Origin of the sequence: Photobacterium sp. BZF1 (genome assembly GCF_014349205.1) — a bacterium.
Lineage (GTDB): Bacteria > Pseudomonadota > Gammaproteobacteria > Enterobacterales > Vibrionaceae > Photobacterium.
The window spans coordinates 1-41864 of record NZ_JACSOF010000046.1; the positions used below are offsets into that span (position 1 = coordinate 1).

Below are 41864 nucleotides of genomic sequence, written 5' to 3' on the forward strand. Positions count from 1 at the left end.
CACTTATACTAAGCCCGAGTCTTACGACTCGGGCTTTTTTACGTTTTGGCCTTAGGCAAAACGTAAGGCGCTGGGAGGAGCGGGCCCTGGGCTCGGGGAAAAGCATAAGATCAAAAGCATAAGATCAAAAGCATAAGGTCAACAGCCTCTCCTTACCTGAAGGGCATTAATGTAAACCTAGCCCTGTGCCACATATATTAAGCCCAAGCTGAAATGCTTGGGCTTTTTTACGTTTGGCCTTCGGCAAATGTAAGGACCTGGGAAGAACAGGCCCTAGGCTCGGGGAGAAGCATAAGAGCAAAGCTGAAGAGCAGTAATGTAATCCCAGTACTTCGATATGAATTTAGAAGCCCTGCTAGTGATAGCAGGGCTTTTTACGTTTCAGGCCAGAGGCTAATGGCTTGGGGCTATAGGAAAAGCGAGGAAACATGGCCATTGGAAAAGCGGCTAGAGGCTAAAGGAAGAGCAGGATCTTGAAATGGTTAAGCTATTTCAAACAATCTGGTTCGCCCATCGCCACTCTTCCTCATTGATAATTATAAAAATGCCTTAACCAGTGCTCGGCGATAGCGGTTTCATCACTTTCACTTAGAGGCTGTATACCTGAGTTAAATCTGTCTGGCTGGCAGAGCAACTGAAGTCCAGCCAGCATATGGGCGGCTTCGAACAGGTAGAGGGTTGGGTCTCCCATCCCCGTTTTGAATGGGGTATTGGCCGATTCGCCGCCAGCCAACAGGTATAGGCGATGCCCCTTTCTGGTTTGGTATTCTCGGATCAGTTTATTACCGCCTACCTCAGTGAGCGCCCCATTGGCAATCAAGGTGGGTAGGTTGAGTTCATCATCGGCAGAGGTCACAGTGGCAATAAAGCTGTTATCACTGATGTTATCGAGCAGGTGCTCCGGAATCGCCCCATTGCCGGTACAGCAATAGATGAGGTTACATTCTCGGATTAAGCGCTCTATGGAACAAACCTGGACGCCGTTGCGGGGAAACTGGGTTAGCCTCCTCGGATCAATATCGGCGACATAAATGTTACCGATTGCCTTGCCTTTAAGGTATTGGATCACCCCGCAGCCGAGATTCCCGGCCCCAATGACCCCAACCTTGAGGAACCCATCGTTATTGAGTTTAAGGCCAAACTCTTCACGCAGGATCTGATCGGAATAGTGGACGATACACTCCGAAGCCTCGTAGTCGGCAGGCGCCTTGATACTAAGGTGGGAGACGGTTACTAGCGGGTGGTTCATGGTGCGGTTGAGGTACTTGTACAAACCATTAGCAGTGAGCTCAGTGATACCGATCAGTTGCTCTTGGAATACGTTGCCGAGGTGCTCGATGGCATGGGAGAAGTACCCGCCGTGGTCGAGCAGTAGGAACTTGCTGTCAGCGGTGATGTGCTGACGAATAAAGGCTTCGGCAAATAGAGGATCACGCAGTTGCTCTTTGGTAACCGTATCGTTGGCAATCGAGCAACTTGGCAGTTTTTCGATGGTCTCTTTGATAGCGCTATTGCCATTGGCTGTTGCCCCTTTGGGAATAAAGATCAATTGGTGGGCAAGCTCAGCCAGCACATTAATATAAGGTAGGGAGCCTTCATAGCAATGCATGACTGAAAAAATGATTAGGTTGTTCGGCGTACTGTAGCTTTTTGCTACTTGTTTTAGGAAGTCATAGCCCTTGGCTGCGTAAAAATCAGAGTAGTACGAATGAGTTAAGATTGGTTGAGGCATTATTATTATTCCATTGAAAAATTAATTGCAGCCAAACAGATTGAGTAGCGCATAGAGTAACGGCTCATGTTGACGGCTCTGTTTACAACACAGCCCTAATTGCATCGGATGCACTTTTTCTTTTTCTAGCCGTTTGACCTTGTTCCCTACCGGGCTATTTTCAATGACCACATCAGGGGCTATGCCTACCCCACAGCCCAGCGCGACCATACTGACAATCGCTTCATGGCCGCCGACCTGGGCATAAATTTGGGGTTTTATCTTTTTGCTTTTTAACCACTTATCGGCTTTATCCCTGGCGGTACCGGACTCAGGCAAAATAAAAGGCAGGCTGGCCCAATTCGGCGGGTCTGCCAGTGCCTTTTGCAGGCTTGCTGGCGGTAGCAGGGGAGTAATAACCGACATCGAGACATTGTCTAGCTCGGTATAGGTCAGTTTGCCCGGTAAGGTATCTGGTTTGGCTGCAATTGCTATATCGGCCTCATCGTTCTGAACTTTATCGATGGCTTGGGCCGGGTCGCCGGTGAGCAGTTGTATTTCTACCTGGGGATAGAGTTGGCGGAAACGGTTGAGGATATCAGGCAGGTGGCTGTAACTGGCAGTGACTGAGCAAAAGAGCGTCAGTTTACCCTGCAGCTTGTGGTGATGGTCAGCCAGTTCGGCTTTGACCTCCAGCCAATTGGAGACAATCAATGCCGCTGTTGGCAATAGGGTCTGTCCTGCAGAGGTCAGTTCGACACTGCGGTTGTCACGGACAAACAGGGTTTGTCCCAAGTCCTCTTCCAGTCGTTGGACGATCCGGCTAAGGGCCGATGGGCTGATATGCATGGCCTGGGCGGTTTGGCTGAAGCTTTTGGACTCGCACAGGTGAAGGAATAACTGCAAGGTTTTTATGTTCATCTTCCATGTTGCACTTTTTGCAATGACTTATTGTGAATATATCACTTTGCGCAATTTACTGCCTGATCTACTATCGGATTATTCGACAAGCACTGTCGGCCCAAGGATAATAATTTTCACGGAGTTCGCTGTTATGGCTAATTATTTCAATACCCTAAACCTTCGCCAGCAATTAGACCAACTAGGCCGTTGCCGTTTTATGGACCGCAACGAGTTCGCTAACGAGGCAGATTACCTCAAAGGTAAGAAGGTCGTGATTGTTGGTTGTGGTGCCCAGGGCCTTAACCAGGGCCTGAACATGCGTGACTCTGGCTTGGATGTGGCCTATGCCCTACGTCAGGCTGCAATTGATGAGCAGCGCCAGTCTTACAAGAACGCCAAAGAAAACGGTTTTGAGGTAGGCAGCTACGAAAACCTGATCCCTCAAGCGGATCTGGTTGTTAACCTGACGCCGGACAAGCAGCACACCAATGTGGTTGAAACGGTAATGCCGTTGATGAAGCAAGGTGCGTCACTGGGCTACTCTCATGGCTTCAACATCGTTGAAGAAGGTATGCAGATCCGCCCTGATATTACAGTGGTAATGGTTGCGCCTAAATGTCCAGGTACTGAAGTACGTGAAGAGTACAAGCGTGGCTTTGGTGTTCCAACCCTGATTGCGGTTCACCCAGAAAATGACCCTCAAGGTGATGGCCTTGAAATCGCAAAAGCTTGGGCTGCTGCAACTGGCGGTCACCGCGCTGGTGTGTTGGAATCATCTTTCGTTGCCGAAGTGAAATCTGACCTGATGGGCGAGCAGACTATCCTTTGCGGTATGCTACAGGCAGGCTCGATTGTATGTTACGAGAAGATGATTGCCGATGGTGTTGATGCAGGCTACGCCGGTAAACTTCTTCAGTATGGTTGGGAAACCATCACAGAAGCGCTGAAGTTCGGTGGTATCACCCACATGATGGACCGTCTGTCTAACCCAGCGAAAGTGAAAGCTTTTGAGCTATCTGAAGAGCTAAAAGAGCTAATGCGTCCGCTTTACAACAAGCACATGGATGACATCATCACTGGCCACTTCTCTAGCACCATGATGGCAGACTGGGCCAACGACGATGTGAACCTACTGGGCTGGCGTGGCGAAACAGCCGAAACCCAGTTTGAAAACTACCCAGATACAGACGTAGAAATCTCTGAGCAAGAGTACTTCGACAACGGTATTTTGATGGTGGCGATGGTACGTGCCGGTGTTGAACTAGCGTTCGAAGCGATGACGGCTTCTGGCATTATCGAAGAGTCGGCTTACTACGAGTCACTGCACGAGCTTCCGCTGATTGCCAACACTATTGCCCGTAAGCGCCTGTACGAGATGAACGTGGTTATCTCTGATACTGCTGAATACGGTAACTACTTGTTCGCTAACGTAGCAACCCCGCTGCTTCGCGAGAAGTTCATGCCATCAGTAGGAACGGATGTTATCGGCAAAGGCCTAGGTGAGACCTCTAACCAGGTTGATAACGCGACCCTAATCGCCGTGAACGACACAATCCGCAACCACCCGGTTGAGTACATCGGTGAAGAGCTGCGTGGCTACATGACAGATATGAAGCGTATCGCTGTGGGTGGTTAATCCTCCCAAAGTCTAAACAATAAAAAAAGCCCAGGTGATGCATCACCCGGGCTTTTTGTTGGCTGTTTTACCAATAATTACTCTTGTTCAGTATCAGCCTTTGGCGCCATGCGGTTTTCCAACTCATCAAGCTTCTGCTCAAGGGCGGATAGCTTCTGGCGGGTACGCAGCAGCACCTGGGTCTGTACATCAAATTCTTCGCGGCTAACCACATCCAACTTACCAAGCTGTGCTTGGATCACTTGGCGAACTTTCTGTTCTACATCATTACCCAGCTCTTTAACTGGCTGAGGCATCGCGTCCTGGATTTGCTTGGCCACTTGCTCAAGTTTCTTTGGATCAAACATAGCTTAGTTAACTCCGTAACGGCATTTCATCTGTTGTCGTTATTTTATTCAAATATAACAGGATTGTCGTTGCTGTTGGTACAAAATAAAAGAGGCCGTTAAAAACGGCCTCTTGATCTTCAGTCTTTCTGTTTAGCTATCGTGCGCTTCTTTCAAGGCGTTGCGTGCTTCATCGGCACGCTTAAGCTTTTCCAAGTCTTTGTCCTCGACGAAGACTGGCAGTGGCTTGTGGATACTAGCCAAGTAGGTGTATATCACCGGTAGTACAAACAGGGTGAACACCGTACCGATAGCCAGGCCGGCAACGATAACAATACCGATACTGAAGCGCTGGGCTGCACCGGCACCGGTGGCATACAACAGCGGGATCAGACCAGCAATCATCGCCGCCGTGGTCATCAGGATTGGACGCAGACGAATTTTCGCCGCTTCCATAACAGCTGCCATACGGTCTTTCTTGTGGTGCAGCTGCTCTTCTTTGGCAACCTCACAAATCAAGATACCGTGCTTGGTGATAAGACCAATCAGGGTGATCAAACCGACCTGCGAGTAGATGTTCATCGAGGCTGCGCCCCATGCCAGGGCGATCAGGGCACCACAGATAGCCAGCGGAACCGAGACCATGATAACCAGCGGATCGCGCAGTGATTCGAACTGGATAGCCAGAACCAGGAAGATGATCGCCAGTGCCAGGGCAAAGGTGGTGTACAGTGCATTACCTTCGGTCACGAACTGGCGGGCTTCACCCATGAAGTCATGCTGGTAACCGGCTGGTAGCGTGCTAGCGGCTTCGGTCTGGAACCAATTGATGGCATCACCCATCGCGACGCCGGGTGCAGGAACCGCGCCGACGGTTGCTGAGTTCAACTGGTTGAAGTGAGGCAGCGAGCGTGGCTCGGAGATCACTTCAATCGTTACCAGGCTACCCAATGGAATGGCATTGCCGTCAGCTGCGCGGACATAGTAGCCCTTGAGGGATTCCGGGTTGAGGCGGTATTTACGCTCAACCTGTGGGATCACCTCGTAAGAGCGGCCATTAAGGTCGATACGGTTAACATAACCGTCGGCCATCATGGTACTCAGGGTCATACCGATATCCTGCATAGTCACGCCATAGGCACCGGCCTTGTCCTTGTCGATCTTGATCTTCATCGTTGCCGAGTCGTAGTTCAGGTCGAGATCCGAGTAGACGAACATTGGGTTGGTTTTCACCTTGCCCAAAATATCGCTACTGATCTGGAACAGGCTCTCGAAGCTGTTCGGCGTGGTGATGACGAACTGGATAGGCAGGCCTGAACCCGCACCCGGTAGCTCAGGCATCTGGAAAGCCGTTACTGCCATCTCCGGTACGTCTTTGACCAAGTCAGTGACACGCTTAACCACGTCAGCCTGGCTCGCTTCACGCTCGCTCCAAGGCACCATAGAGGCAATACCGAAGGCCTGGTTGGAGTTAGGCACGCCAGAGAAGACCTGGGCAAACGCGACTTCAGGCTGCTCGACCAGAATACGGTTGACTTCACCCATGGTGTTCTCGATGTAATCAAGGTTGGCGTTAGACGGCGCCGTCCCCATCATTACGAGTACGCCCTTATCTTCCGATGGTGCCAGTTCACTCGGGATGAACTTGAACAACAACGGTAGGGTACCGAATACGATCAGGGCGAACACTATCACCACCGGACGCATTTTCATGATCCCGCCAAGCATCTTCTCGTAGCGGTTGGTCATGCGATCGAGGAAGTGGTGGACTGTGGTCTCGAACTTGCTCGGCTTCTCATTGGCCTTAAGCATCTTCGAACACATCATCGGCGATAGCGTCAGGGCGATGATCCCCGATACGAATACCGCACCGGCCAGGGTCAGGGCGAATTCCTTGAACAGCGAGCCGGTGATCCCACCCATCATAGCGATAGGGGCATATACCGCACCCAGTGTCAGGGTCATGGCGATAACCGGTACTGCGATCTCACGGGTACCGATAATCGCCGCACGGAATGGTGATTCCCCTTCCTTGATATGGCGGTCAACGTTTTCCAAAACAACGATGGCGTCATCTACCACCAGGCCGATAGCCAGTACCATTGCCAGCAGGGTCATCAGGTTCCACGAGAAACCGAATGACTGCATTACCATGGCTACACCAATCAGTGATAGCGGGATGGTGACAATCGGGATGATAACCGCACGCAGTGAGCCTAGGAACAGGGTGATCACGACCAGTACAATCAGCGCTGCTTCGGCAATGGTTTTGATAACCTCATTGATCGACTCGTTAATCGCAATGGTGGAGTCGTACATGATGTTCATCGAGATATTGCTTGGCATGTTGCGTTGCAACTCAGGCAATAGCTCGTAGACATCGGCTGCGATGTTGATTGGGTTGGCGCTTGGCGCCGCATTGATGGCAGCTACGACAGCCTCTTCACCGTTGGCAGACGCACGGTAGACATCATGGCTCTTCTCTAGGGTGACTTTGGCGATATCACCAAGGCGGATCACCTGGCCTTCCTGGGTAGAAACAACCAGTTTTTCCAGCTCGTCAGTGTTGGTTACCTGAGTATCTGCCGTACCGTTGTAAAGCACGAACTCGCCGGTCGCCTGACCGGTTGCCGACTGGTAGTTGTTGGCATTGAGTACGTTCATCACATCCGAGGCAGTCAGGCTGTAGGCAGCCATTTTGGCCGGATCTAACCAAACACGCAGGGCGTATTTCATACCGCCGTACAGATCAACCTTGGACACACCGTTAACAGTGAATAGCTGCGGGTTGATCACTCGCTCAAGGTAGTCGGTGATCTGGCTTGATACCAGCTCATCACTGGTGAAACCGATATACATCACCGCCGTCGTCGAGCCGGTCGACATGGTAACTGTCGGGTCTTCGGCTTCCTTAGGCAACTGCGAACGTACCGAGTTGGTCTTGGCCAGGATATCTGCCAGTGCCGCATTCGGGTCGGTGTTCAGCTTCATGGTGACTGTGATGGTTGAGGAACCCAGCACCGATGACGAGGTCATGAAGTCGATATTGTCAGCCTGTGCGATAGCCTGTTCCAGTGGCTGGGTAATAAAGCCCTGGATCAGGTCGGCACTGGCGCCGTAGTAGCTGGTGGTGACCGTTACTACGGTATTGGTCATGTCAGGGTATTCCCGGACCTGCATTTTGAAAATTGCCTGCAGGCCAAGGAGGGCGATCAAAAAGCTGATCGATACCGCTAACACAGGACGTTTAATAAAAACATCTGTAAAGCGCATGTCTCCTCCGGATCACAGCATTGGGGTTTCAGCTGGAGCTTCCAGCGAGTTGCTTTCAACCACACGGACTTTAGCGTGGTTACTCAGGCGTACCTGGCCGGAAGTGACCACTGTATCACCGGCTTTAACACCGTCGAGGATGTGGACGCTGTTACCTTTACGCTCGCCAACTTTGACCACAGACTGCTTGACGCGCAATACACCGTTTTCATCTTCGCCTGCCAGGTAGACGTTATCGCCGTACAGGGTGTAGGTGATGGCTGTCTGTGGCAGGATGATCTGATCTTCCAGTGTTGGCAGGATGATATGGGCACGGGCGAACATACCGCTGCGAAGCTGGCCTTCATTATTCGGGATGTCAGCTTGGACCTGGACGAGACCGCTCTGGTAGTTGACCGCAGGCTCGATAGCACTGATTTCACCGCTAAATGGCGTTTCCGGGTAGGCATCAACAAAGATTTCTACTTGCTGGCCTAAATGGATCTCGGAGATATCGGTTTGTGGCACGGTAAAGCGCAGTTTCATTAGCGAGGTGTCTTCAAGGCGGACCACATCTTTGCCTGGCTGGATATATTCACCCAAGAATACATTGCGTAGGCCGACCACACCGTCAAACGGTGCCTTGATAGTGCGTCGCTCGATAGTTGCTTTCAAGCTTTCGATATCGGCAACCAGCGAGAAGTAAGACGCTTCGGCATCATCAAAGGCTTCTTTGGAGATAGAACCTTTTTTGAATAGGCCGCGGTAGCGCTCATATTTGGCTTTGGCTGCTGGAAGGCGGGCCTGGGAACTCTTCAGGTTGGCATTTTCCACATCAGAGTCTAGAGCCAAAAGCTGTTGCTCGGCTTTTACCGTCGCACCGGATTCAAAATCGATGCTTTGGATCACACCCGATACTTCCGTGGTGATGGTGACACCCTGATTTGGTTCGATAAAGCCGATCGCTTCGATGGCCGGTACCCAGTTGCTTGGAGCCGCTGTTGTAACCGTCACTGGAAAATCAGGCTCGGGCATATTGGCCATGTACTCGGCGATCTTTTTTTGTTTGAAGAGATTGAAACCAATCACGCTGCCGAAAAGCAGAATCGCGACCAGTAGCATCACTATCCATTTTTTCATTGTTGGGTGTGCTCCGAAGTTAGCTAATGTTAATGCTGAATTATGGCGTCCCACGATGCTTGGATAGCTGCCTCGAGGGCTTCATCGCTGACCTGGTAAACGCCGTTTATATGTTTGCGGGCCAAACAAGCGCTTGGCTCAAGGCTTAGTGCGCTCAAGATTTCGTTATCGAGGTTTTTGAACAGGCCACTGGCCTTGCCCTCCTCGAATAACGTATTCACCTTGGCGAACATTTTCTTTTCTAATAGTTTTTGTTCATGGCTTTCGCGCCGTGGCAGGTTTTCGAACTGGCCTCGGTTGATCAGTGGGGCATCTTCCTGGGTTGCCATGTTCCAGATGTTGAGCCACATGGTGCGAAACCTATGCTGCAATGGCATGTCATCTGACACGTTCTGGCTGATTTTGTTCGCGACATAGGCCAAAATGTGATCATGAAGCTGGTGCAACAGATCTTCTTTGTCCTCGAAGTAACGATAAATCGTCCCTGCGGCTACCCCTGCCTCCTTGGCCACCATTTGCATCGAAATCCCGTGAAAGCCATGTTCCGCCAGCAACTTTTCTGTTGCTTGAAGGATGCGTTTTTTCTTGTCACTCATAAAAAGGCAGTTGTAAATAAAGATGATGAATGAATGTTCATTCATCATTTTATGGTGCCTGATTATATGTGCAAGCAATTTTTTATATCGTCGGGATAAGCAGGCTTGATAGGGAGTCGAATAGACAATGCCGGTGAACCCGCTACAATGCGCCTGCTGACCCGAAGATCAACACAGGATAAGTCAATGAAACTGAACCCAAGGCAAAACGAAGCGGTAAAATACGTCGCCGGACCGTGTTTGGTCCTTGCCGGCGCAGGCTCGGGCAAGACCCGGGTGATCACCAACAAGATTGCCTATCTGGTTCAGCAATGTGACTACAAAGCCCGTAACATCGCGGCCTTGACCTTTACTAACAAGGCTGCCCGGGAGATGAAAGAGCGGGTCGGCCAGACGCTGGGCAAACAGGAAGCCAAGGGCTTGATGGTCTCGACCTTCCACACTCTTGGGCTGAATATTATCCGTCGCGAATACAAGGCGTTGGGACTCAAAGCAAGCTTCTCCTTGTTCGATGACCAAGATCAGATGGCCTTGCTCAAAGAGCTGACAGAGCAGCAGATCGATGGCGATAAAGATCTGCTGAAGCAACTATTGTCGACCATCTCCAACTGGAAGAATGACATGCTGTCGCCTGCAGAAGCCAAGGCCCGCGCCTCTAGCGAGCGCGACCAGATGTTTGCTTATTGCTATGAGATGTACCAGCGCCAGATGAAAGCGTACAACGCGCTCGACTTTGATGATCTGATTTTGATGCCGGTGCTGCTGCTGCGTGATAACCAGGAAGTGCGCCAGCGCTGGCAGAATAAGATCCGTTACCTGCTGGTGGATGAATATCAGGATACCAATACCAGCCAGTATATCTTCGTTAAGTTGCTGGTGGGTGAGCGTGCCCGCTTTACCGTGGTTGGCGATGATGACCAGTCTATTTATTCCTGGCGGGGGGCCCAGCCGGAAAACTTGGTGCTGCTCAACAAAGATTTCCCATCGCTGAAAGTCATTAAGCTGGAGCAGAACTACCGCTCAACCAGCCGTATCCTGCGTACCGCCAACATTTTGATTGCCAACAACCCGCACGTTTTCGAAAAAACGCTGTTCTCTGAGATCCCCGATGGCGAGATGCTCAAGGTGATCACCGCCAAGAATGAAGAACACGAAGCGGAGAAAGTGGTAGGGGAATTGATTGCCCACCGCTTCCTCAACAATACCCAGTATAAGGATTACTCTATCCTCTATCGGGGTAACCACCAATCACGGTTGTTTGAAAAGGCGCTGATGCAAAACCGGATCCCTTACAAGATTTCCGGGGGCACATCATTCTTCTCGCGCGCCGAGATCAAGGACATCATGGCTTACCTTCGCTTGTTGACCAACCTAGATGATGACAATGCCTTCCTGCGTATTGTTAATACCCCGCGCCGTGAGATTGGCCCGGTGACGCTGGAGAAACTCGGCACCTACGCCAACATGCGCGGTAAGAGTTTGTTTGCTGCCAGCTTTGAGATGGGGCTCGAGCAGCACCTGTCCGGGCGTGGCTTGGAGTCCCTCCAGCGATTTACCCGTTGGGTGGTTGAATTGTCTGATAATGCCGAGCGTGGCGATACGGTAGCAGCAGTCCGCCAGTTAGTCAGGGATATCAATTATGAAGACTGGCTATATGAGACCTCGGCGAGTCCTAAAGCTGCCGAAATGCGGATGAAGAACGTCTCGGATCTCTATAGCTGGATAACGGCCGACCTTGAAGGGGATAACTACGATCAGGAAGAGAAGACCCTCAAGGAAGTCGTCCAGCGTTTGACCTTGCGCGATATGATGGAGCGTGGCGAAGATGATGACGATGCCGATCAGGTTCAGCTGATGACACTGCATGCCTCTAAAGGCTTGGAGTTCCCTTACGTTTATCTGGTTGGAACCGAAGAAGGTATTCTGCCGCACCAGACCAGTGTAGACGAAGACAATGTCGAGGAAGAGCGCCGCCTTGCTTACGTGGGTATTACCCGGGCCCAGAAAGAGCTGACCTTTACCCTGTGTAAGGAGCGTAGGCAATTTGGTGAGCTAATTAAACCTGAGCCTAGCCGGTTTTTGTTCGAGTTGCCACAGGATGACCTGGAATGGGAGGCAGACAAGAAGCCGATAACCCAAGAGCAGCGCATGCAGAAGGGGCAAGCCCACATTGCCAATATCCGGGCGATGTTCAAGAAATAGCACCGTGGTTGCCGGTTTAAGGACAATAAAAAAGCGAGGGCCGAAAGGCGCTCGCTTTTTTTGTTGTAGGGAAAGGGGGATTTACAAGCCGGCAATCATATGGTCGATAGCGGCAATAATTTCGTCATCGCTACAGTCCATACAAGAGCCTTTTGCCGGCATGGCATTGAAGCCGTTGATAGCGTGGTCGGCCAGCACATCATTGCCCTTGGCGATACGTTCGCTCCAGTCTGCTGAATCACCAATCTTAGGTGCTCCCATAACTCCTGTTCCATGACAGGCTGCACAGAAGGTTCCGTACACGGCATCACCGCTACGCGGGCCGGCAGCAACCGCTGGGCCTGCTGGGGCATCGCCCTCAAGGTAAACGGAGCCTATCGGTTTGATACGTTCTGCGATAGCTTCATCTGACATGTCGGCTGCGACTGCAGTGCCGGTAAATGCCAGGGCAGCAACGGCCGCTACCATAAGTTGTCGAAGAGAAAATTCCATTGAGCTCACCTTACACTTCCAGATCATTATGTGCGATTGCCACAGTCTTATTCGTGCTTGTTGTTAGTCAAACTGTTGAGACAAGGCAGTGATTATTTACAAAATGTTTAATATGTAAAAACATCGTGATTATATCCCCTATTTTCCTTGCGATAAACTAGGCGGCTGCTTTTGTATGATACTAATCAACAGTTATTTGCCTATATTTGCAGCGAACGAGAAAAAAACTTAAAAAAACACTTTACGACAGGGGTCCCGATCCGTAATATTCACCTCCGCCGATAGGGCATGCGCCCGTAGCTCAGCTGGATAGAGCGTTGGCCTCCGGAGCCAAAGGTCGAAGGTTCGAATCCTTTCGGGCGCGCCATTCCGGACAGGATCGTATTGGCAAAGAAACATTGGTGGCTATAGCTCAGTTGGTAGAGTCCCGGATTGTGATTCCGGTTGTCGCGGGTTCGAATCCCGTTAGCCACCCCATATTTTAGGGTATTGATTATAATATCAGTATCTAGGGGTGAAAACCTCAACAGAATTAAGTCAGTGAATTGCCTAGTTTGATAGTGCATCACGGCTCTTGGGAATAGCGGACCAGAGGGTAACCCTCTCGGAGTGAAACCAAGGAAAAGAATTAAGTCGGTGAATAGCGCAGTTTGGTAGCGCATCTGGTTTGGGACCAGAGGGTCGGGGGTTCGAATCCCTCTTCACCGACCACTTACAGCGGTGGCTATAGCTCAGTTGGTAGAGTCCCGGATTGTGATTCCGGTTGTCGCGGGTTCGAATCCCGTTAGCCACCCCATTATTTCAGGTATCTTGATACCTTGGCATCAGCCTAAAACATTGTCGGTGAATAGCGCAGTTTGGTAGCGCATCTGGTTTGGGACCAGAGGGTCGGGGGTTCGAATCCCTCTTCACCGACCACCATTGAAAGCCTCGTCAGAAATGACGGGGCTTTTTTCGTTTCTCCTAGTTATGCCTCTTTTTCCATTCAAGAATCCATAAACAAGCCCACTCCTTTTGGGGCTAACCCCTTCCCCTTCAATAGTGTGATCTGCTGCTAAAAACTATTTTGAATAGATTACCCCTCTGGATATCGGTGGTAATCCGGTATATCACATCACCGCATGGTAATAGTACGGTGTTTGTTTCTATATTGTTAAGTACTGTTTTTGGCTTTTTGATTATTTATGCAATTCCAAAAAGTGTTAGCTATATCATATAACTGGATTTGCAGTCGCTTTCACTGCTAGTTATCTGTGTTATGTGTGGTGGTCTTACCTGCATTTGCTCCTGATTTCTTACTCTTCTTTCTCGCAATGTGATTATTTATTCTTTTTTTATTCGTTTTGCTGGTTTTTACGAATGCATTGTTGATTTTTTGTGAAATATTTGACAGATTGTGTTCTGAACATATATTCAGCAAATTATGCTGAAAGAAGGGATTCAATTTTTCAGACAGGGCAGAACACTGCCAAGCAGTTGGGGTCTGGTAATGGCTTTATTGGAAGTAAAAAACCTGCGTATCGAATACCCATCACGACATGGGGTTCATGCGGCAGTGAAATCGCTCTCGTTTTCGATTGAGCGAGGGGAGATTGTCGGCGTGGTCGGTGAGTCCGGCGCCGGTAAATCAACCGTGGGTAATGCGGTGATTGATTTGCTCAGCCCCCCGGGCCGGGTGGCGAGTGGTGATGTTTTCCTTGATGGTGAGCTGATTTCGGGCCTAACACCGGAGCAGATGCGCTCGGTTCGTGGGTCGAAAATTGGTTTTATCTTTCAGGACCCAATGACCTCGCTCAACCCATTGTTTACGGTTGAGCAGCAGCTGACAGAGACCATAGTGACTAACCTCAAGGTGAGTCAGGAAGAGGCCGTCAAGCGTGCCATCAATTTGATGGAACAGGTCGGGATCCCGCAACCTGAGTTACGTATCAAGCAGTATCCGCACCAATTTTCCGGTGGTATGCGTCAGCGCGTCGTGATTGCCATTGCCTTGGCCGGTGAGCCGGACCTTATTATTGCCGATGAGCCGACGACGGCACTGGATGTCTCTATCCAGGACCAAATCCTCAACCTAATTCGTGAACTTTGTCAGAAGAAAAACGTTGGCTGTATGCTGGTGACCCACGACATGGGTGTCGTCTCCAACGTCACTGACCGAGTGGCTGTGATGTACCGTGGTGACCTGGTGGAAATGGGCGATACCGAGCAGGTTTTGTGCCGTCCTAACCACCCGTACACCCAGAGCCTGATTTCTGCTGTGCCGCGCTCGGATATCAAACTCAAGCGCTTCCCGCTGGTGAGCTACATCGAAGAAGCCCAGGAAATGAGCCAATTGGATGTGAAGAACCACTGGCTTGGCCAAAGTGAAGACCAGCGCAGTTATACCGGTGCCTTGTTACAGGTAGAAAACGTTAACCTGCGTTTTGTCACCAAGGACTCTTTCTTCGAGAGTCGCCGTGAATATGTCCAGGCCAACAATGATGTCAGCTTTGAAATCTTTGAGGGTGAAACCTTTGGCCTGGTGGGTGAATCGGGCTCCGGCAAGTCGACCATTGCCAGGGCGATCACTGGCTTGTACCCGCCTAACTCCGGCAAAATTACCTTTGAGGGCGTTGACCTGACAGCCCTCAAGAACGAAGCTGAGCGCCGCCCATTGCGTCGTCAGATGCAGATGGTGTTCCAGAACCCATATACCTCGATGAACCCGCGGATGAAGATCGCCGATATCATCGCCGAGCCTATCCGTTTCCACAAATTGACTGAAAGCGAGAGCCAGACCCGCCAGATCGTCAATGATCTGCTCGATCATGTCGGTTTGGGCAGTGCATCCGGTGTGAAGTACCCGCATGAGTTCTCCGGTGGCCAGCGCCAGCGGATATCAATTGCTAGGGCCCTGGCAACCCGTCCCCGCCTATTGATTTGTGATGAGCCGACCTCAGCATTGGATGTGTCGGTACAGGCGCAAATTCTTAACCTGCTTAAAGACCTTCAGGATGAGCTGAACCTGACTATGTTGTTTATCAGCCATGACCTCCCGGTGATCCGCCAGATGTGTGACCGGATTGGGGTGATGCAAAAGGGGACCTTGCTTGAGGTGGCCCCAACAGAACAACTGTTTACGGCGCCACAACACCCATACAGCCGCCAGTTGATCTCGCTGATGCCTGAGTTCAAGGGCATGAGTCAGGAAGGACTGAAGTTAGCTTAATCCATTCAAGCCGCTGGCAACAGCGGCATCCGGACATAACAAAAGCAAACACAACAGCAAGGGAGTTACCTCCCCGCATAAAGGAGCTATGCAATGAAAACCATCAAGACCAAATTGGCCGTTGCCCTAATGGCTGCCGGCCTGAGTTTTAGTGCCGCTGCTGCCGAAATCAAAGTTGCCTATGACGCAGATCCAGTATCACTTGATCCGCATGAGCAACTGTCTGGCGGTACGATGCAGCTATCTCACATGGTTTTTGATCCACTCATCCGCTTTACCCAGGATATGGAGTTCGAGCCGCGTCTTGCAGAGAGCTGGGATCGTGTTGATAACGAAACAATGCGCTTTAACCTACGCAAAGGTGTGAAGTTCCATTCCGGCAATGAGCTGACTGCTGATGATGTGGTATGGACGTTTGCCCGCCTGAAAGAATCCCCTGACTTCAAGGGTATCTTCGAGCCACTACTGTCTTTGACCAAGGTTGATGACTACACGGTTGAGATCAAAACTGACGGTACCTACCCGCTGGTAGAGAACGTAGCCACTTACATCTTCCCGATGGACAGCAAGTTCTACACCGGTAAAACGGCTGACGGCAAAGACAAAGCGGAGTTGGTGAAGCACGGTAACTCTTTTGCTTCCGGCAACATTTCAGGTACGGGTCCATTTATCGTGACATCCCGTGAGCAGGGTGTAAAAGTTGAGTTTGAACGCTTTGCCGACTACTGGGACAAAGGCTCCGAGGGTAATGTCGACAAGCTGACCCTTGTTCCTATCAAAGAAGATGCGACCCGTGTTGCCGCCCTGCTGTCTGGTGGTGTCGATATGATTGCTCCGGTTGGCCCTAACGACTACAACCGTATTGAGCGTTCGAAGGATGTCGAACTGATCACCATGCCGGGTACCCGTATCATCACTTTCCAGATGAACCAGAACTCCAACGAAGCACTGAAGGATGTCCGTGTTCGTCAGGCGATCGTTTACGCGATTAACAACGAGGGTATCGCCAAGCGTGTCATGAAAGGTGCAGCAACGGCTGCAGGCCAGCAGAGCCCAGTGGGTTACGCGGGTTATGACGAGAGCCTAGCTCCTCGCTTTGATGTTGAAAAAGCCAAGCAGCTGATGAAAGAAGCGGGCTACGAAAATGGCTTTACCCTAACCATGATGTCGCCGAACAACCGTTATGTGAATGATGACAAGATTTCACAGGCTGCGGCAGCGATGCTGGCGAAAATTGGTATCAAGGTTGACCTCAAGACCCTGCCAAAAGCCCAGTACTGGCCTGAGTTCGATGTCTGTGCGGCAGACATGATGATGATTGGCTGGCATCCGGACACAGAGGATTCGGCGAACTTTACCGAGTTCCTGACCATGACCCGTGATGAAGGCACAGGTAAAGGCCAGTACAACTGTGGCCACTACTCAAACAAAGAAGTGGACCAGTTGATTATTGATGCCAACAAAGAAACCGACCTAGAGAAGCGCAGCGCGATGCTCAAGAAGGTTGAAGAGCTACTGTACAACGATGCCGCGTTTGTTCCGCTGCACTGGCAGGACCCATCTTGGGCTGCCAAAACCAATCTCAAGATTGGCTCGATTGTTAACGGTATGAACTTCCCGTACTTCGGCGACTTGGTTGTTGAAGAGTAATAGCACTACCGCTGCCGGGTAACCGGCAGCTTGTCAGCACCGGCATCGGCCGGTGCTGTTTTTAAGGATGAAAAAAGGGGCAGGGAATGTTTACGTTTCTGGTCAAGCGCCTGTTTCAGGCACTGATAGTGATGTTTGTGATCAGTCTGGTGGCGTTTGCCATTCAGGATAACCTTGGCGACCCGCTGCGAGAGCTGGTGGGGCAGTCGGTATCAGAAGCTGAACGTCAACAACTTCGTGACGAGCTGGGTCTCAACGATCCGTTTATCGTCAAGTACAGCCGGTTTGTCGGAGATGCGCTGCAAGGCGACCTGGGTACATCTTATTTCTTCAAGCGCCCGGCGGCCGAGGTGATCCTCGATAAACTCGTGCCTACCCTGGAGCTGGTGTTCGGGGCAACCCTGATAATTATCGTGGTGTCGATCCCGCTCGGGGTTTATTCGGCAATCCACCCTCATAGCTTTTTCACCAAAGTGGTGATGGCCTTCAGTAGTATCGGTATTTCCATTCCGGTCTTCTTGACCGCAATTATGCTGATGTATGTCTTCTCGATAGAGCTCGGCTGGTTGCCATCCTACGGGCGGGGTGAAACCGCCAATGTCCTTGGCTGGGACTCGGGCTACTTTACCCTTGATGGGCTGCGCCACCTGGTGCTGCCGTGTATCGCGCTGGCATCAATCATGCTGCCGCTATTTATCCGTCTGGTACGCTCCGAGATGCTGGAGGTGCTGAGCTCGGAATACATCAAATTTGCCAAGGCCAAGGGCCTGGCAATGAACAAAATCTATTACCAGCATGCCCTGAAAAATACCATGCTGCCGGTACTGACGGTCGGTGGCGTCCAGATCGGTACCATGGTTGCCTATACCATTTTGACCGAGACCGTATTCCAATGGCCGGGTATGGGCTTCCTGTTCCTTGAGGCGATCAACCGGGTCGATACTCCGCTGATCACCGCCTACGTTATTTTTGTCGGCCTGATTTTCGTGGTCACCAACACCATTGTTGACCTGATGTATGGCCTGGTAAACCCGACTGTAAACCTGACTGGCAAGGGAGAGTAAGTTATGAGTAGTACCACAGTCGCTGCCCCAAGCCGTTGGGAGCGTTTCAAGCAGTCAGATTTCCTGTATTACTTCCGCCGCGACAAAGTGGCAATGGTCAGCTTTGCCGTCTTTATGGTGTTTGCCGTCTCGGCGCTGATGGCCCCGGTGATTGCGCCGACCAACCCATATGATCTGTCGACCATAGATATCATGGACTCCGAGCTGCCGCCTTCTTGGATGGATGAGGGTGACAGCCGCTTCCTGCTGGGTACCGATAACCAGGGTAGGGATATCTTCTCGACTATCCTGTATGGTTCGCGCCTGTCGCTGACTATCGGTTTGCTGGCGGTTGGCCTGCAACTGGTGCTGGGGGTTGTGATTGGTTTGAGTGCCGGTTATTTCGGTGGCCGGGTTGATAGCTTCCTGATGCGCTTTGCCGATGTCCAGCTGTCATTCTCGACCATGATGGTGGCCATTATTGTCTCGGCGATTTTCCGCACGGCACTTGGCTCCGAGCTGTTTGCCCAGTATGCGGTGGTGATGCTGGTGGTGATCATCGGTATTGCCGAGTGGCCCCAGTACGCGCGGACAGTCAGGGCGTCGGTGTTGGCCGAGAAGAAAAAGGAATATGTTGAAGCGGCCAAGGTGATGGGCTTCAAAGCCCCGAGGATCATGTTCCGCCATATCCTGCCGAACTGCCTGTCGCCAATCTTGGTGATCTCAACGGTACAGGTTGCCAACGCCATCATGTCGGAAGCGGCGCTGTCCTTCCTAGGCCTTGGCCTTCCGGTTGACCAGCCGTCATTGGGCTCGCTGATCAGCATTGGCTTCAACTATATCTTCTCAGGTTCGTGGTGGATCACAGCCTTCCCTGGATTGGTACTGGTCGCCTTGGTATTGGTGATTAACCTGCTGGGTGACTGGTTGCGGGACGTGTTCAACCCGAAAATTTACAAAGGGTGATAGCAATACGCCTCGATATTCATTAAGTTGTTCCCATTGCTTAAGAAAATGAGTGGCAACAACGATGATTGATATCGGTGTAAACCTAACCAACAGCCGGTTCGATAAAGACCGCGACGAGGTCGTGGCGCGCGCCAAAGCAGCGGGTGTCCACGGCCTTGTTCTTACCGGTACCAGTATCGAAGAAAGCAAGCAGGCCCTAGAGATGGCCCGTCAGTGGCCGGGATATACCTTCAGTACAGCTGGCGTCCACCCTCATGATGCCAAAACCGTCTTGGATTTGGCTTTGCCAGAGATCCGTGAATTGGCCGCCCACCCCGAAGTTGTCGCTATCGGTGAGTGCGGACTCGATTTTAACCGTGACTTTTCGCCAAGGCCGCAGCAAGAGGCCGTCTTTGAAGCCCAACTGGCGATGGCTGCAGAGCTCAATATGCCGGTGTTCATGCACTGCCGTGATGCCCATGAGCGCTTTATAGCGCTTCTAAAGCCGTGGCGTGAAAAATTGCCGGCGGCGGTATTGCACTGCTTTACCGGTACCCGGGAAGAACTGGCTGACTGCCTGGCGCTGGACTTGCACATCGGCATCACAGGTTGGGTCTGTGACGAGCGCCGGGGCACCGAATTGCGGGAAATTGTCGGTGATATTCCTGATAACCGTTTAATGGTAGAAACCGACTGCCCCTATCTGTTGCCACGGGATTACCGGCCAAAGCCGAAATCCAGCCGCAACGAGCCTAAGTTCTTGCCCCATATCGCATCAGTGATTGCCGAGTGCCGCGGCCAGCAACCCGAGCAGGTGATGGCCAATGCTTATGTTACCACTCAGGCATTTTTCAATATCGGATCACCTTCCGCCGAGTGAGGGTGATATGATCCATATAAAGCGAATTAACCCATAAAAGGAGTATGCAGTGTCTGTATCTATCCAGGGCGCGTTTCCAGCACGCCGTATGCGTCGTATGCGTAAGCATGATTTCAGCCGCCGTCTAATGGCAGAAAATCAGATCTCTGTGAATGACCTGATTTACCCAATGTTTATCCTGATGGGTAAAAACCGTCGTGAAACGGTTGATTCCATGCCGGGGATCGAGCGCCTGTCGATTGACCTGATGCTTCAGGAAGCGGAATACCTGGCTACACTGGGTGTGCCGGCGATTGCCCTGTTCCCTGTGGTATCGCAAGACTTCAAGTCAACCTGTGCTGCGGAAGCGTTCAACCCGGAAGGTTTGGTCCAGCGTGCCGTGCGCCTGCTTAAAGAGCATGTGCCGCAGATGGGCGTGATCACCGATGTTGCCCTCGACCCGTTCACTATCCATGGTCAGGATGGCATCATCGATGAAGACGGCTATGTGATTAATGACGTTACGACTGAAGTGCTGATCAAGCAAGCTTTGTCCCATGCAGAAGCGGGAGCTGATGTTGTTGCGCCATCGGATATGATGGACGGCCGTATCGGTGCTATCCGTGAAGCGTTGGAAGAAGCGGGCCATGTGCATACCCAAATCATGGCTTATTCTGCCAAGTATGCGTCGAACTACTACGGTCCGTTCCGTGATGCGGTCGGCTCGGCGGGTAACTTAAAAGGTGGCGACAAGAAGACTTACCAGATGGATCCGGCCAACACAGACGAAGCACTTCATGAGGTTGCAATGGACGTCAATGAAGGTGCCGATATGGTGATGGTTAAGCCGGGGATGCCATACCTGGATGTGGTTCGCCGGGTGAAGAGCGAGTTGCAGGTACCGACGTTTGCTTACCAGGTCTCCGGTGAGTACGCGATGCACATGGCGGCAATCCAGAACGGTTGGCTCAAAGAGCGCGAGACCGTGATGGAGTCATTGTTGTGCTTCAAGCGTGCCGGTGCCGATGGTGTCCTGACTTACTTTGCCAAGGCAGTGGCCGAGTGGTTGGCAGAAGATGCCGCAGCGCGCCAGGCCGAATTGGACAAACTTAGCGAGCAGTAATGTAAGTGTTTACTTACTGATAAGATTAGGTAGGGCCAGCGTGAAAACGCTGGCCTTTTTATTGTGCCTGTCTTTTCGAACTAGGGTTTGACGTTACGGTTGATCGGGTTTTGTAGCGAAATCAGGGTTTCGGTTGACTGGACTTCGTCGATAGCCTGCAGTTTGTCGATCAGCACGTATTGCAACTCTTCGATCGATTTGCACATCAGTTTGACGAAGATATTGTAGGCCCCGGTGGTGTAGTAAGCTTCGACCACTTCATCGAGTTCGTTGAGCTTGCGTAGGGCCGAGTGGTAGTCCCGTGCGGCATTGAGGTTGATACCAATAAAGCAGCATACATCGTAACCAAGCAGTTTGGGATTGATAATCACCTCGGTACCGGTGATGATTTCGGCAGCACGCATTTTTTCGACCCGGACATGGACCGTCGCCGGGCTGACATTGAACCGCTTGGCCATTTCGGCATAGGGGGTGCGGGCATCGTTCATCAGGGTATTGAGGATTTCGCGGTCGAGATCATCAATTCTAATCTGGCTGGTCATGGTAGAAGCAATCCTTGGTTTATACGTGCTTGTTCATATCTTATACTGTCGCCCAGTTATGTCGCTAAATTATATTAAAAAATTATCGTTTGGCCTGCTTCTGGCCCTGCAACTGATAGACAGGACCCCTGATCTTTATGCGCTTGATTGCTTTTCTGTTTTTTCTTGGCTGGTTACCACTTCAAGCCTCGGCCTATGACACCTTGGTGATCCACTCCTACCATAAGGGGATGCGCTGGACAGACGGGATTCAGGCCGGGCTTGAGTCGGTCGCTAATAACCAGGGTGTTTCGCTCCATGTCAATTACATGGACAGCAAGCGCTACCAATCACCGGCATACCTTAATGAACTGTTGGATATCTACCGGACAAAGCTGCTGCGGGAGAATTACAAGGCTATCGTTGCGACGGATGACAATGCCCTGTGGCTAATCAACCAACTGTCGGATGAAGTCGGTGAGACGCCGGTTATCCTAGCGGGCATCAATGACTACCACCCCCAGAAGCACAGGCGGTTGAAAAACGTCATTGGTATCCTTGACCAGACGGATGCCGCGGCCAATATCAGCCTGGCGCTATCGGTCCAGCCGGATCTGCAAACTATTTATGTCTTGGCAGACAATACCGTGACCGGGCGGGCATTGTGGAAAGGGGTCCGTGAATTTCTTGACGTCAACTTCCTCAACCTCGAGGTGGTCCGTATCCAGGATGGCAGTTTTGAGGAGATTCTCGCCCAATCAGAACATTTACCACCCCGCTCAGCCATTTTGTTTTTGAGCTATTTCCAAGATAGCCAGGGCCATTACAAGAACAGTGGTGAGTTTCTCGAACAATTGACAGGGCGGGCAGCAGCACCTGTGTACGCCTCCTATAAGTACATGCTCAACCATGGCGTGGTCGGTGGTGTCATGGTGGGTGGTTATGACAAAGGCCGACAGATTGGCAAGATGCTGGTCAAACTGCTCGATGGTAAAGTCACCCGCTTTCCGACCTTTATTCGCAGCAACGGCAAAGAAATCTTTAACTACCCCGAGGTTGCCCGTTGGGGGTTGGAAATTGACAACAATGAGACCCTTATCATTAACCAGCCGCAGAGTTGGTTTCACCGTTACCAGAATGAAATCAGGGTATTGACGGTTGCCCTGAGCGTGATGGGGGGCGTTATCGCCCTGCTGGTGATGGTGATCCGCAGGCTACGCAAAGGGGAGCAACGGCTGCAGCAGAGCCGGGCCCTGTTTGAAGGGGTCTTCGATCAGAGCTTCCAGTTCATCGGTATCTTCGACAAGGCGGGGATGCTGGTATCGGGCAACCTCGCGTTGCATGAGTTGGTAGGGCGCTCTGTGGTCAAGTATGACCGGCCATTATGGCGATGGTATTGCTGGAGCCCGGAAGCCGCCCTTAAATTAAGCCGCGCGGTGACCCAAGCATGCAGCCAGCCTGTGCGAATGGAAATCGATATCCAGAGCCAGGAGGATGGCTGCCGGGTTTTGGATATAGTGATCAAGCGTTTGCCAGCAGGGGAGAGCGGTGAGGTGCAACTGTTGCTAGAGGCCCGTGATGTGACAGCCCGCCACCAAATGGAGGAGAAGCTGCGTGAGCGTGAGGCTAGCTACCGTTTGCTCTACGAGCAACAGCCAGTGATGCTGCTGACAGTCGACCGCCAGTCCCGGATCCAATCAGTCAATCAATTTGCCGCCGATCTACTTGGCTACAGCAAACGGGATTTGCTCGGCCATAAGGTTGCCAATTTCTATGAAGGGGATGAACCGGTTCCGCAGCGTTATATTAGCTCGGCGCTGGATAATGTGGGCCAGCGGGTATGGCGGCGCCAGCTGCGTTATTGTTGCGAGGATGGCCGCACAGTATGGATCCGAGAGACGATACGCCAGGCACAAAACCGCCAGTTGCTGGTGGTCGGGGAAGATATCACCTCGACCCGAGAGCTAGAAGAACAGCTTGCCTATCAGGCCTGCCATGATTACCTGACCGATTTATACAACCGTAACCATTTTGAGCAGTCGCTAGAAAAGGCATTGGCAGAGGCCCGTGAGCACCAGGCCCAGCACGCGATGCTCTACATTGATTTGGACCAGTTCAAAATCATCAATGATACTGCCGGCCATGAAGCCGGTGATGAGGCACTTAAACAGGTGGCCATGCTGCTCAAGGGGATCACCCCTGCTGGGGCTGTGTTGTCCCGTCTTGGTGGGGATGAGTTTGCTGTGATCCTGACCGACTGCCAATTGGTTGAGGCAGTAGCGTTCGGGCGCGAAATCTTGCATTTGCTCGAAGAGAGCGAGTTTTACTGGCAGACCGCCCGTTTTAGTTTCAGCGCTTCTATAGGCCTGAGGATGATTGACGAAACCGCGGGCTCAACCCAGCAAGTGCACGCCCAGGCCGATACTGCGTGTTATGCCGCCAAAGATGAAGGCCGTAACCGCCTCCATGTCTACCATCCTGATGATGAAGAGCTGCGGCGCCGTGAACTGGAAATGGAGTGTGTTAACCTCATCCGCAAGGCCTTGTCCGAGCAACGGCTTGAGCTCTATGCCCAGCCGATCTCTCCCCTTGGTGTAAATAGCCAGGGCCTGCACTATGAAGTGTTGGTCCGGATCCGTAACGATGATGGCGAGATGATTTCTCCGGGTTTGTTTATGCCGGCAGCTGAGCGCTACAACCTGGCCCACCGGATTGACCGCTATGTTGTCAGCGCAGTGATAGGCTGGCTGGAGTCCCATCCGGAGGCTGTCGCATCTTTGGATATGTGCGCCATTAACCTCTCGGGCCAGTCAATTGGCGATCGTGATTTCGTCCATTTCCTGCAGGACAAAATCCGCCACTCGTCGATACCGGCGCATAAACTTTGTTTGGAAATTACCGAAACGGCCGCCATTGGTAATATGAGTGAGGCAATTCGCTCCTTTACCTTGCTCAAAGAGCTGGGCTGCCGCATTTCACTGGACGACTTTGGCTCTGGGTTATCCTCTTTTGGCTACTTGAAGCGGATGCCGGTCGATATCATCAAGATTGATGGTATGTTTGTCCGAGATATCGCCGACGATGAAGTGGATTTTGCCATGGTGAAGGCGATCAATGATCTGGCCAAGAAGATGGGCAAACAGACGGTAGCGGAGTTTGTCGAGAATGAGGCAATCCTTGCCAGGCTCGGTGAGCTCGGCGTGGATTATGCTCAGGGTTACCTGTTTGGCCGTCCGCAACCTTTATCCCAATTGGTCGCTCAATTGAGCCAGCGAGAAGAGGTGGTATAATCCGCCGCCTAATGCTTGCCTTATGTGGCTGGCAGGCCCTGTATTTACCGGAGTGTGCGTGTGCAACTAGCCTTAATTTGTGAGTCCCCTGAACGTCAACCTGAACTGGATCTGCTGGCAGAACGCTGGGGGCTATCCCATGATCCTGACAGCGAGTTTGCCTTGGTACTGACAGCTGAGCGGCTGGAACTGCGCAAGCTCGATGAACCTAAATTGGGTGCAGTATATGTTGACCTTGCAGGTGGCGCAGTGGCGCACCGTCGCAAGTTTGGTGGTGGCCGCGGGCAGGCAATTGCCAAAGCGGTAGGCCTTAAGGGTGGGGTAACGCCGACGGTTGTCGATGGTACCGCTGGCCTTGGGCGAGATGCTTTTGTCTTGGCGTCGCTGGGCTGCAAAGTGCAGATGGTCGAGCGTCATCCGGTGGTAGCCGCGTTGCTCGATGATGGTTTGGCCCGAGCGAAAGCGGACAGTGAAATCGGTGGCTGGATCAGCGAGCGGATGACCCTACTGCATGCCTCGAGCCACAATGCGCTGGAGCAATTGGCTGCCGACCCCGACTTCGTTGCACCGGATGTGGTGTACCTTGACCCTATGTACCCGCACAAGAAAAAATCGGCCTTGGTGAAAAAGGAAATGCGGGTCTTCCAGACATTGGTTGGTGCCGATCTCGATGCCGATGGCTTGTTGGCCCCCGCATTGGCGTTGGCGACCAAGCGGGTCGTGGTCAAACGTCCGGACTATGCGGAGTTTTTGGCAGGGCAAAAACCGGCTACTGCGATTGAGACCAAGAAAAATCGTTTTGATGTCTATGTAAAAGCAGCGATGAAGTAGCGTTCCTTTGATAGCGGCGGTATATTGTAAATGAGAATAGTTACTCCGGTCGGACCTTGACCGGGCAGCCGGAGATGAGGGAATGGCAAAGTCGTTATGTAAATACCGCCGGGTTGAAATCGCAGCCCAGTTTTCCACTATCAGCCGGATTGTTAGTACTGCCAACTATATGTGCAGCAGCTGTACCCGGGTAGCGTCAGAGAAAGCTTATTTGTGTAAGCCCAGTGCCCTTAAACGGCCTACCGAAATGACTCATGTGGTGAAACCGAGCCTGACGTCGGTTGAGACTGCAACTGTGTCTGAATTGCCTCAGGTAGCTCCGTTGCCTAGAGGGGCGGCACAGGTTGCTGCCGTGGCAACTGAGTTGGATGTTCCTGCGCCTGTTATAGCCTCCCACCCGGCAGTGGTTGCAAGCCGTAAAGAGGCCAAGAAGAAAGCCAAGCAGCTTAAAAAATTGAAGAAATTAGCGAAGAAGCAGAAGAAGCAACTCAAGAAAGCCATGAAGACGACCCGTCGCTACCACAAGGCGCTGGAAGAAGTACAAGCGTCGATTTAATTGTAAAATTCGGACATAAAAAAACCTCCTGGCGGAGGTTTTTTTGTTCTGGGCAATTATGATTCTTTGATCAGTACTGCAGTCATTAGGCAGGTGATCACAGAAACAATAATGCCAGAAACGATTAACCAAGGAAGCATATCCATAGTTAGGTATCCATCTGTTGAGCAACGGGAACCCCTATTGAAACCTGTTTACAAAATGCTAGCAATGGGATGGATATAGGTTGAAACGCCTGTTAACAATTAGAAACAAATATCCGTAATAGGACACACAAACCATTGCTTTTGAGTATAAAAAAGCACCCTTCCGGGTGCTTTTTAATTGCAAAATGTTATGTTGCTTTTTTGTTAACTTTTGGCCGGTAGCGCCAATGTTAGGGCCTGGCGGGACAGCTCGGCAGCGCCTTGCTTGTCATCCAGTTGCTCCATCACCTCAACCAGGTAGCCATAGTCAGCCACATCACTGCGCAGGGCGATTGCTTTCTCGAAATGCTCCTTGGCCTCTTCCAGCTTGCCTTCACGCATTAACAGCTGGCCCAGGGCACTGTGGGTGCTCGGGTTGCTGCTGTCATAGCGAAGTAAGTCCTGCAGGCGAACAATAGCTGGGTGGTTGTCGGCCAGTTTTAGCGCTGGGACAAGGTTGATCAGCGACTCGTCATTGTTCTTCTTTAGTGCGTCACGAAGAACGGTATACGCTTCGCTGTCGGCATTGTACTGGCTCATGAGCTTGACGAAGCAGGCAACCAGATCAGGACGGGCCTTGGTCTTGCGGTTCAGGCTGTTCCAATGCCCCATCAACCCTTCGCTACCTTGCTGCTTAGCGATATGGTGCATGATGCCACACTCGGCTTTGGCTTCTAGTTTGGCAGCTTCTTCTGCATCTATCACGCCAGCTTTCTCAAGCTGGGGCAGCAGGGCGAGAAGAGGTTTCCAATCTTCCAGACGGACGTAACAGTCTTTGAGTAGGGTCAGCAATACAGGGTTGCGTCCATGGTCGCGCTTGATGCCCTGCAAGGTAGCTACAGCCTGCTCGAATTGTTGCTGGCGGTACTGGAGCTTGGCACGGGTCAGGGCAACCGCCAGGCTTTGGCCATCGATATCAGCGGCCAATTTCAGGTACTCGTCACGTTGGCTAGCGTCACCTTGGCCCTGGGCGGCTTCGGCGGCGGCTAGGTAGTTAAGTAGCGGAGCGTCACTGTGCTTGGCGGATTTGACAACCAGTTTCTCAGCTTGCTTCCAATCACCTTCGATAACCTTGGTCAGGCCTTCAGAGGTTTGCAGGCGTGCTTTGCGGGTCTTGCGGCCCGAGAACCAGCCGCGGGTTGAACTACCCAGCGAGAACAAGCGCTTGAGGATATTCTCCAGTAGGAAAAAAGCACCGAACAGGACAACCACCAAGATGATCAGGGTGGTCAGGCTCATTTCTACCGTTTGGTTGGCCGCAGAGATCAGTACGTAGCCTTGGTTACCGGCCAGCATTGGACCGACAACGATACCGGCGATCAGTGCGGCAACCAGCAATAGCAGTTTGATCATGCAGGGTTCTCCTCTGTGCTAAGCGGTTTCACCTGCTGGCGTAGGCGCTCGCTGATGGTATCGGTGATCAGCGCCTGGGACTGCAGCTTGCTTGGGTAGTCAGCTTCGATGTTCTCTTGGCCGAGTGCTTCTAGTGTACTGATGAAGCTCTGAACCGCAGGATCTTCCATATTGTAGAACTGCTCGGCCCAGTCTTTAGCCATCGCCAGTGAGGTGGTGTAAAGCTCACCCTGCTCGCGGTATACCGACTTGATGGCGGTTTCTAGCTTGGACTTGATGTTTTCCTGCAGGTAGAAGTCCTGCTTCGGTGTCAGTAGCGGGATCACGCTGCCGTCACGCTGACGATAAGTGATGAAGTGGTCACTGAAGTTTTTCAGTGAGGTCTTCAGGTTTTGCTTCCAGTCGTCAACAGATGCTGAGATTTCGGTTGACTCGACAGCTTCAGCTTCAGGCAGGATGGCATTGGCCAGTGGCAGCTTGCCAATTTCTTCCTGTAGGCTGGTTAGGCGTAGGACAAGGCCATCGCGGTCAACACGGGCAACGCCTTTCAGGGCGGTAATATCGGTGTGCATTGCCTGGCGGATAGGGGTCAGGCTAGGGTCGTTGAGCTCAGCAATGCGGTGGTCGGCAGATTCCAGCAAGATAGTCGCACTGACAGTGTCGTGCTCGAGCCACAGTTTGCGGCCAGCCATCTTGACCAGGTAGTCCGCTTCGGCCAGCAGCCAGTCGTTCGGGCGGCGGCCTTTCATTTCAGCAAGCGCCATCTGCAAGCCGGTAATAGACTTGTCCTGCTGCTCGATCGATGTCTCGGTGCGCTGCAGGCTGCTGTTCACTTGGCTTAATGTTTCTTGCTGGGAAGTCTTGAGAGATGACTGGAGCTGGGATTGAAGCTGGGAAATTTCCTGCTTCAGGGCGGTCATTTGGTTGTTTTGGGCTAGGGTCTGCTGGTGGCCGTGGTAGTAAAGGCCGGCTCCTAGGGCAATGACCAGTGCGATAGCAATGGCACCCGTTTTGCTGCCTCCCTGTTTTTCGCTCGGTTGACTGGCTGGTACAGCAGGCTGGGCTGCTTTTTCCTGTTTCTCAGGCGCTGGTTTTTTTTCTGGGGCAGGTTTTGGCGCTTGTGCCTTGGCACTGGCTTGTCCTTGCTTATTAGTGTTGTTCGCTGCGGATTGTTGCTTATCTGCAGGGTTTTCATTATTGGTTTTTTTATCAGTCATCCGATTTTCCCATTGTGCCTATTTTGCTTAGGGTCGTGAACAGTGGGCCGTTAGCCGCACTTCCCACATTGGAAATTAAACGAAAACCAAGCCCGAGGGCTTGATCGGCGATTCGCTGGCTTGGTACGAATAGCTGGCAGTTAAGAAACCAAGCCTTGGCGCTGTCTGGTATGAGCTTGACCAACTGGTCAAGTTGCTCACCACTGGTGACCACCAGGGTGTCAACATTGGCCTGCTGCCAATTCCGGCTCAGGGCCGGGCCATCAAGCGGTAACCAGCTGCGCTGGTATGTCTCGCAATAGGAGACATCGGCCCCACTTTGGCATAGACGCTGGTATATCAACTCGCGTCCGCCATTGCCCCGTAGAATGAGCGCTCGGCGCCCAGCCACATCAGACAATATCGGTAAGGCCAATAGACCCTCACTGTCACTGCGCTCAGACGGTGTCTGGACTGATTGTCCTGTATAGTCTTGCAGCGCGGCGGCGGTTTTCTGGCCGACCGCTATATAATGCACGTTTTTTGGCCAGCTGGCACCTACCGACATCATGTAATTGTGCGCTAGGTTGGCTGCGTGAACACTGACGGCAATCAGGAAATCGCCATTTTGCAGTTGTGAGAGGGCATTGGGTAGGTCTTGCAGTTGCTGCCCCGGCTGAATTTCCAGCAGGGGCTGGGCAATGGCACTGATCCCCGCAGCAGTCAGCTGTTGGGTTAGCTGGTGGCATTCCGGTGCCGGGCGGGTGATCAGTATTGTCATCAGGCGTTGCCGTACAGCTCGTCGAGGATAGCCTTGGCACCATCGCCTAGCAGTTGGTCGGCCAACTGAACGCCGAGTTGTTCGGCATCGTCGCGGTGGCCACGGATCTCGCCGCGGACAATCTGGCTGCCATCGGGCTCGCCAACGAGGGCGCGAAGCCAAATTTGGTCGCCTTCCAGCACTGAATAGCTGCCGATTGGCACCTGGCAGCCACCTTGCAGGCGGTTGTTCATCGCACGCTCGCACAGAACACGGGTTTCTGTGTCACGGTGGTTGAGGGCATCTAGCAGTTGGCGGACACGTTCGTCATCCAAACGGCATTCGATACCGACGGCACCCTGGCCAACAGCCGGTAGGCTAGTTTCCGGCGCGATAGCATCACGGATGCGGTCTTCCATCTTCAGGCGCTTGAGGCCGGCACAGGCCAAAATAATGGCATCGTATTCCCCGTCATCCAATTTGCGTAGGCGGGTATTGACGTTGCCGCGTAGGTCTTTGACAACCAGGTCAGGACGCTGGGCACGTAACTGGCATTGGCGGCGAAGGCTTGAGGTACCAACCACGGCACCAGCAGGCAACTGCTCTAGATTGTCGTATTGGTTGGACACAAAGGCATCACGCGGATCTTCGCGCTCGCAGATGGTGACCAGCCCCAACCCTTCAGGGAACTCTACCGGAACGTCTTTCATTGAGTGAACGGCAATATCGGCGCGGCCTTCCAGCATCGCGACTTCCAGTTCTTTGACAAATAGCCCTTTACCACCCACTTTGGCGAGTGGGGTGTCGAGAATAATATCGCCTTTGGTGACCATAGGAACCAGTTCGACTTGTAGGCCCGGGTGGGCTTGTTCCAAGGCTGCTTTGACAAATTCGGCTTGCCACATAGCCAATGGGCTCTTGCGCGTGGCAATACGGATTGGAGTATCGGTCATAGGATCGGATCCATATATTTAGTTGGGCACTGACATTATTGTTTCTAATCCTACCACTACTGGGCGGGGATGGTAATTGATGTGTTGCGGTCAGTGCGTTGGGGCAATATTGTCTTGCCATAAACTGTGATTAATGTGATATTGGTCACATATGTCCTTGGCGGTATACAGAAAGCCGATCGTAAAGTGGCGGTTTGGTGAACTTGTACTAGCTTGAGGGGAGACGACTACGGAAAGGTCAGCTGGCAACATTTCAGTCCATTCATAAATTGTCATAAAACGGCACTATCTTTACGGTTAATACAAAAACTGTTAGATTGATCACGTTTTTACTCCTGGTTCGAGCCATCTCAACCGCTTTAATGACAAGATTTGGGCCGCTCTCAAGCTGGTAGCTCTTGGAAGAGTAATTTGCAGAACTATATCGAAACGCTTAAAGGTAGACTGGATCAGCTCAACGAGCTAAGGCTCGAGCGCGCACGTGCTGCGATGACACCTCAGTCTGTTCAGGTTTTTAACCTGTTACCGGTTCTACTTCACTATAATCACCCGGCGGTACCTGGCTATCTTGATCAGGACGTTCCGGTGGGGATTGCGTCTTTTACTGCCTCCGAGCAGCAGCAACAGTTGATTGACGACTGTGGCTTGGCTTGTGCTACCCCAATTTCACCTCCTGTTGTTGATATTTTCCCTATCCAGGGCCTCTATGCCATGGGCAGTACGGCCTCGTTGGGCCAGAGCCTGACCAGCGACCTGGATATCTGGGTGTGTATCCGTACCGATATGCCTGCAGAAAGCCGTCAGGCGCTGGAAGCCAAGTGTGCGGTGATCTCAGAGTGGGCATTGGCGCAGGGCGTTGAGGCCAACTTCTTCCTTATTGACGAAAACCGTTTCCGCGATAACTTCTCCGAGCAGATGACCGGTGAGAACTGTGGCTCAAGCCAGCACCTGTTGTTGTTGGATGAGTTCTACCGTTCAGCGGTGAACCTGGCCGGCCAGCGCCTGCTTTGGTTCATGGTGCCGCCAGAAATGGAGGAGTGTTACGATGACTACATCTGCTATCTGGAAGATGGCGGGTATATCCATCGTGATGAATGGATTGATTTTGGTGGCCTGTCGCGTATTCCTGCCGAGGAATACTTTGGCTCCAGCCTGTGGCAGCTTTACAAGAGTATCGACTCACCGTACAAGTCGGTGTTGAAAGCGATCTTGCTTGAAGCTTATTCCTGGGAATACCCGCATACCCAACTGCTCAGTGTCGACGGCAAACGCCGCTTCTTCGCGATCGACCGCACTGAGTTCTGTATGGATGCGTATTACCTGATGCTGGAGAAGGTGACCCGCTACCTCGAGCGCATCGATGATCACCGTCGCCTCGACTTGGTCCGCCGTTGTTTCTACCTCAAGACCCATGAAAAGCTGACCCGCGAGCCGGCGTCTGGCTCAGTACCGTGGCGCCGCAAGGTGTTGCAGGAGCTGACCGATGAATGGCAGTGGCCGCAAGAGGTGCTTGTCGAGCTCGACCGTCGCCGTGACTGGAAGGTCGAGCAGGTCAAGAGCGCGCACAACGAATTGCTTGATGCCCTGATGCTCAGCTACCGTAACCTGATCCGGTTTGCCCGCCGTAACAATATTACCTCGGCGATCAGCCCGGAAGATATCAGTATCCTGGCGCGTAAGCTGTATGCCGCGTTCGAGGTACTGCCGGGTAAGGTAACCTTGCTCAACCCGCAGTTGTCTCCGGATTTGCACGAGCAGGACCTGAGCCTGATCCAGGTACCGGCGGGTCGTACCAATACCGCAGGCTGGTACCTTTACAAGCAGTCGCTGGATCCGATCGCCATCATGGGGCGCCCGGCGCTGGAGCATAACCGCTACCTCAGCAAACTGGTGGCGTGGGCCTATTTCAATGGCTTGCTGACCGAATCAACCTGCCTGCACAACGTTGTTCGCAACTCGGCAGTGGATATCGACAAGCTTTACCAGCTAGTGAGCGACATCCGAAACACGTTCCCGATCCGTCGACCGCAGCCGAGCCTGCAGGCACTGTCGAGCCCGTGTGAGATCCGCCAGCTAGGCTTGTTCATTAACTTGGAAAACGACCCGACCACCCGGCTTCGCAACCGCTCGGTTAAATTCGATTTCAAGAATACTGACATCTTCAGCTATGGCCCTGATCAGATGTGTTTGGTCGGCAGTGTCGATTTGGTGTACCGCAACTCGTGGAACGAAGTGCGTACCCTGAATTTCACCGGCGATAATGCCATGCTCGATGCGCTGAAGACGGTGCTGGGCAAGATGCACCAGGATGCGCTGCCGCCTGAGTCGGTGGACGTATTCTGTTACAGCAAGCACATGCGCGGTTTGATCCGTAACTTGGTGTATCAGTTGGTGGCCGAGTGTATCGAGATGCGCCTCAAGCCGGTTGAGCAGGAAAAACGCCGTCGCTTCAAGGCGATCCGTATTGCCCGCCAGACCCATGGTTTGTTCTTCGAGCGCCGTGGTGTATCGGTCCAGAAGCTGGAAAATTCGGTCGATTTCTACAGTTGTATCTCGACCAATAAGTTGTTGGGTTCGGCTAACCTTGTGATGGGCAAGACCGACGAGCCGCATCCGCCAGAAATCGTTGATGCTTATGCCAGTGAGGGGCTGATCCAGTTCTTCTTCGAAGACTGCGATTCAGGCTTCAATATCTATATCCTCGATGAGTCGAACCGGATTGAGGTATATCGCCAGTGCAGCGGCGACAAAGACGAGATGGTACATGGGGTGAACCGTTTTTATACCTCGGCCCACGACCGTTTCAGCTACAGTGCGAACTTTATCAACTTTAACCTGCCGCAGTTCTACGACATTGTGCATAGCGAGAGCGGTGAGCCGCAGGTACTGCCATACAAGAGTGGCCAGCAGCCGTCGCGCCGTCCGGTCGTGGCACCTCAGCCGTTGATGAATGCCAATATGACGCGCTAAGGCGCAGGCGACCCACGCATCAAAAAACAAAGCGGAAGCCATAGGGCTTCCGCTTTTTGTTTGGGCTCTCTTTGACTGGGATCACCAGTCGACGGTTTCACCGGCGTGCAGCGAGCATTCCTGTTTCACCAAAGCGATCAGCTCGTTACCGCTGCGGGTACAGCGCCACTCGCCATCGTTGTACTTGAAGTGGTAGCCACCGGATTTCGACGCCAGCCAGATCTCGTGTAGCGGTTCCTGGCGGTTGATCACGATTTGGCTGCGGTTTTCAAATTCCAGCGTCAGTACGTTGCCGGTGGTCTCGTATTCGATGTCGGCACCGGATTCGTCGATGCCTTCTTCGATGCTCATCAGCACTTCATCTGCTAACTTATGAAATTCTGTATCATTCATCCCCGATCGTCCTATTGCTTTTCCTAGTGTGGGTGCGATTATAGAGGGCAATGAAATGATAATCACTGGCTTTCAAAAATGCGTAAAGGTTTATTAGCAATTTTGGTGCTGGGCGTACTGGCCCTCACCGGTTGTGGTCAAAGCGGACCACTGTACATGCCTGACGACAACGAGCAGCAACAGCAAAACGATCAATAAACGGTTCAGACAGGGAAGAGACTACATTGGATTACTTTAATTATCAGCAAGATGGCCAACTATGGGCCGAAGACATTCCACTGGCCGAACTGGCTGACCGTTTTGGCACACCGCTCTATGTATATTCGCGTGCGACGCTGGAGCGTCATTGGCATGCGTTTGACCAGGCGGTGGCCGATCACCCACACCTGATCTGCTATGCCGTCAAGGCCAACTCCAACATCGGGGTACTTAACGTGCTGGCACGGCTTGGCTCGGGCTTCGATATTGTCTCGGGTGGTGAACTTGAGCGGGTGGTTGCCGCCGGTGGCGATCCGGCCAAGGTTGTTTTCTCTGGTGTCGGTAAGACAGCGGCGGAAATGAAACGGGCGCTGGAGCTTGGTATCAAGTGCTTCAATGTAGAATCTGAGCCTGAGCTGGAGCGCCTCAACCAAGTGGCAGGCGAACTGGGTAAGGTGGCGCCGATTTCACTGCGTATCAACCCGGATGTCGATGCCCAGACCCACCCGTATATCTCAACCGGCCTGCGTGATAACAAGTTCGGTATTGCCTTTGACCGGGCGCCAGAGGTCTACCGTTTGGCCCACAGCCTACCTCACCTTGACGTCACAGGGATGGACTGCCACATCGGCTCGCAGTTGACTGCCATTGATCCGTTTATCGATGCGACTGACCGTTTGTTGGCCCTGATTGATACCCTCAAAGAGGAAGGTATTGTCATCCACCACCTTGATGTGGGTGGTGGCTTGGGTGTGACCTACAGTGACGAGCGCCCGCCTCAGCCATCGGAATATGCCAAGGCCTTGATGGAGCGTTTGACCGAGCATCGTGACCTTGAGTTGATCTTCGAGCCGGGCCGTGCAATTGCAGCGAATGCCGGTGTGATGCTGACCCAGGTGGAATACCTCAAGCATACCGAGCACAAGAACTTTGCCATTGTCGATGCGGCGATGAATGACATGATCCGTCCGACGCTGTACCAAGCGTGGCAAGATATCGTGCCAGTTGCCCCGCGTGAAGGTGAGAAGGTGACTTATGATCTGGTGGGGCCTATCTGTGAGACGGGTGACTTCATCGGTAAGGATCGCCAGCTATGCCTTGAAACGGGGGATTTGTTGGCGGTACGTTCGGCGGGGGCCTATGGTTTTGTGATGTCTTCGAACTACAACACCCGTACCCGCGCGGCAGAGATCATGGTTGATGGCAACCAGGCCCATGTGGTGCGCGAGCGTGAAGAGCTGGCGCAGCTATGGCAGTCTGAGCATCTGCTGCCGGAATAATGAGAAGGGACAACATGCAGGTTAATTTTTCGAAAATGCATGGTCTGGGGAATGATTTCATGGTCGTCGACTGTGTTACTCAGAACGTGTTCTTCTCGCCGGATGCAATCCGGCGCCTGGCTGATCGCCACCGTGGGGTGGGGTTCGATCAGCTGCTGGTGGTGGAGCCGCCCTATGATCCCGAGACGGATTTCCACTACCGGATCTTCAATGCCGATGGCAGTGAGGTTGAGCAGTGCGGCAATGGTGCGCGCTGCTTTGCCCGTTTTGTCTGGATGAAGGGGCTAACCAATAAATACCATATCTCGGTCAGTACCAAGGCCGGTAAGATGGTGCTCAAGCTGGAGAACGATAACCAGGTCACCGTGAATATGGGTGTCCCAGAGTTTGATCCGGCGAAGATCCCTTTCCGTGCCAAGCAAAGTGAGAAAACCTACATTTTGCGTGCTGGTGAAAAAACCGTGTTCTGTGGTGCTGCGAGCATGGGTAATCCCCATTGTGTCACAGTTGTCGATGACGTCGACACGGCGGATGTCGAGACCCTAGGGCCGCTGCTGGAATCCCATGAGCGTTTTCCTGAGCGGGTCAATGCGGGCTTTATGCAGGTGATCAACCGCAATGAAGTCAAGCTACGGGTTTATGAGCGTGGCGCCGGTGAAACCCAGGCCTGTGGAAGCGGGGCTTGTGCCGCTGTTGCCATCGGCCGGATGCAGGGGCTGCTGGATGATAATGTGAAGGTATCGCTACCGGGCGGTGACTTGCAGATCCGCTGGCCGGGCGAGGGTAAACCTTTGTATATGACAGGTGCGGCAACGCACGTGTTCGATGGACAAATTGTATTATGACCGATATTTCTCAGCTGGACGTGTGCACCCCTCGGCAGGACACCGTCTCGTTGGACGAGCAGGCAGTGGCTGACTTTTTGTTGGCCAACCCTGATTTCTTTGTTCGCCATCCGGAGCTGTTGAGCCGGATCCAGGTCCACCATGCCGATCGTGGTGTGGTGTCGCTGGTGGATATCCAGCTTGAGCGTCTGCGTAGCAATGTCGGTGAACTGGAAGAGAAAATTACCGGTTTGGTGGGGGCGGCGACGAAGAACAGCCAGCTCTACCATACTTTTGCCAAGGCGCAACAGCAGTTGTTCCAGACCCACAACATCTACCAGGCGTTGTGTGTGCTGGAGACCTTGGCCGAAGAGCTGGGGCTTGATGTCAGCCTGCGCCTGTTTGATAGTTTGGATGACAACCTCTTCCTCGAGCGCCGCAGCTTCGACAGCTTCAGCCGCTCGCGGCTGTCGTCCCGTCCGGTCTATCTTGGTCGCTTGCGTAAGCATGAGGCAGAGGTGTTATTTGCTCAGCCGCCGCAATTGGGCTCCTTCCTGGTATTGCCGCTTGGCAATGACAGGCCATTTGGTGTGCTTAGTTTCGCCAGTGTCGATGGTGGCCATTTCCAGCCAGAAATGGATACCCTGTTTGTCGAGCAGCTGGCAATGGTTTTGGCTAAATTGATCCACCATTGGGAATATACCCGAGAGGTGATTGAATGAGCCTGCCATCCGGTCTGGAAAAGCCGTTGCAGCGCTTTTATGAATACCTGCGTAGTGAGCGGGAGCTTAGCCTGCATACCCAGCAGAACTACAAGCGCCAACTGACAACCATGGCAGAGCAGTTGGTCTCTTTGGGTGTCGATAATTGGCAGGCTGTGGATGCCGGCTGGGTGCGCCAGTTGGCTTCCAAGGGCATGCGTGATGGCCTTAAGGCCAGTAGCCTGTCGATGCGCCTGTCAGCGCTGCGCAGTTTCTTCGACTATTTAGTCCAGCAAGGTCTGCTCAAGGCTAACCCGGCCAAGGGCGTCTCGGCGCCGCGTAAGGCAAGGCCGCTACCGAAGAACCTCGATGTTGATGAAATGGATCAGCTACTCAGTGTCGATGAGGATGACCCGTTGTCGATCCGTGACCGGGCGATGATGGAGCTAATGTATGGTGCCGGTCTGCGTTTGTCTGAACTGGTGAGCCTTGACGTCAAGAATGTCAGTTTGCGTAAGGGCGACTTGCGGGTGATAGGTAAAGGCGATAAGGAGCGGATTGTGCCCTTCGCCGGACTGGCCCGTGAGTGGGTCGGTCATTGGCTAAAGGTCCGGGGCCAGTTGGCAGCGCCCGGTGAGCCGGGGCTGTTTGTTTCCAAGCTCGGGCAGCGTATCTCCAACCGCAATGTCCAGAAGCGAATGGCGGAATGGGGCCAGAAGCAGGCCGTCTCCAGCCATATAAACCCGCACAAGCTGCGCCATAGCTTTGCTACCCATATGCTCGAGTCATCGGGAGATCTGCGGGCTGTCCAGGAACTGCTGGGTCATGCCAACCTCTCGACCACTCAAATCTATACCCACTTGGACTTCCAGCACCTGGCACAGGTGTACGATGAAGCCCATCCCCGAGCCAAGCGCAACAAGCGCTGAGCCGGGATTGTTTCGAGAGTAACCGCTGATGCAGTTTTACCGCCGCTTGTCCGCGCCCAAGGCGCTGACCTTCGATCTTGACGATACCCTCTATGATAACCGTCCGGTGATCCGCCGTGCCGAGCAAGCCATGCATGATTGGTTGGCGGCCCATCACCCGCGCACACAAGGTGTCGGAACGGCGGATTGGCTGCAGCTGAAAATGCGCCTGGCCAAGGCCGATCCCATGCTTCGCCATGACGTGACCCAATGGCGCTTTGAGTTGCTCAAAATTGGCTTTATGCAGTTGGGCTACTCCTTGTCGGCAGCCGAGCAAGCCGCCGCCGAAGGCGTGGCGGTGGTACTGGAGGTTAGAAACCAGGTCGATGTCCCTGAAGAAACCCACCGGGTGCTGGCCTTGCTCAAGCAGCAACTGCCGTTGGTGGCAATTACCAATGGGAATGTCGATGCGGACAAAATCGGGCTGGGGCAATATTTCGATGGTGTATTGATGGCAGGCCGCGATGGGTTGTCAAAACCCGAGCCGGATTTGTTTTCTCGTGCAGCGGCAGGACTCGGCCTGGCACCGGGTGATATCCTCCATGTCGGCGATCATCTGGTGACCGATGTCGGCGGGGCTAAGCGCAATGGCTTCAAGGCCTGCTGGTTCAACGATCAGCAGCGGGTGTTGAGCCGCGAGCCGCGCGCCAAGTGGTTGCCGGATGTCGAAATCAGCCAGCTTTCACAGCTGTTGGCTTTGGTGCCTGAGTGATGCTTAATTTTTGGCTTCGGTAGCAGGATAAAATCACAAAACCTACCCGACATGGACGTCGGGTTGGAGCGACATGGATGTCTTTATTGCGTTTTTGGGATTTTCGTTCTGCTATCGAAGCTGTTGCGTAGATTTGTAAAGGGCTGCAGATTTTGCAGCCCTTTTTTGTTGGATGATGGATTACTGCAGCAGGGACTGCTTAGGCTTGCTGCTTATCAAATGGTCGACCGAGATCATTCCGGCCCCCCAGAACACGTTGACCAGCATCATCATGCCCCACAGCTGGTGGTCGAAGAACCCCTTCTCCCACAACAGCGGGTAAGATACCACCGCAATAATATTGAATACGAACAGAGCCAGTGCCATAGGGCGGGTAAACAAGCCTAGTGCTAGGAATACCGGCAGTATCAGCTCGGCAGCGGTTCCCATGTAGGCGGCGATTTGCCAAGGCAGCAATGGGACTTGGTACTCATACTCAAATAGGTAGAGGGTGCTGTCCCAGCTGTTGTATTTCACCATGCCTGATTTGAAGAAGACCCACGCCACCCAGAGCCGGGTGAACAGCAGCAGGAGTGGGATCAGTGGTTCGGTGATCCGCTGAGACGTAGTGTCGATTTGTTTGAGAAAATTCAGCATGCGGATTCTCCCTCAGGCAAGCCGTGGATACGGGTAAAGAGTTGTTGTTGGATAAGTTCGCCGAGAATAGCCAACATGGCTTCATCGGCTTCCCCTAAGGGTTTTCTCTGCTGGCATAGGCGCAACAGTGCTGTAGCTGATGGGGTGGTTGCCAACACCTGTATTCCTTGAGGGCGGTGCTGGATAATGACCGGCTCCGGTTGGCTGAGGTCAATTTGCTCAATCTGGTCTTGGGTGATCATCTGCCACAGGCTGGCGACCGGGTATTGGGCATCGAAGCTGTAGATAGGCTCAGCAACTTCCATTACCAACTGGGGCAGGTTGTCCTCGGTGATCAGTGTCAGTTGCTCGAACGGAAAATTCGTGCTGACCGGAACATGCTGACTGGCGCGGTCTACCAGCCATTCGAGGCGAGCGAGATCGGCTAGATAGGGAACGGCCTCGACCAAGGCGGGCTGATTGTTGATAGTTTCGCTGAACCCGTCGCCGTAGTCGGTGACATTGCCCTCGCTAAGCGGATAGTTGAGGACATGTTGGCGGGCTATTTGGGCAAAGCACTCTTCTCCCACAACAGCCAGACAACAGGGGTAGGTGGCTTCCAGAACCTCTGACAGGCTGATAATAAAATTGTTTCGGTAAACCTGGATCAGTTGCTCCGGGCCGAAAGTGCTGTCCGCGATATTCTCGCCGGCGGTGCTGGGCCGGTAATGCAGTGCTTCGGCGAAATCCTGCTGTAGCTGGTGGAGGCTGTTAGGCTGCGGAGACCCCATCGTTGGCCTCCTTGGCAATAATCTGTTGCGCTTTTTCAGCTTCCCCAAGCAGTACGTCCAACTCCGGGATATCGAGATCCCATTCGATGAGTGTAGGCACTCCGCCTAGTGCAGCAAAATGTTGGCGTACCCATTGGCGGTAGAGTTGCCACACCGGTTCGCTGACCGGTTTGCTGTGGGTGTCTATCCAGATCTCCCCTTGCTCGAATTGCTTAACTGTAAAGCCGGCTAGGTGGATTTCCTTGACGGTTCGCGGGTCGATAGCATCAAGGTAGGTCTGGCAGTCAAAGCCATGGTTGAAGCTACTGACATAGATATTGTTGAGGTCGAACAGCAAGCCACAACCGGTGCGCTGCTGGACAGCCCGCAGAAATTCCCATTCGGGAATGGTCGAATGGTTGAAGCTTAGGTAGCTGGACGGGTTCTCAACCAGTAATTGACGCCCGAGGGCTTCTTGCACCTGTTCAACCTTACGGCAGAAATGGGCGAGAGCCTCTTCGGTGTAAGGGAGCGGTAACAGGTCATTGAAGTACTGTCCGTCGACCGAGCTCCAGCTTAGGTGATCGGAGACAGCTATCGGGTTGATTTCATCGACCAGTTGCTTGAGTTGGCCAAGATGTTGTTTATCCAGCTCGTCGGCAGAGCCTAGGGACATTCCGATCCCGTGGCAGCTGATGGGGTAATGGTTGGCAATATCCCGGAGTTGCTGGCGGGCCGGTGAGTTGGCCTTGAAATAATTCTCGCTGTGGATCTCCAACCAACCGATTTCTGGCCGTTCAGAGAGAATTTGATGGATGTGGGGGGAGCGAAGCCCCACCCCTACCATCTTGTCATAAGACAACCTGCTCAATTACTTAGCCTCTTTAGCACTACCGACCAGGCGATCACAAAGGCCTTTAGGCACCATGACGAAAGCATCTTTCTGACCATCGGTTTTCGAGGTACCGGCACACGAGCTGGTTTTGGTTGCACAGTCGTTTTTACCGGCTTTGACCACACCGTAGCACTTCTCTTTTTCTGCTGCGACAGCAACAGATGGGGTTAATGCGGTACCCGCAAGGGCAAGTAGGCCTGAAACCGCGGTAGCAACAGCTAGGTTAGACTTTTTCATAATGATTCCTTCATTCTAGTGTTATCAAGTTGGTAGGTGGTCTAGGGTTATGATGAGCTGGTTGAGCCGCCGGCTAGGCGATCACACAAACCTTTAGGAACCATCACGAAGGCATCTTTCTGGCCATCGGTTTTTGAGGTACCGGCACAAGAACTGGTTTTGGTTGCACAGTCATTCTTACCGGCTTTCACGACGCCGTAGCACTTCTCTTTCTCTTCGGCGGCAACCGCTGCTGTAGTAGTCATGGCGGTGCCGGCTAGGGCAAGTAAGCCAGTTACGGCAGTGGCGAGTGCGATGTTGGTAGTCTTTTTCATGTTCATTCCTCTTAAATACGCTGACTGTTGCAGGAAACTGCAACGTTTCCTTTCTGGTTAACTGGCACCTCAATGGTGCTCTCGGTACATAAGAAAGGGCGAGTTAGAAATAACTTTCACCCTTTCTTAAATTTTTTTAACTTTCCGTTAACTTTGCGTAATTCCAAGCATAGAACAAAACAATCTGGCAAGAGGTTGATTAGGTGAAATTTTTGTCGCCCATTATTGACGGGTTTGTCATCTATATAGGGGG

36 protein-coding genes and 5 tRNA genes are annotated in these 41864 nt (G+C 52.6%); 23 read left to right on the forward strand and 18 right to left on the reverse strand.

The features are described 5' to 3' along the window. Window positions 1-526: 526 nt before the first annotated feature. Window positions 527-1732 carry an S-adenosyl-L-homocysteine hydrolase gene (locus BIZ37_RS12125; protein WP_187461733.1) on the reverse strand — a complete coding sequence of 402 codons (1206 nt, stop codon included), beginning with the start codon at window positions 1730-1732 and terminating at the stop codon, window positions 527-529. 21 nt (window positions 1733-1753) lie between these two features. Then, window positions 1754-2632, reverse strand: a complete 879-nt coding sequence (gene ilvY / locus BIZ37_RS12130) for an HTH-type transcriptional activator IlvY (RefSeq protein WP_107300335.1) — start codon at window positions 2630-2632, stop codon at window positions 1754-1756. Window positions 2633-2765: 133 nt separating this feature from the next. Here ilvY and ilvC point away from each other — a divergent pair, with 133 nt between their 5' ends. Then, entirely contained in the window at window positions 2766-4250 is a 1485-nt protein-coding gene (ilvC, locus tag BIZ37_RS12135; RefSeq protein ID WP_107300334.1) for a ketol-acid reductoisomerase, read from the forward strand. A 77-nt stretch (window positions 4251-4327) separates the two neighbouring features. Here ilvC and BIZ37_RS12140 read toward each other — a convergent pair whose 3' ends face one another. The 4 genes from BIZ37_RS12140 to BIZ37_RS12155 all read right to left on the reverse strand — a co-directional run bounded on the left by BIZ37_RS12140 (window position 4328) and on the right by BIZ37_RS12155 (window position 9609). Then, the gene (locus BIZ37_RS12140; protein WP_107300333.1) at window positions 4328-4597 is read right to left on the reverse strand and encodes an accessory factor UbiK family protein; all 270 of its coding nucleotides are present in this window, start codon (window positions 4595-4597) and stop codon (window positions 4328-4330) included. Between the two features lie 132 nt (window positions 4598-4729). Beyond that, complete coding sequence (locus BIZ37_RS12145; protein WP_107300332.1) at window positions 4730-7849, reverse strand: multidrug efflux RND transporter permease subunit; 3120 nt, start codon at window positions 7847-7849, stop codon at window positions 4730-4732. Between the two features lie 12 nt (window positions 7850-7861). Then, window positions 7862-8968: an efflux RND transporter periplasmic adaptor subunit gene (locus tag BIZ37_RS12150; protein ID WP_187461734.1), complete on the reverse strand. Its 1107-nt coding sequence runs from the start codon at window positions 8966-8968 to the stop codon at window positions 7862-7864. 29 nt (window positions 8969-8997) lie between these two features. Then, the gene (locus BIZ37_RS12155; RefSeq protein ID WP_187461749.1) at window positions 8998-9609 is read right to left on the reverse strand and encodes a TetR/AcrR family transcriptional regulator; all 612 of its coding nucleotides are present in this window, start codon (window positions 9607-9609) and stop codon (window positions 8998-9000) included. A 141-nt stretch (window positions 9610-9750) separates the two neighbouring features. On the opposite strand from BIZ37_RS12155, the gene rep reads away from it, so the two are divergent. Continuing rightward, window positions 9751-11766: a DNA helicase Rep gene (gene rep / locus BIZ37_RS12160; protein ID WP_187461735.1), complete on the forward strand. Its 2016-nt coding sequence runs from the start codon at window positions 9751-9753 to the stop codon at window positions 11764-11766. An 81-nt stretch (window positions 11767-11847) separates the two neighbouring features. Here rep and BIZ37_RS12165 read toward each other — a convergent pair whose 3' ends face one another. Next, the gene (locus BIZ37_RS12165) at window positions 11848-12258 is read right to left on the reverse strand and encodes a cytochrome c5 family protein (RefSeq protein ID WP_107300329.1); all 411 of its coding nucleotides are present in this window, start codon (window positions 12256-12258) and stop codon (window positions 11848-11850) included. A 290-nt stretch (window positions 12259-12548) separates the two neighbouring features. Between BIZ37_RS12165 and BIZ37_RS12170 the strand changes: the two genes are divergently transcribed. From BIZ37_RS12170 to hemB, 11 genes are all read left to right on the forward strand, one after another. Then, window positions 12549-12625: transfer RNA gene (locus tag BIZ37_RS12170), tRNA-Arg, on the forward strand. A 34-nt stretch (window positions 12626-12659) separates the two neighbouring features. Further along, window positions 12660-12735: transfer RNA gene (locus BIZ37_RS12175), tRNA-His, on the forward strand. A gap of 157 nt (window positions 12736-12892) precedes the next feature. Further along, window positions 12893-12969 (forward strand) — tRNA-Pro (locus BIZ37_RS12180). Between the two features lie 9 nt (window positions 12970-12978). Next, window positions 12979-13054: transfer RNA gene (locus tag BIZ37_RS12185), tRNA-His, on the forward strand. A 45-nt stretch (window positions 13055-13099) separates the two neighbouring features. Further along, window positions 13100-13176, forward strand: a tRNA-Pro gene (locus BIZ37_RS12190). A gap of 571 nt (window positions 13177-13747) precedes the next feature. Further along, window positions 13748-15466 carry an ABC transporter ATP-binding protein gene (locus BIZ37_RS12195; protein ID WP_107300328.1) on the forward strand — a complete coding sequence of 573 codons (1719 nt, stop codon included), beginning with the start codon at window positions 13748-13750 and terminating at the stop codon, window positions 15464-15466. A 93-nt stretch (window positions 15467-15559) separates the two neighbouring features. Beyond that, window positions 15560-17116 (forward strand): ABC transporter substrate-binding protein, encoded by a 1557-nt coding sequence (locus BIZ37_RS12200; RefSeq protein WP_187461736.1) that lies wholly within the window; start codon window positions 15560-15562, stop codon window positions 17114-17116. Window positions 17117-17202: 86 nt separating this feature from the next. Further along, window positions 17203-18180 (forward strand): ABC transporter permease, encoded by a 978-nt coding sequence (locus BIZ37_RS12205; protein ID WP_107300326.1) that lies wholly within the window; start codon window positions 17203-17205, stop codon window positions 18178-18180. 3 nt (window positions 18181-18183) lie between these two features. Continuing rightward, window positions 18184-19125, forward strand: coding sequence for an ABC transporter permease (locus BIZ37_RS12210; protein WP_187461737.1), 942 nt, complete (start codon window positions 18184-18186; stop codon window positions 19123-19125). Window positions 19126-19189: 64 nt separating this feature from the next. Beyond that, window positions 19190-19987 (forward strand): 3'-5' ssDNA/RNA exonuclease TatD, encoded by a 798-nt coding sequence (tatD, locus tag BIZ37_RS12215; protein WP_187461750.1) that lies wholly within the window; start codon window positions 19190-19192, stop codon window positions 19985-19987. A 49-nt stretch (window positions 19988-20036) separates the two neighbouring features. Further along, entirely contained in the window at window positions 20037-21089 is a 1053-nt protein-coding gene (hemB, locus tag BIZ37_RS12220; RefSeq protein ID WP_107300323.1) for a porphobilinogen synthase, read from the forward strand. A gap of 80 nt (window positions 21090-21169) precedes the next feature. Here the strand turns inward: hemB and asnC are convergent, their stop codons facing one another. Continuing rightward, a complete protein-coding gene (gene asnC / locus BIZ37_RS12225; RefSeq protein ID WP_107300322.1) occupies window positions 21170-21631 on the reverse strand; it encodes a transcriptional regulator AsnC in 462 nt (153 codons plus the stop codon). A gap of 137 nt (window positions 21632-21768) precedes the next feature. On the opposite strand from asnC, the gene BIZ37_RS12230 reads away from it, so the two are divergent. The 3 genes from BIZ37_RS12230 to BIZ37_RS12240 all read left to right on the forward strand — a co-directional run bounded on the left by BIZ37_RS12230 (window position 21769) and on the right by BIZ37_RS12240 (window position 26287). After that, complete coding sequence (locus BIZ37_RS12230) at window positions 21769-24900, forward strand: ABC transporter substrate binding protein (RefSeq protein ID WP_187461738.1); 3132 nt, start codon at window positions 21769-21771, stop codon at window positions 24898-24900. Between the two features lie 60 nt (window positions 24901-24960). Continuing rightward, window positions 24961-25731, forward strand: a complete 771-nt coding sequence (locus tag BIZ37_RS12235) for a class I SAM-dependent methyltransferase (protein ID WP_107300320.1) — start codon at window positions 24961-24963, stop codon at window positions 25729-25731. A gap of 82 nt (window positions 25732-25813) precedes the next feature. Further along, window positions 25814-26287: a hypothetical protein gene (locus tag BIZ37_RS12240; protein WP_187461739.1), complete on the forward strand. Its 474-nt coding sequence runs from the start codon at window positions 25814-25816 to the stop codon at window positions 26285-26287. A 350-nt stretch (window positions 26288-26637) separates the two neighbouring features. On the opposite strand, the gene BIZ37_RS12245 is transcribed toward BIZ37_RS12240, so the two are convergent. The 4 genes from BIZ37_RS12245 to hemC are packed head-to-tail and all read right to left on the reverse strand — an operon-like array spanning window position 26638 to window position 30734. Continuing rightward, the gene (locus BIZ37_RS12245) at window positions 26638-27825 is read right to left on the reverse strand and encodes a heme biosynthesis protein HemY (RefSeq protein ID WP_187461740.1); all 1188 of its coding nucleotides are present in this window, start codon (window positions 27823-27825) and stop codon (window positions 26638-26640) included. Next, the gene (hemX, locus tag BIZ37_RS12250; protein WP_187461741.1) at window positions 27822-29042 is read right to left on the reverse strand and encodes a uroporphyrinogen-III C-methyltransferase; all 1221 of its coding nucleotides are present in this window, start codon (window positions 29040-29042) and stop codon (window positions 27822-27824) included. Before hemX ends, BIZ37_RS12245 begins: the two co-directional genes overlap by 4 nt. After that, window positions 29035-29802, reverse strand: coding sequence for a uroporphyrinogen-III synthase (locus BIZ37_RS12255; protein ID WP_187461742.1), 768 nt, complete (start codon window positions 29800-29802; stop codon window positions 29035-29037). The genes hemX and BIZ37_RS12255 overlap by 8 nt, the downstream gene beginning before the upstream one ends. Next, entirely contained in the window at window positions 29802-30734 is a 933-nt protein-coding gene (hemC, locus tag BIZ37_RS12260) for a hydroxymethylbilane synthase (RefSeq protein WP_187461743.1), read from the reverse strand. Before hemC ends, BIZ37_RS12255 begins: the two co-directional genes overlap by 1 nt. Before the next feature lie 411 nt (window positions 30735-31145). Here hemC and BIZ37_RS12265 point away from each other — a divergent pair, with 411 nt between their 5' ends. Next, entirely contained in the window at window positions 31146-33704 is a 2559-nt protein-coding gene (locus tag BIZ37_RS12265; protein WP_107300314.1) for a class I adenylate cyclase, read from the forward strand. Window positions 33705-33785: 81 nt separating this feature from the next. On the opposite strand, the gene cyaY is transcribed toward BIZ37_RS12265, so the two are convergent. Then, window positions 33786-34097 carry an iron donor protein CyaY gene (gene cyaY, locus BIZ37_RS12270; RefSeq protein WP_107300313.1) on the reverse strand — a complete coding sequence of 104 codons (312 nt, stop codon included), beginning with the start codon at window positions 34095-34097 and terminating at the stop codon, window positions 33786-33788. 78 nt (window positions 34098-34175) lie between these two features. On the opposite strand from cyaY, the gene BIZ37_RS12275 reads away from it, so the two are divergent. The 6 genes from BIZ37_RS12275 to yigB are packed head-to-tail and all read left to right on the forward strand — an operon-like array spanning window position 34176 to window position 38780. Then, entirely contained in the window at window positions 34176-34295 is a 120-nt protein-coding gene (locus tag BIZ37_RS12275; protein ID WP_187461744.1) for a lipoprotein, read from the forward strand. Between the two features lie 26 nt (window positions 34296-34321). Then, window positions 34322-35575 carry a diaminopimelate decarboxylase gene (lysA, locus tag BIZ37_RS12280; RefSeq protein ID WP_107300311.1) on the forward strand — a complete coding sequence of 418 codons (1254 nt, stop codon included), beginning with the start codon at window positions 34322-34324 and terminating at the stop codon, window positions 35573-35575. Between the two features lie 14 nt (window positions 35576-35589). Then, entirely contained in the window at window positions 35590-36420 is an 831-nt protein-coding gene (gene dapF, locus BIZ37_RS12285; RefSeq protein ID WP_107300310.1) for a diaminopimelate epimerase, read from the forward strand. Continuing rightward, window positions 36417-37121: a DUF484 family protein gene (locus tag BIZ37_RS12290; RefSeq protein WP_187461745.1), complete on the forward strand. Its 705-nt coding sequence runs from the start codon at window positions 36417-36419 to the stop codon at window positions 37119-37121. The genes dapF and BIZ37_RS12290 overlap by 4 nt, the downstream gene beginning before the upstream one ends. Next, window positions 37118-38029, forward strand: coding sequence for a tyrosine recombinase XerC (gene xerC, locus BIZ37_RS12295; protein ID WP_107300308.1), 912 nt, complete (start codon window positions 37118-37120; stop codon window positions 38027-38029). The genes BIZ37_RS12290 and xerC overlap by 4 nt, the downstream gene beginning before the upstream one ends. A 28-nt stretch (window positions 38030-38057) precedes the next feature. Beyond that, window positions 38058-38780 carry a 5-amino-6-(5-phospho-D-ribitylamino)uracil phosphatase YigB gene (yigB, locus tag BIZ37_RS12300; RefSeq protein ID WP_187461746.1) on the forward strand — a complete coding sequence of 241 codons (723 nt, stop codon included), beginning with the start codon at window positions 38058-38060 and terminating at the stop codon, window positions 38778-38780. 180 nt (window positions 38781-38960) lie between these two features. Here yigB and BIZ37_RS12305 read toward each other — a convergent pair whose 3' ends face one another. From BIZ37_RS12305 to BIZ37_RS12325, 5 genes are read right to left on the reverse strand one after another with little or no spacing between them, the layout of a single operon-like run. Further along, complete coding sequence (locus BIZ37_RS12305) at window positions 38961-39416, reverse strand: DoxX family protein (RefSeq protein ID WP_187461747.1); 456 nt, start codon at window positions 39414-39416, stop codon at window positions 38961-38963. Continuing rightward, on the reverse strand, window positions 39410-40186 hold the full coding sequence (locus tag BIZ37_RS12310; protein ID WP_187461748.1) for a DNA-binding domain-containing protein: 777 nt from the start codon (window positions 40184-40186) through the stop codon (window positions 39410-39412). Before BIZ37_RS12310 ends, BIZ37_RS12305 begins: the two co-directional genes overlap by 7 nt. Further along, window positions 40167-41012, reverse strand: coding sequence for a DUF692 domain-containing protein (locus BIZ37_RS12315; protein WP_187461751.1), 846 nt, complete (start codon window positions 41010-41012; stop codon window positions 40167-40169). The genes BIZ37_RS12310 and BIZ37_RS12315 overlap by 20 nt, the downstream gene beginning before the upstream one ends. Before the next feature lie 24 nt (window positions 41013-41036). Then, the gene (locus BIZ37_RS12320; RefSeq protein ID WP_107300303.1) at window positions 41037-41297 is read right to left on the reverse strand and encodes a DUF2282 domain-containing protein; all 261 of its coding nucleotides are present in this window, start codon (window positions 41295-41297) and stop codon (window positions 41037-41039) included. 47 nt (window positions 41298-41344) lie between these two features. After that, window positions 41345-41611: a DUF2282 domain-containing protein gene (locus BIZ37_RS12325; protein ID WP_107300302.1), complete on the reverse strand. Its 267-nt coding sequence runs from the start codon at window positions 41609-41611 to the stop codon at window positions 41345-41347. Between the last annotated feature and the right edge of the window lie 253 nt (window positions 41612-41864).

Coding starts and splice junctions, on each gene's coding strand:
- yigB (WP_187461746.1), top strand. CDS start 38,058: ATGCAGTTTTACCGCCGCTTGTCCGCGCCCAAGGCGCTGACCTTCGAT.
- hemC (WP_187461743.1), bottom strand. CDS start 30,734: ATGACCGATACTCCAATCCGTATTGCCACGCGCAAGAGCCCATTGGCT.
- tatD (WP_187461750.1), top strand. CDS start 19,190: ATGATTGATATCGGTGTAAACCTAACCAACAGCCGGTTCGATAAAGAC.
- BIZ37_RS12320 (WP_107300303.1), bottom strand. CDS start 41,297: ATGAAAAAGTCTAACCTAGCTGTTGCTACCGCGGTTTCAGGCCTACTT.
- cyaY (WP_107300313.1), bottom strand. CDS start 34,097: ATGAATGATACAGAATTTCATAAGTTAGCAGATGAAGTGCTGATGAGC.
- BIZ37_RS12315 (WP_187461751.1), bottom strand. CDS start 41,012: ATGGTAGGGGTGGGGCTTCGCTCCCCCCACATCCATCAAATTCTCTCT.
- BIZ37_RS12140 (WP_107300333.1), bottom strand. CDS start 4,597: ATGTTTGATCCAAAGAAACTTGAGCAAGTGGCCAAGCAAATCCAGGAC.
- BIZ37_RS12245 (WP_187461740.1), bottom strand. CDS start 27,825: ATGATCAAACTGCTATTGCTGGTTGCCGCACTGATCGCCGGTATCGTT.
- BIZ37_RS12325 (WP_107300302.1), bottom strand. CDS start 41,611: ATGAAAAAGACTACCAACATCGCACTCGCCACTGCCGTAACTGGCTTA.
- BIZ37_RS12145 (WP_107300332.1), bottom strand. CDS start 7,849: ATGCGCTTTACAGATGTTTTTATTAAACGTCCTGTGTTAGCGGTATCG.
- rep (WP_187461735.1), top strand. CDS start 9,751: ATGAAACTGAACCCAAGGCAAAACGAAGCGGTAAAATACGTCGCCGGA.
- ilvY (WP_107300335.1), bottom strand. CDS start 2,632: ATGAACATAAAAACCTTGCAGTTATTCCTTCACCTGTGCGAGTCCAAA.
- BIZ37_RS12275 (WP_187461744.1), top strand. CDS start 34,176: ATGCGTAAAGGTTTATTAGCAATTTTGGTGCTGGGCGTACTGGCCCTC.
- BIZ37_RS12205 (WP_107300326.1), top strand. CDS start 17,203: ATGTTTACGTTTCTGGTCAAGCGCCTGTTTCAGGCACTGATAGTGATG.
- BIZ37_RS12165 (WP_107300329.1), bottom strand. CDS start 12,258: ATGGAATTTTCTCTTCGACAACTTATGGTAGCGGCCGTTGCTGCCCTG.
- BIZ37_RS12305 (WP_187461747.1), bottom strand. CDS start 39,416: ATGCTGAATTTTCTCAAACAAATCGACACTACGTCTCAGCGGATCACC.
- BIZ37_RS12290 (WP_187461745.1), top strand. CDS start 36,417: ATGACCGATATTTCTCAGCTGGACGTGTGCACCCCTCGGCAGGACACC.
- BIZ37_RS12125 (WP_187461733.1), bottom strand. CDS start 1,732: ATGCCTCAACCAATCTTAACTCATTCGTACTACTCTGATTTTTACGCA.
- BIZ37_RS12240 (WP_187461739.1), top strand. CDS start 25,814: ATGGCAAAGTCGTTATGTAAATACCGCCGGGTTGAAATCGCAGCCCAG.
- asnC (WP_107300322.1), bottom strand. CDS start 21,631: ATGACCAGCCAGATTAGAATTGATGATCTCGACCGCGAAATCCTCAAT.
- hemX (WP_187461741.1), bottom strand. CDS start 29,042: ATGACTGATAAAAAAACCAATAATGAAAACCCTGCAGATAAGCAACAA.
- BIZ37_RS12155 (WP_187461749.1), bottom strand. CDS start 9,609: ATGAATGAACATTCATTCATCATCTTTATTTACAACTGCCTTTTTATG.
- BIZ37_RS12210 (WP_187461737.1), top strand. CDS start 18,184: ATGAGTAGTACCACAGTCGCTGCCCCAAGCCGTTGGGAGCGTTTCAAG.
- ilvC (WP_107300334.1), top strand. CDS start 2,766: ATGGCTAATTATTTCAATACCCTAAACCTTCGCCAGCAATTAGACCAA.
- BIZ37_RS12200 (WP_187461736.1), top strand. CDS start 15,560: ATGAAAACCATCAAGACCAAATTGGCCGTTGCCCTAATGGCTGCCGGC.
- BIZ37_RS12230 (WP_187461738.1), top strand. CDS start 21,769: ATGCGCTTGATTGCTTTTCTGTTTTTTCTTGGCTGGTTACCACTTCAA.
- BIZ37_RS12255 (WP_187461742.1), bottom strand. CDS start 29,802: ATGACAATACTGATCACCCGCCCGGCACCGGAATGCCACCAGCTAACC.
- BIZ37_RS12150 (WP_187461734.1), bottom strand. CDS start 8,968: ATGAAAAAATGGATAGTGATGCTACTGGTCGCGATTCTGCTTTTCGGC.
- BIZ37_RS12310 (WP_187461748.1), bottom strand. CDS start 40,186: ATGGGGTCTCCGCAGCCTAACAGCCTCCACCAGCTACAGCAGGATTTC.
- xerC (WP_107300308.1), top strand. CDS start 37,118: ATGAGCCTGCCATCCGGTCTGGAAAAGCCGTTGCAGCGCTTTTATGAA.
- BIZ37_RS12195 (WP_107300328.1), top strand. CDS start 13,748: ATGGCTTTATTGGAAGTAAAAAACCTGCGTATCGAATACCCATCACGA.
- dapF (WP_107300310.1), top strand. CDS start 35,590: ATGCAGGTTAATTTTTCGAAAATGCATGGTCTGGGGAATGATTTCATG.